This is a genomic window from Marivirga lumbricoides, from assembly GCF_014636295.1.
GTDB lineage: Bacteria > Bacteroidota > Bacteroidia > Cytophagales > Cyclobacteriaceae > Marivirga > Marivirga lumbricoides.
This window is the reverse complement of sequence record NZ_BMEC01000005.1, coordinates 115344-173014: the sequence shown is the minus strand read 5'-3', so window position 1 is coordinate 173014 and position 57671 is coordinate 115344. Positions and strand designations below refer to the sequence as shown.

The 57671-nt window shown below is 37.1% G+C and carries 50 protein-coding genes (2 of these 50 cut by a window edge); 18 read left to right on the top strand and 32 right to left on the bottom strand.

Features of this window, described 5'->3' with window-relative positions:
• The 3 genes in view from IEV85_RS09265 to IEV85_RS09255 are tightly spaced (at most 7 nt apart) and all read left to right on the top strand, a layout consistent with a single transcriptional unit that may run on beyond the window.
• A protein-coding gene (locus tag IEV85_RS09265) for a hypothetical protein (RefSeq protein ID WP_188462563.1) crosses the window boundary here: on the top strand, positions 1 to 1310 show its 3' portion. The gene continues 661 nt to the left of window position 1, outside the view; 1310 of the gene's 1971 nt are visible here — the last part of the coding sequence; its start codon lies beyond the left edge, outside the window; it ends in the stop codon at positions 1308 to 1310.
• Positions 1303 to 2115 carry a DUF2490 domain-containing protein gene (locus IEV85_RS09260; RefSeq protein ID WP_188462561.1) on the top strand — a complete coding sequence of 271 codons (813 nt, stop codon included), beginning with the start codon at positions 1303 to 1305 and terminating at the stop codon, positions 2113 to 2115. The genes IEV85_RS09265 and IEV85_RS09260 overlap by 8 nt, the downstream gene beginning before the upstream one ends.
• Positions 2116 to 2122: 7 nt before the next feature.
• Positions 2123 to 3022 (top strand): MORN repeat-containing protein, encoded by a 900-nt coding sequence (locus tag IEV85_RS09255; RefSeq protein ID WP_188462558.1) that lies wholly within the window; start codon positions 2123 to 2125, stop codon positions 3020 to 3022.
• Between the two features lie 34 nt (positions 3023 to 3056).
• Here the strand turns inward: IEV85_RS09255 and IEV85_RS09250 are convergent, their stop codons facing one another.
• Both IEV85_RS09250 and IEV85_RS09245 read right to left on the bottom strand, forming a co-directional pair.
• On the bottom strand, positions 3057 to 3614 hold the full coding sequence (locus IEV85_RS09250) for a porin family protein (protein WP_188462556.1): 558 nt from the start codon (positions 3612 to 3614) through the stop codon (positions 3057 to 3059).
• Between the two features lie 171 nt (positions 3615 to 3785).
• Positions 3786 to 4574 (bottom strand): DUF4197 family protein, encoded by a 789-nt coding sequence (locus tag IEV85_RS09245; protein WP_188462554.1) that lies wholly within the window; start codon positions 4572 to 4574, stop codon positions 3786 to 3788.
• Between the two features lie 130 nt (positions 4575 to 4704).
• Between IEV85_RS09245 and htpG the strand changes: the two genes are divergently transcribed.
• The 3 genes from htpG to crcB all read left to right on the top strand — a co-directional run bounded on the left by htpG (position 4705) and on the right by crcB (position 7972).
• On the top strand, positions 4705 to 6591 hold the full coding sequence (gene htpG / locus IEV85_RS09240) for a molecular chaperone HtpG (RefSeq protein WP_188462551.1): 1887 nt from the start codon (positions 4705 to 4707) through the stop codon (positions 6589 to 6591).
• Positions 6592 to 6710: 119 nt separating this feature from the next.
• A complete protein-coding gene (locus tag IEV85_RS09235; protein ID WP_188462549.1) occupies positions 6711 to 7592 on the top strand; it encodes a toxin-antitoxin system YwqK family antitoxin in 882 nt (293 codons plus the stop codon).
• Positions 7589 to 7972 (top strand): fluoride efflux transporter CrcB, encoded by a 384-nt coding sequence (crcB, locus tag IEV85_RS09230; RefSeq protein WP_229712547.1) that lies wholly within the window; start codon positions 7589 to 7591, stop codon positions 7970 to 7972. The genes IEV85_RS09235 and crcB overlap by 4 nt, the downstream gene beginning before the upstream one ends.
• Here the strand turns inward: crcB and porU2 are convergent.
• Both porU2 and IEV85_RS09220 read right to left on the bottom strand, forming a co-directional pair.
• Positions 7965 to 12983 carry a putative type IX secretion system sortase PorU2 gene (gene porU2, locus IEV85_RS09225; protein WP_188462547.1) on the bottom strand — a complete coding sequence of 1673 codons (5019 nt, stop codon included), beginning with the start codon at positions 12981 to 12983 and terminating at the stop codon, positions 7965 to 7967. The two genes, crcB and porU2, sit on opposite strands and share 8 nt — an antisense overlap.
• Complete coding sequence (locus IEV85_RS09220; protein WP_188462545.1) at positions 12970 to 14046, bottom strand: putative type IX sorting system protein PorV2; 1077 nt, start codon at positions 14044 to 14046, stop codon at positions 12970 to 12972. Before IEV85_RS09220 ends, porU2 begins: the two co-directional genes overlap by 14 nt.
• Before the next feature lie 282 nt (positions 14047 to 14328).
• Here IEV85_RS09220 and IEV85_RS09215 point away from each other — a divergent pair, with 282 nt between their 5' ends.
• The 3 genes from IEV85_RS09215 to IEV85_RS09205 all read left to right on the top strand — a co-directional run bounded on the left by IEV85_RS09215 (position 14329) and on the right by IEV85_RS09205 (position 18813).
• Positions 14329 to 14760, top strand: coding sequence for a PadR family transcriptional regulator (locus IEV85_RS09215; protein ID WP_345259531.1), 432 nt, complete (start codon positions 14329 to 14331; stop codon positions 14758 to 14760).
• Between the two features lie 58 nt (positions 14761 to 14818).
• Positions 14819 to 17263, top strand: a complete 2445-nt coding sequence (locus tag IEV85_RS09210) for a GIN domain-containing protein (RefSeq protein WP_188462544.1) — start codon at positions 14819 to 14821, stop codon at positions 17261 to 17263.
• A gap of 170 nt (positions 17264 to 17433) precedes the next feature.
• Entirely contained in the window at positions 17434 to 18813 is a 1380-nt protein-coding gene (locus IEV85_RS09205; protein WP_188462542.1) for an MBL fold metallo-hydrolase RNA specificity domain-containing protein, read from the top strand.
• A gap of 184 nt (positions 18814 to 18997) precedes the next feature.
• Here IEV85_RS09205 and IEV85_RS09200 read toward each other — a convergent pair whose 3' ends face one another.
• Positions 18998 to 19729 (bottom strand): LiaF transmembrane domain-containing protein, encoded by a 732-nt coding sequence (locus IEV85_RS09200; protein WP_188462541.1) that lies wholly within the window; start codon positions 19727 to 19729, stop codon positions 18998 to 19000.
• A gap of 1387 nt (positions 19730 to 21116) precedes the next feature.
• Entirely contained in the window at positions 21117 to 24392 is a 3276-nt protein-coding gene (locus IEV85_RS09195; protein ID WP_188462539.1) for a PDZ domain-containing protein, read from the bottom strand.
• A 313-nt stretch (positions 24393 to 24705) separates the two neighbouring features.
• Here IEV85_RS09195 and IEV85_RS09190 point away from each other — a divergent pair, with 313 nt between their 5' ends.
• The 3 genes from IEV85_RS09190 to IEV85_RS09180 all read left to right on the top strand — a co-directional run bounded on the left by IEV85_RS09190 (position 24706) and on the right by IEV85_RS09180 (position 27296).
• Entirely contained in the window at positions 24706 to 25284 is a 579-nt protein-coding gene (locus IEV85_RS09190) for an RNA polymerase sigma factor (protein ID WP_188462537.1), read from the top strand.
• Positions 25271 to 25990, top strand: a complete 720-nt coding sequence (locus IEV85_RS09185) for a hypothetical protein (RefSeq protein WP_188462535.1) — start codon at positions 25271 to 25273, stop codon at positions 25988 to 25990. Before IEV85_RS09190 ends, IEV85_RS09185 begins: the two co-directional genes overlap by 14 nt.
• Positions 25991 to 26129: 139 nt before the next feature.
• Positions 26130 to 27296: an outer membrane beta-barrel protein gene (locus IEV85_RS09180; protein WP_188462533.1), complete on the top strand. Its 1167-nt coding sequence runs from the start codon at positions 26130 to 26132 to the stop codon at positions 27294 to 27296.
• A 75-nt stretch (positions 27297 to 27371) separates the two neighbouring features.
• On the opposite strand, the gene IEV85_RS09175 is transcribed toward IEV85_RS09180, so the two are convergent.
• The 7 genes from IEV85_RS09175 to IEV85_RS09145 form a co-directional block, all read right to left on the bottom strand.
• On the bottom strand, positions 27372 to 27869 hold the full coding sequence (locus tag IEV85_RS09175; RefSeq protein WP_188462531.1) for a hypothetical protein: 498 nt from the start codon (positions 27867 to 27869) through the stop codon (positions 27372 to 27374).
• 144 nt (positions 27870 to 28013) lie between these two features.
• Entirely contained in the window at positions 28014 to 28880 is an 867-nt protein-coding gene (locus IEV85_RS09170) for a substrate-binding periplasmic protein (protein WP_188462529.1), read from the bottom strand.
• 54 nt (positions 28881 to 28934) lie between these two features.
• Complete coding sequence (locus IEV85_RS09165) at positions 28935 to 29627, bottom strand: tetratricopeptide repeat protein (protein ID WP_188462526.1); 693 nt, start codon at positions 29625 to 29627, stop codon at positions 28935 to 28937.
• Positions 29628 to 29632: 5 nt separating this feature from the next.
• On the bottom strand, positions 29633 to 31051 hold the full coding sequence (locus IEV85_RS09160; RefSeq protein WP_188462524.1) for a tRNA nucleotidyltransferase/poly(A) polymerase-related protein: 1419 nt from the start codon (positions 31049 to 31051) through the stop codon (positions 29633 to 29635).
• A gap of 206 nt (positions 31052 to 31257) precedes the next feature.
• Complete coding sequence (locus IEV85_RS09155; RefSeq protein WP_188462522.1) at positions 31258 to 31863, bottom strand: bifunctional nuclease family protein; 606 nt, start codon at positions 31861 to 31863, stop codon at positions 31258 to 31260.
• Positions 31864 to 31876: 13 nt separating this feature from the next.
• Entirely contained in the window at positions 31877 to 32833 is a 957-nt protein-coding gene (locus IEV85_RS09150; RefSeq protein ID WP_188462520.1) for an electron transfer flavoprotein subunit alpha/FixB family protein, read from the bottom strand.
• A gap of 44 nt (positions 32834 to 32877) precedes the next feature.
• Positions 32878 to 33615 carry an electron transfer flavoprotein subunit beta/FixA family protein gene (locus tag IEV85_RS09145; RefSeq protein ID WP_188462518.1) on the bottom strand — a complete coding sequence of 246 codons (738 nt, stop codon included), beginning with the start codon at positions 33613 to 33615 and terminating at the stop codon, positions 32878 to 32880.
• 137 nt (positions 33616 to 33752) lie between these two features.
• Between IEV85_RS09145 and IEV85_RS09140 the strand changes: the two genes are divergently transcribed.
• Complete coding sequence (locus IEV85_RS09140; RefSeq protein WP_188462516.1) at positions 33753 to 34073, top strand: tetratricopeptide repeat protein; 321 nt, start codon at positions 33753 to 33755, stop codon at positions 34071 to 34073.
• Positions 34074 to 34118: 45 nt separating this feature from the next.
• Here IEV85_RS09140 and IEV85_RS09135 read toward each other — a convergent pair whose 3' ends face one another.
• Positions 34119 to 34850 (bottom strand): class I SAM-dependent methyltransferase, encoded by a 732-nt coding sequence (locus tag IEV85_RS09135; RefSeq protein WP_188462514.1) that lies wholly within the window; start codon positions 34848 to 34850, stop codon positions 34119 to 34121.
• A 135-nt stretch (positions 34851 to 34985) separates the two neighbouring features.
• Positions 34986 to 35384, bottom strand: coding sequence for a DUF779 domain-containing protein (locus IEV85_RS09130; RefSeq protein ID WP_188462512.1), 399 nt, complete (start codon positions 35382 to 35384; stop codon positions 34986 to 34988).
• 13 nt (positions 35385 to 35397) lie between these two features.
• Between IEV85_RS09130 and IEV85_RS25060 the strand changes: the two genes are divergently transcribed.
• Complete coding sequence (locus IEV85_RS25060) at positions 35398 to 35526, top strand: hypothetical protein (RefSeq protein ID WP_262892139.1); 129 nt, start codon at positions 35398 to 35400, stop codon at positions 35524 to 35526.
• A gap of 303 nt (positions 35527 to 35829) precedes the next feature.
• Here the strand turns inward: IEV85_RS25060 and IEV85_RS09125 are convergent, their stop codons facing one another.
• Positions 35830 to 37353, bottom strand: coding sequence for an aldehyde dehydrogenase family protein (locus IEV85_RS09125; protein WP_188462510.1), 1524 nt, complete (start codon positions 37351 to 37353; stop codon positions 35830 to 35832).
• Between the two features lie 144 nt (positions 37354 to 37497).
• Between IEV85_RS09125 and IEV85_RS09120 the strand changes: the two genes are divergently transcribed.
• The gene (locus IEV85_RS09120) at positions 37498 to 38445 is read left to right on the top strand and encodes an AraC family transcriptional regulator (RefSeq protein ID WP_188462508.1); all 948 of its coding nucleotides are present in this window, start codon (positions 37498 to 37500) and stop codon (positions 38443 to 38445) included.
• Positions 38446 to 38559: 114 nt separating this feature from the next.
• Positions 38560 to 38793 carry a hypothetical protein gene (locus tag IEV85_RS09115; protein ID WP_188462501.1) on the top strand — a complete coding sequence of 78 codons (234 nt, stop codon included), beginning with the start codon at positions 38560 to 38562 and terminating at the stop codon, positions 38791 to 38793.
• Here IEV85_RS09115 and IEV85_RS09110 read toward each other — a convergent pair whose 3' ends face one another.
• From IEV85_RS09110 to IEV85_RS09060, 11 genes are all read right to left on the bottom strand, one after another.
• The gene (locus IEV85_RS09110) at positions 38794 to 39147 is read right to left on the bottom strand and encodes a hypothetical protein (RefSeq protein WP_188462499.1); all 354 of its coding nucleotides are present in this window, start codon (positions 39145 to 39147) and stop codon (positions 38794 to 38796) included. It abuts the gene before it with no gap.
• A gap of 6 nt (positions 39148 to 39153) precedes the next feature.
• A complete protein-coding gene (locus tag IEV85_RS09105) occupies positions 39154 to 39918 on the bottom strand; it encodes a LytR/AlgR family response regulator transcription factor (protein ID WP_188462497.1) in 765 nt (254 codons plus the stop codon).
• Positions 39919 to 40014: 96 nt separating this feature from the next.
• Positions 40015 to 41034: a sensor histidine kinase gene (locus IEV85_RS09100; protein ID WP_188462496.1), complete on the bottom strand. Its 1020-nt coding sequence runs from the start codon at positions 41032 to 41034 to the stop codon at positions 40015 to 40017.
• A 194-nt stretch (positions 41035 to 41228) separates the two neighbouring features.
• Entirely contained in the window at positions 41229 to 43124 is a 1896-nt protein-coding gene (locus IEV85_RS09095) for a fasciclin domain-containing protein (RefSeq protein WP_188462494.1), read from the bottom strand.
• 252 nt (positions 43125 to 43376) lie between these two features.
• Positions 43377 to 43820 (bottom strand): hypothetical protein, encoded by a 444-nt coding sequence (locus IEV85_RS09090; protein WP_188462491.1) that lies wholly within the window; start codon positions 43818 to 43820, stop codon positions 43377 to 43379.
• A 59-nt stretch (positions 43821 to 43879) separates the two neighbouring features.
• Positions 43880 to 44866 carry a hypothetical protein gene (locus tag IEV85_RS09085; RefSeq protein WP_188462489.1) on the bottom strand — a complete coding sequence of 329 codons (987 nt, stop codon included), beginning with the start codon at positions 44864 to 44866 and terminating at the stop codon, positions 43880 to 43882.
• A 3-nt stretch (positions 44867 to 44869) separates the two neighbouring features.
• Positions 44870 to 45922: a cytochrome-c peroxidase gene (locus IEV85_RS09080; protein WP_188462487.1), complete on the bottom strand. Its 1053-nt coding sequence runs from the start codon at positions 45920 to 45922 to the stop codon at positions 44870 to 44872.
• Positions 45923 to 45925: 3 nt separating this feature from the next.
• Positions 45926 to 46684, bottom strand: a complete 759-nt coding sequence (locus tag IEV85_RS09075; RefSeq protein ID WP_188462485.1) for an MbnP family protein — start codon at positions 46682 to 46684, stop codon at positions 45926 to 45928.
• A 17-nt stretch (positions 46685 to 46701) separates the two neighbouring features.
• A complete protein-coding gene (locus tag IEV85_RS09070; RefSeq protein ID WP_188462483.1) occupies positions 46702 to 47448 on the bottom strand; it encodes an MbnP family protein in 747 nt (248 codons plus the stop codon).
• A 2-nt stretch (positions 47449 to 47450) separates the two neighbouring features.
• On the bottom strand, positions 47451 to 48560 hold the full coding sequence (locus IEV85_RS09065; RefSeq protein WP_188462481.1) for a cytochrome c peroxidase: 1110 nt from the start codon (positions 48558 to 48560) through the stop codon (positions 47451 to 47453).
• Between the two features lie 89 nt (positions 48561 to 48649).
• Positions 48650 to 49036, bottom strand: a complete 387-nt coding sequence (locus tag IEV85_RS09060) for a hypothetical protein (RefSeq protein ID WP_188462479.1) — start codon at positions 49034 to 49036, stop codon at positions 48650 to 48652.
• A 167-nt stretch (positions 49037 to 49203) separates the two neighbouring features.
• Between IEV85_RS09060 and IEV85_RS09055 the strand changes: the two genes are divergently transcribed.
• The gene (locus IEV85_RS09055; RefSeq protein WP_188462477.1) at positions 49204 to 50685 is read left to right on the top strand and encodes an aminopeptidase P N-terminal domain-containing protein; all 1482 of its coding nucleotides are present in this window, start codon (positions 49204 to 49206) and stop codon (positions 50683 to 50685) included.
• A gap of 28 nt (positions 50686 to 50713) precedes the next feature.
• Positions 50714 to 51274, top strand: a complete 561-nt coding sequence (locus tag IEV85_RS09050; protein ID WP_188462475.1) for a DUF4256 domain-containing protein — start codon at positions 50714 to 50716, stop codon at positions 51272 to 51274.
• Between the two features lie 116 nt (positions 51275 to 51390).
• Here the strand turns inward: IEV85_RS09050 and rlmF are convergent, their stop codons facing one another.
• From rlmF to IEV85_RS09025, 5 genes are all read right to left on the bottom strand, one after another.
• Entirely contained in the window at positions 51391 to 52335 is a 945-nt protein-coding gene (gene rlmF / locus IEV85_RS09045; protein ID WP_188462473.1) for a 23S rRNA (adenine(1618)-N(6))-methyltransferase RlmF, read from the bottom strand.
• Between the two features lie 205 nt (positions 52336 to 52540).
• Entirely contained in the window at positions 52541 to 53686 is a 1146-nt protein-coding gene (locus IEV85_RS09040) for a galactose-1-epimerase (protein WP_188462470.1), read from the bottom strand.
• A 175-nt stretch (positions 53687 to 53861) separates the two neighbouring features.
• Entirely contained in the window at positions 53862 to 54881 is a 1020-nt protein-coding gene (locus tag IEV85_RS09035) for an arabinan endo-1,5-alpha-L-arabinosidase (RefSeq protein ID WP_229712546.1), read from the bottom strand.
• On the bottom strand, positions 54878 to 56380 hold the full coding sequence (locus IEV85_RS09030; protein WP_229712545.1) for a family 43 glycosylhydrolase: 1503 nt from the start codon (positions 56378 to 56380) through the stop codon (positions 54878 to 54880). The genes IEV85_RS09035 and IEV85_RS09030 overlap by 4 nt, the downstream gene beginning before the upstream one ends.
• 72 nt (positions 56381 to 56452) lie before the next feature.
• Positions 56453 to 57671 carry the 3' portion of an alpha-N-arabinofuranosidase gene (locus IEV85_RS09025; RefSeq protein WP_188462468.1) on the bottom strand. It continues 335 nt past the right edge of the window, so the window shows 1219 of its 1554 coding nt (coding positions 336-1554); the start codon falls outside the window, past its right edge; its stop codon occupies positions 56453 to 56455.

The following is a 57671-nucleotide window of genomic DNA, read 5'->3' as shown; positions in this document are numbered from 1 at the left end:
AGCTTAATATGATGAAGGGCAATAATGAAATCACTTTCGAAATAGAGCCTAAATTTAATAATGACTTTTTAATAGAAGATATATCTATTACAAAAGACTATCTGGAAATAATTAGTTTACAATCATCCCTTAATAACCCTAAACAGCATGATTTATATAACCCACAACAGCTAAACGAATTACTAAGTCTTGTAATTAATAAATTCGATGACTTTAGTTCAGTCTCTCAGTCCAGATTGGCTTCTCACCTTAATATAAATATTAAAGCTAAGATAAAAGCATCGCCTTTAGAAAAAGTTGAAATAGAAAATATTGAAGAAGTATCCATCTTATATAAAGAAACCAATAGTTTACTTAACAGAATATTAAATAACCCTACTATAGCGAAAGCAAATAAATTCTCTGAAGAGGTTTTGTTATTAAAAAACGCTTTAAGAATGATTCAGGAGGATTATCTGCAACCTATAAAAGGTATATTAACTTTACACGATAAGAGCAGGCTGAAGTATTTCAATAGAGAACTTCTTTTGCAGAATTGGTTGCAACTTCCTGATGAGAATATTGTACAAAATGTGTCATGGAAAGATACCACTTACACTAGCTATACTTTTAATGAGCCGTATGATAAGGAAATTCACAATTTTAAAGATGTGGCAGAACTTACTGAATCTATTCTTAATGAGGTAAATTATATCAATTTGCAATTTCAAGAATACATTTCTGAGTACAAGCAAGAAAAGAGGCTTGTCGCGTTGGAAAGCAAATTAAATCAAACCTATGAACATGTTGATTCTTTAATAGATTCATTAATTCATATACAGCATGAAAGTTTGGCTGGTTTCAATGTACAAAGTCAGCTTTTAAATTTCACAGAAGAACTTCTTTATGAATATAATGAATTGGAAACTAATGAAAAGAAAAAGGCAGTTGACCCATTAATTGACTGTTTTGAAAAACTAGAAAAGTTAATATTAGCGATACAGCATAGTCCGCAAAAAACAGCTACCATCCGAGGAAGCTATACAAAGCAAACCTTTAACCCTTATACCTTCACCAACATGGAGGAAAGAATTAAACCTGAAATCTTCCGGGTATTTAATAACATTTTATTGCCAGCCATTTTTGAAGAACTGAAAGAAATTAACTGTGATAACATAGAAAGAAGCACATTAAATTTCCAGAATTTATTTGATAAAATTATGGCTCTTCTGGATGAGAGAACTGACAGTATAGAAAGACAACTAAAAAGAGTAAAGCAGCCACAAAAAGCCAATGAAATATTAGCCACAGGACTAAAATTAAATGATTAACGCTTGTATAAAAATATCCTTAATAGCTCTGCTGTCATTTTCCAGCTACTTTGTAACCGGGCAGGAATTGGAGTCTTCTTTTGATGATTTGGAAACCAATCTATGGTTTAGTTCTTACAACAAGTTTAGAATTTCCGATAAATTATTTTGGGCAGCTGAAATGCATTACCGAAGAATAGGCTCTGCTGAAAACAGACCTTTTATTGACCGAATGGCTCAGATATACAATAGGCATGGGATTAATTATGTGCATTCCCCAAAATTCAATATTACTGTAGGAGGTGTTTTAAGACTTGATTTTACACCTGAACCTGGAAATGAAGAGCTGAAGCCACTAATAATTGAACCAAGGATTTGGCATCAATATCTTTTTGTAATGCCATTTTCTCGCTTTATGCTTTACCACAGAATAAGAATTGAGCATAGATGGAGTACAAACCACCGGCCCGATTCGGAATGGCTATTCAGAAATAGATGGAGATACAGCATCTATGCTAAAATCCCCCTTAACAATCCACAATTAGTTCCTGGTACAGTATATTTTTCTCCGAGCGTGGAGTTAATTCTGCAAACAGGTAAGCCTGTAGTGGGTAGCTTTATCGAGGATTTCAGATTATACGGAAACTTCGGCTACATAGTAAGTCCAAGAGTAAGTGCCTCTATGGGATTAATGTATACAACAGGCCAAAAAACCAGCGATCCAACTTTATACAGGAGAAGATACATTTTGAGAGTAAGTACATATATCTCTCTCGACTTCAGGAAAAAAGAAAGAAAAATCCCTGCTATTAAACTTTCAGATTGACAAAATTATGAATTTTAATAAAAAACGATTTACACTAGGTATAGCGGTAATCTTAATTATCCTTCTTGTAATTATTTCTTATACAGCTATTAAAACAAGCAAATTCAAAAATGAATTAGCTACAAAGACTGAGACTATTTCAAACTTGAAAAAGGATATGGAATTTCTAAAGAAAAAGTCTTTAGCAGATGAATTATTTATCAGTGGAAAATATGATTCCGCCCGATTAATTTACAATTCTCTCGCATATTTTTTAGATGAGGATTCATTGTGGTCTAATAGAAAATCCAGAATTAAAGAGTTCAGACAGTTAAAATTTGCCATTGATAGCTTAATTAGCTTTGATTCACAAAAACTTACGCAAGCTGAATTGATGAAAAATATTGAACTCCAGCTGTTAAAAACCGGTTTGGAAGACTCAACAAATTCTATAGTAGCGGCACAGGAGGCTGATAAAAAAGCACTTGAAAAAGAATTGCTGACTATAAAAAATTCATTTGAGACCAGCCCTAAGCTAAAAGAATTTTCCTTTTATAGCTTAAGCGGCACAGAAATCACTTACTTCGGGCAAACCCAAAATGAAATGGCAAATGGTAAAGGTATGGGGTATTACCAAACCGGAAGCGTTTACGTAGGACAGTGGAAATCTAATTTAAAGCATGGAAAGGGTACTTATAAATGGATAGATGGCCAAATGTATGAAGGTGAGTATGTAAATGATAAGAGATCAGGTGAAGGAACCTATTATTGGAGCAAAGGTGAAAAATATAAAGGAAATTGGGAAAACGATAAAAGGAATGGTTTCGGAATATTATACGACAAAGATAATAATATAAAACTTCAAGGGGAATGGAAGAATGATGAATTAATAAAATCAACCTCCCCTGATAAAGCAAATCAGCAGTAAATCAGTTAGATAATTCCCATGATTAAGATAAAACTCAATCCTTTTTCTTTCTGTTTGAAAAAGGATTAAGGTCACTTAAATTATCTATTTTTATTCTACAATAAATCTGAGCAACCATCAACAGGGGTAAATCTTTATTTGTCGCAAAATCATTAGTATATGACTGCAGTGGAACAAAACTGTGATTATACCTACCTCCTATAATGAAAGATTCTCTAAGATTATATTCAATGCCAAAAAGAGTAGAATAATCCATGCTTGCTACCTCACCCCAAAGATTTTTTGCAGACTCCTCAGAGCGAAAATTCCCGCCCAGGAACAAACTGGGCTGGAACCCAAGATTTAGATTCACTTTTTGACCAATATAAATACCGAACATTATGGGAACATCAAGATAGAATAAATTTAAATTCCTCAAATTTTCGGTGCTCCAATTATGAGATCCTTTCTGGCTTACAAGCAGCTCAAGTTGAAAATAAGGTTGCTCCTCAAATCCAAATTGTTTGTAAAACCCTGCCTGAAAACCGGGAATAAAACTTCCACTTCCCTGCCCATTTACTGTACTTATTGTAACACCTCCTTTAAAGCCCATGTTCTGGCTAAATAAACTCTGAGTACTGATTGTAAATATTATTAATAAAAAAATAGGAGTAAACCTGACCATAGCCCTATTCATAATAAAACATTAATTATTAGTGAATCGAATAAAAATACAGTTGAATAAGAAATCCGCAATTCCAATGAAGGAAAAAACCTCTATAAATCAACTACCAAACACCTTCTTTAAGATAGCATTTATTCTAGCTGCCGGGTTTTCTCTTATTTGTTTTTCTTCTACAGCTATTTTATGAAAAACTCCATCTAAAGCGCGCTGAGTTACAAATGTAGAAAGGTCACTTTCTTTTATTGGACTTAATTTTAGAGCATTTATAACATCAGCTTTTTCCACATCATTGTATGATTTTACAAATTGACTATAAATTGCTTCACTACTCTTATTAAAAACAATGGGCTGGCTCAGCACACTTTTAATATCCGGTTTAAAAGCAGACACTAACTGGTTAAAAGTTTTATTTTTCAGGTATAAGGTGGCGGCATCATCTGCTCCTCGCAAAATATTAAATCCGTCCTGAATTGTCATTCCTTTAATAGCATTTATGAAAATAGGCTTGGCCTTAATGGCAGCTTTTTCAGCGGCCCTGTTCAAACTCACAATCATATCTTGTTCAATATCTTTTATCACATTGTCGTACACCTTTCTGCCGGCAGAAGTAGATTTAAGTTGCGTAATAGCTGAATTGATTTCTGCAGGTAATAAAATTTTAATCGCTGCGTCTTTTAAATAGCCATCTACTTTAGATACTGTTTTCACTCCGGAGTTTGTGCCTACCTCAAGGGCAGATTTCAATCCTTGTATTACTTCTGATTCTGTTAAACCTGTGCTGGTATCAATTCCGTAATCTTTAGCAACCTGCTTCACCACATCGCATGACTGGAAGGGAAGAAATAATAACAGAGTTAACAGGCTAAATAATGTGTTTCTGACTTTCATATCGGTAAATTTTACATACAATTTCCACAACTTACAAAAATTCTGCCAAGCTGGCAGTTATCGGACTTAAAGATAGTAATGGAATAACTATTGATAAACCAAAGATGATAAAATAAAACTGAAAACTATTATGCAAGAAAAAGGAACTATTTCAATTCATTCGGAAAACATATTTCCTATCATCAAAAAATTTCTGTATTCCGATCATGAAGTTTTTCTAAGAGAGCTGGTTTCCAATGCCGTTGATGCCACACAGAAGATAAAAAGTTTATCAGCATTAGGAGAATATACCGGTGAACTGGGTGATACTTCTATTGAAATTAAAATCAATAAAAAGAAAAAGACTTTGCATGTAATTGACCGAGGAATCGGGATGACAGGCGAAGAGATCAAAAAATATATTAACCAGATCGCTTTCTCAGGAGCTACTGAATTTGTAGAAAAATACAAAGAGAAAGGTGAAGGTTCCGGTATTATCGGGCATTTTGGATTAGGTTTCTATTCTGCTTTTATGGTGGCCAGCAAAGTGGAAATCAAATCACTTTCAAGAGAAGAAGGAGCCAAACCTGCTCACTGGATTTGCGATGGTAGCACAGAGTTTGAATTAACAGAAGGTGACAAAAAGGAACGTGGTTCTGAAGTAATCCTCCATATTAATGATGATTCCAAAGAATTTTTAGAGGATCACAGAGTGCGTGAAGTGCTGAACAAATACTGTAAGTTTTTACCAGTACCAATTATTTTTGGAGAGAAAGAAGAAACTATTAAAGAAGGTGAAGGAGACGATGCCAAAGAAAAGAAAGTTAAAAAACCTGATGTAATTAACAATCCTAATCCGCTATGGACCAAATCCCCGGCAGACTTAAAAGATGAAGACTACATCAATTTCTACAAAGAACTTTATCCGTTTAGCGAAGAACCTCTTTTCTGGATTCACCTTAATGTAGATTTTCCATTCAACTTAACCGGGATACTCTACTTCCCTAAAATCAAGAATGAACTGGAAATTCAGAAAAATAAAATACAATTATATTCAAGGCAGGTATTTATCACTGATGAAGTAAAAGACGTAGTACCTGAATTTTTAATGCTATTGCATGGTGTAATTGACTCTCCGGATATTCCTTTGAATGTTTCCAGAAGTTACTTGCAGGCTGATAGCAATGTTAAGAAAATCAATAGCCATATCACAAAAAAGGTGGCTGATAAATTATCAGATCTTTATAAAAGTGATAGAAAATCATTTGAAGATAAGTGGGAAAGCATTGGCTTATTCATTAAGTATGGAATGATGAGCGATGATAAGTTTTTTGACAAGGCTAAGAAATTCTGTTTGTTGAAGAGCATTAATCAGGATAAATACTTCACTTTAGATGAATACACAGAGCATGTAAAAACTAACCAGACTGATAAGGATGGTAATGTAAACTTCATTTATGCTACTAACCCTGCAAAGCAAGATGCCTTTATCACTTCAGCAGAAAGGAAATCATACGATGTGATTTTGTTGGACAGCCCAATTGATAGCCACTTCATTAATATGCTTGAGCAAAAGCTGGAGAAAACCAGTATGAAGCGTGTTGATGCAGACATTGTTGATAAACTGATTGACAAAGATGAGAAAAATGAGTTGGTGCTTTCAGATGAAGAAAAAGAGAAGTTGAAAAAGGTTTTTGAGGAAGCTGTTAACAATAAATCAATGACAATTGGCATAGAAGCATTGTCACCTGAGGAGTTACCTGTAACTATTACATTGCCTGAATTTATGAGAAGAATGAAAGATATGGCACAAACCGGTGGTGGCGGAATGCCATTTATGGGTAATATGCCGGATCAGTTTAACCTAACCATTAACGGGAATCATAAATTGGCAGGTAAAATCCTTAAAGAAACAGATGAAGCCAAACAAAAAGCGATTGCCAAGCAAGGGTATGATTTAGCTTTACTTTCTCAGAACATGTTAAATGGAAAAGATTTAACACAGTTTATTAGCAGAAGTGTGGAAATGATGGATTAAAAACTCAAGAATTTGGGAAGCTGGCGGGAAGGGTTTCTTTTCTGCTCCCAAATTCTAAAAAATAATTATGAACAGCCCGGGGAATTCAATATCTTCGGGCTGTTTGCGTTTTTAAACTAATGAAGAAAATAGTTTTAATATATTTTTTAGTAGCCTTCTCTTGTATGGATTTGTGGTCCCAAACTGAAGAGCAAAAAGACACCACAACTACTGCCAGCGACAGCATCAGAACTTCCTTTCAGTTTCTGGATGGCGCTCCTGTGACCATTGATTTAAATGCGGAAGAAGAAGAGGAAAAGGAAGAAGAGGAGAAAAAAGAAGAAAAGAAGAAGAAAAACTTCTACTACGACAAAAAAACACGGAAAAACTTTACTATTTCAGGTTTTGGTGAGAATGTAACCCGGGAACTGTTCAATTACCTCAAAAAAGAATATGTAGAGCCTGATCCTTTTGTAAGAGATTTTTACTGGTACGACTTTAAAAGAAAACAGATCAGAAGCACCAAAAATGCAGATCCGAAGTTTGCAGGGATTTTGCATGGACCATATCAAAAGCTGAAAGATGGCGAAGTAATTGAATCAGGAATGTATTGGAATGGCCTTAAACATGGCAGGTGGATGCGTTATGATAACAACGGTATTTTAATGGACAAAATGGTCTACTTTAAAGGCTGGCCTATTGATTCGGAAATAATCTATTATGATAAAGACAGAACCCAGGTGAAAGAAGTAATTCCCATTGTTTACGGAGAAAAGGAAGGAACTTATCTCTACTTTCATGAAAACGGCCAGGTAGCAGTGCAGGGGGAATTTCGTTTCGATAAAAAAGTCGGGCTTTGGGTAGAATATTATGACCAGCGCAGGAGGAGAAAAAAAACTATTCAATATCGCACTGACCCATTCAATGAAAAATTTGAGCCCTATATTAATCAGGAGTGGGATGCAGGTGGGAAACTTGTATACGACAGGGAACAGTGGGAAAGAAAATTTGCCTCTAAATGATTAAACAATTAGCACTTGTCGGTTTAGGAGGTGCTGCAGGAAGCATCCTTCGTTTCCTCATTTCTGTTTATTCAATAAAATGGTTTCCTACTACCTCATTTCCTCTGGGTACTTTTATAGTAAATATCTTTGGAAGTCTTTTATTAGGAGTAATAATGGGTTATGTACTAAAAACGGAAACCAATACGGAACAGCTAAGACTATTAATAGGGATTGGCTTTTGCGGAGGATTTACCACATTTTCTACTTTTGCTTACGAAAATATCAGCATGATTCAACAAAACAATTATTCGCAGTTCCTTTTGTATGCAGCAGTGAGTTTAATAGTAGGTCTACTGGCTATCTTATTGGGTGTATGGTTAAGCAAATCCTTTATCTGAGAATATATAACTTGCCGTAGCCCTTTGTAAAAGCCTTATCTGCACTTGTAGCTCTTTGCTCCATAAAGGCTCCATTCATTCGTACCAACACTCTGTATAAGTATACCCCATTGGCTAATAGGTCACCAAATTCATCCCGACCATCCCAGGCATAGCTTGTAATATTATTTCCTATATGGATTGGGCCAATTTCATCCTGCAAAATTTCACGCACTACCCTACCGGTAACCGTTAAAATCTGAATTTTTATTTCGTCTGGCAGTTCAGCGCCTGTAAGTGTAAATACAAAGCGTGTTTGTGTAGAAAAAGGATTAGGATAAGGATAAAAATTGGTGATAGTTGAAGCGTTGATCACTTCAAATTTAATTTTATAAGGCTCATCATTGCCAGTAGCATTGTCACTAGCATCAGTACCTTTTACCCTCAGTTGATAAAGCCCGTCAGAGAGTGCATCAGGTTGATATTGTACACTAAAAGGTTTGTCGGATGTTTCCGGGCTCCACTCCACTCTGGGGTTAGAAAAAGCTATTCTTCGGGAAACACAGCCTTCACAAAATTGCTGAAGCTCAATTTCTATTCCCGTGGTATCTTGTTTAGGGATCAACACATTTTCATCTTTCAATTCCAGCCTGATCACAGGTGTAGGGCTCACAATATCTCCATCTAATATATTGATCCCATCAAATGTAACTTCTAAAAATGGAGGTAATGAGTCTTTTTTCACATCTAAAATCTCAGGATAATTAACAATATTATTAACAGAAAGGCTCTCTGCAAACCTGGACCCCGGATTTACTATGGTAGTAATACTATTTTTCCCTACTTTTCCTCTTGAGTTAATATTAAAGCTAAAATCATCTTCTGCAAAAGCCTCTAAAGGTGGTATTGTATCATACTGATTAAAAAATGTTCTGCTATTTTGGTTGAACAGCTGAGTTTGATGTACAATACTGTCTGTAAAATCATTAGGGGTTACATTCACAAATCTAAAATTTAACTGATAGCTTTCCCCTTCATTAACCGCTTTCCGAGCTTCTTCAAAGTTCTTTTCCGGTAAAACAACACCCTCAGGCACCTCATTAAACTTTAGCTGCCATTGCAATAATTTAACAGCCGAAAGATCAACAGGATCAGCAATAGTGGCACGTAATCTTAAATAAGGATAAAGTTTGGCTTCCACTGCACTCAAATCAAGCGGAAGAGTGGCATCAGAAAATATGAGTGTCTGGTTGCTAAGCGTATCAATACCGAATACATCAACACGCACTTCATCATTAGCACTAACATCTCCAAAATCGGCATCCAGGCTGCCCCATTGCTTTACCGGCCCTATCTGGCTTGAAAACACAGTTCCGCTCTCATACCTTGCATTTACTACTTCATTTAAAGTGATTACCTGCATATTTTTGGGATCTGGGGAAGCTCCATTTGCAATTACTTCTATCCCATTACCTGCTCCATATCCTTTCTTACCTAATAATATGTAAGGTTCTCCATTTTGAAGATTATCAATTACAGCAGCTGAAGCACCTAAATTCAGAAGCTCCGGCCTGTTATTAGCCATTAAAATATTCCATGCTACACTATCGTAGGAGCTTAACAATACAAAATCGCCTTCTGGTAATTCGTCAAAATATTTCTTAAAATAAGTTCCCGGCTGATTTAGTTGCGTATTAAAAATTTGGTTAATTACCTGAGGACTTCTACCGCAAGAGAGCGGATCTAATACATCGAAATCACCATTGGCGAGTATTCGGTAAGGTGCACCTGAGGACTTATCAAAAGCTACTAAATTTAGGGAATTGACATCACACTCATCAACAAAGAAACCAAAGGTAGCAAATTCAGTACCCTTTATCTGAATGCTCAACCTTCCTAAGGAGAAATCAGCTGGGTTGCTCACTTCCAGAGTGAAAGGATTTTCTTCAAACGACCAACTTCCATTGCCGATATTCAAGCCTACTACTTCATTTAACTGAAACTGAGAACTGGTATTCTGAATCCATCCTTGCTGAGCTGAGCTTGTATAGGTAAATGATGAAGTTGTCCACTCATCCGGCTCATCTCCTACGGGGTTGGCGAATTTTGTACGCCAGAAATAAGTCTGCCCCTCTGTATTAAGTAACGAAGCAGTCCATTTTGCAATTACTTTAGCATTTATCGTCTGTTGCTGTAAAAACGGACTCTGGAAATTTCGGCTGGTATCAAGCTCAAAGAGAAAATCCCTGTTGTCTGAAAATAAATCTGTTGATTGAGCAGTAAGTTGAACATTTTGTTCATCCGTGAAAGAAAAATTATAAGGGTACAAATTAAGTGTGGTACCGATTGAAATAAAGTAGCTAATAGTAGCTATGTTATTACTCTCACTAATTTCATCAATGGAGTCTGCCGCATCAACTTTAATTTCAAAAATGTTCTGTCCGAAGCTTTCAATGTCTTCATTAAAGATTTTGATTTGTACCGTATCCTGATAATAGATTGAAGGAAAATACTGGGTTTCCTGTACAATCACCTGATTGTTAGGTAAAGTTCTTGTAACAGATATACCAATTGAATCCGTTGGAGTAATCCCATAATTTCTGATAATCGCATTGATGCCAAATTCCGGAGAGATGGCATTAATAGGTTCTCCGTCTAATGAAACCACGCTTAAATCTTCATTAGTAACCGCTAAATCCGGCTTCTGTGTAGGGAATAAGCGGTAGGCAGGGTCTCCCATTAAGTTCACCTGCTGAGCCTGTGCTATAAAGATTTCTGCTGGCTCGGAACCAAACAAATCTAAATAATTGGCAATTACTACTTGCTGAATCTTGCCAAGCGGTTGATCAATAAAAGAAGAATCCCCGAAAGCAGTGACATAAAAAATATCTGAATAGCGCTTAAGCTCATTAGTGAAGCCCAGCGCAGAGTGAGCAAATACTCCAATAGCTCCTTTATCGGGAGTATTTACCCAATCCTCTCCGAAAGTAATTTCAGCAGTTCTTTGCCTGTAAAACGAGCCGGCATTACAGCCATTAATTAATATAAAGGGATATTTACCTTTATTCTTATAGCCAAATACATCATTACTCACAAAACCAATATCTATATCCGTTGCACCGGTGGAAGAATGTCCAAAAAAAGTAATCATTGCCAAGCCATCATTTACTTCATCAGCCACATTTATAAGTTCTACCACCTGGGTGGTTTCTTTGGTTATATTGATGGCATCGCCACCGATAAATGGGCTTTCTGCAAAATTGGAGAACTCCTGAATATTATTCTTAAACCTATTGACTTCAAATGCTGACAGACCGCCACTTAGGTGCAGAAACTTCTTCCTTCTCAGATTATCCAACGGACTGGCTTCCATTTCTTTAATTTTATCAAGGTAAGTAGCTATATTTTGAGAGCTGTGCGCATTTAACCTGCCAAAAGCAATAGCTACTTCATTACTGGCTTTAATTCCAAAGCTATAGAGATTATCAGAGCCGGGATTTCCTGCTACCGGCACATATTCTTTGTAAAGAGTAGCAGAAGTGGTAGACTGTCTATAATAATTATGAAACCAGTTTAATCCTTTTCCTATCAAAAATATAAACTCTGTCTTTTTATTTTCAGCCAAAAACCTGGTAAAACGGTAAAGTGCCATAGGAGAAGTTTCACCGTAATTAAATTGGTTATACAATTGCCCTACATTTACACTTAAGGTATCATAAGCCCCTCCTTGTTGCGAAGCTCTGTAAGATGCATAAGCCTTTACAGGATCATCGTAATCTCCGGCTGCACTTCTTAAGTCTTTGTGGCTGATAATTACATAATCGGGATTAATGCTATTGAAATTTCGAAAGTTGACCCTTTTAATAGTGGGCGTAACAAAATTCTGGTTCTGAAAATAAAGATCAGCCCCATTAAAGGTGTTTTCTATTACGGTATAGAGTTCACCTCCAACCTTATTGGCTCGCAATAGTACAGGATCATCAAAATTATTAATTCTGTAAAGCTGTGCGCTGCTGTTAATATTTTGAAACCTTACAAAAGAAGCATTTCCATTATTGGGCTGCAACCTCAACCGAGTGCTGGGCTCATCGGTCATGTCAAAAGTTTTACTGTAATTTACATCAATATAAGATACTGACATCCTGTCGGGAGAGGCTCCTTGCGGAACTACGCGTACAACGATAGAGCCGTTGGTATTTACATCGGACCAGTCAAGGGCCGTAGATAAAGTTTCAAAACCATAACCGGAGAAATTCATTACACCAACACTTCTTAAACTACCGGCTGAGCTACCGACAAATATTTCCGCCTGATGATCTCTGGCGTTTCTTCCCTGAACTAAAATTGAGAACTGTGGTGGTGAATCACTTCTGTTTTGTTTAATGAGTGAAGTAATAGTGAAATTAGTGGCAGCAGTAAACTCAGTGCCTGACCAGCCTTCTCCTGTATCAAAAGCAGATTTATACACTTCATTTTGAGGACTATAGGACTGCCCTGTGCTTGATGAGTTTACATATAAATTTCTATTTAGCCTGACATAGGAAGTCTCTGTAGATAAATTATTTATATTATTAATAATATTTTCTTCTACCATTCTCTTCCCTTGCACACCATCTAATCTCCAGGTTAAAAAGTAAGCGGTAGTGTCAGTAAACAGATTATAATAAGTGTGTGGTTGGTCTTCCGGTGTTACATAAAGTGGTGTATCAGAATTACCATCATTTGCTTTAGCTAAAAACTGAATTAAATCACCCTGATTTAACCTTCCATCGGCCTGCCCTGTTACTCTTATAGCTATTTCATTGCCCCGGTGGTAAATCCTGATAGTTCTGGCATCAATTGCGGAAAGAGGTAATCCAGCTTGTAAAAGAGTGTTATAATCTAGTTGGTAAGCACCCTCCCGCACAATAGGAATTTTATAATACTGTTGATTATAGTTAATCCATTCCGCACCATATTGGCTAAAGCCTGAAAACGGAAGCAGGAAGGGAAACAAAAAGCCGATGATGAAAAATAGCTTATTCTTTCGCATCCCAATTTAGTATTAAAGAAAATATATGTGAATAAAGAGATTCTGAACTATTACCTAAATCTGTAAAAGCGTAATCAACCTGAAGTATTTTGTATTTGAAGCCCACTCCCATGTTAGCTTGTCCATTCCATCTTTCGGAGCCATCAAAGTTTTTTATTTGCTGAAGATTGTTTGCTCCAAAACGCAAGAAAGCCATTTGGTCAAAAGCAATTTCTATTCCTGCTCTTGGGTCTATTGAAAATGCTTCTTCGCTGATGTAGGTATTCCTGGGGCCGTCAAAAGTAGCGTCAAAATTTACTTCTCCTAATATACTGAACTTGTAAGGCAGCTTTTGCGTATAAGCAGCTCCCAAAATTACCCTTGGAACTGCCAGCTCAGTGGTATTTTCAGGAATCACGTTGTCTGTTTGGGTGTAGATATCTTCTATTAAAGTAATATTATGATACCAGGTTGTAAAAGTACCTGTTACATCTCTTGCCATTAATCCAAAATCGAAATTCTTATATTGATAAGCTAAACCAAGATCAAAACCAAATCCCCATGCTTTGGCAAACTCCCCTACTGTTCGATGAATAATTTTTGCATTAGCACCAAAGGATAAACCTTCCAACATTTTTAAGTTTCTGGCATAAGAGAACTGAAAAGCGTAATCGGCAGCAGAGAAAAACCGAATATTATCGTAATTGAGGGCACCATTGGCATCATACAGGAAACGGGTATCAGGGATATCATCCACACCAAATCTTAAAAAAGTGATAGCCATTGAGCTTTGCTCATCAATAGGTGTGGCAAAGCCGGCATAATCATAGGCTGCTATTCCCGCAAAATATTCCGCGTGCATAATGTTGAGGGAATAATCATTCTTCACGCTCATCAGTTTGGCCGGGTTCCAATAGCCCGCTGAAGCATCATTTACTGAAGCAACAGTAGCTCCGCCCATCGCAAAACTTCTGGCTCCTACCCCAATGGAAAGAAACTCATTAGCATACTTTGGCTTGGAAACCTGCGCAGCAAGCTCCAGGGAAATAACTAGTAAAAGAATTAAAACTGATAAAAATCGCATGGATTAATATTTTCCTAAAAGTAGCAAATATCTCTCTAAATAATATAATCTAATCATCCATTTACACCTTTTGTTGATTCTTGTTAATAGAAAATTGTAACAAAAGCGTACACTTTTCCTTTTGGGAGTGATCATGCCCGAACAGCAAAAGTCAATTTTAAATTCCCAAAAACCGGAGCCGAAAATATTCTTATAGGCTTATATATTAAATAAAGCTGTTTTTAACCACCTATTGAGTAATCTTAGCCTTCAGGAAAAATCTGTTGGTACAAAACTTGGCAAATGTACTCTGAAAGTGAAGAATATTTCACCGACAATATTTTTAATAAAATGAAAATCTATATGATAGCAGAAAGAATAAAATCGCAATTGAGGATGGGAGTCCTGGAATATTGTGCCATGCAAATACTGCATAGAGGAGAGGTTTATGCATCTGATATAATTGAGGAGTTATTGGCTGCCAAGTTAATTTCTGTTGAAGGAGTAATTTACCCTTTACTTATCCGCTTTAAAAATGAAGGTTTGGTTGAATACGATTGGGTGAGCTCAGAAAACGGATTACCTAAAAAGCATTACAAATTAACTGAAACTGGCATGAGTACCATGAGAGCATTGGATCAGACCTGGGATGGTTTATACGCCACAACGGATGAATTTCGTCAAAAGAATACTGTTGTTTCACCATCAGATTCAGACACAACCACTAAAAAATAATTCGGCCGGGTGGCAAAAAAAGTAGCACTACTCAGGTAAAAAACTTAATTTTAAAGCAATGAAAAAGAACATAAGTATCAATATAGGCGGAATTATTTTCCATGTAGAGGAGGATGGTTTCGAAGCATTGAAAAATTATCTTGAAACAATAAACCAATATTTTGCTGATTTTGATGATAGTCAGGAAATCATAAATGACATAGAAAACAGGATTGCTGAAATCTTCCTTAGCAAGCTTAAAGAAGACAAGCAGGTAATCAACCTGGATGACATACAGGCCCTTATGGCCACTCTAGGTAGTATTGAAGATTTTAAAAAGGCTGATGAGCATGCTGAAGAAAAAGAAACCAATTATCAGCAACAGAAAACCTTTGCAACCGACAACCCTGAATCTAAAAAGTTATACAGGGATACCAGACGGAAGGTATTTGGTGGAGTAGCTGCCGGAATTGCACACTATTTCAACATGGATGCCCTTTGGATCAGGTTGGCACTCGTGTTACTAGTGGTTTTAACCACTTTCCTGGATGGTTTTTCAATATTAATTGGTATCACTTATATAGTATGCTGGATTTTTCTACCTGCCAATCCTTTTTTAAGAGAGGATGAAAAGGTAAAAAAACTATACAGAAGCCAGGAAAACAAAGTAATTGGTGGTGTAGCAAGGGGTCTCTCTTCTTATTTGGGGGTAGATGTAGCCATCATCAGAATCCTTTTTGTTTTACTGTTAATTCCCGGTGGTGCAGGTTTCTTTATTTATCTGGTTTTATGGTTGATCACCCCATACGCAAAAACTGTAACACAAAAAATGCAAATGGAAGGTACCCCCATAACACTTTCCAATATTGAAAAGAACATTAAAACAGGTCTGAATGTAAAAGACGGTGAAGAGAATTTATTGGTAAGAATATTACTGTTCCCATTCCGGTTAATCGCCATCATTCTGAATGGTCTGGCTAAAGCTTTAGGCCCTGTACTTAACTTTGTAGTTGAAGCTATCAGAGTAATTTTAGGTATTTTCTTACTGCTATTTGGCTTAATATCAGGTGTTTCTATTGTAGTAGCCACTTTGGTAAGTAAAGGTTTTCTCGTTAATTCCGATTACTTCCATTTTAATGACTTCCCGTACGAGGTAATTTCCAACACAATACCTGCAGAACTGGCAATAGCTGTGGTAATACTGCTGCTTATTCCGGCTATATTCATCATTATCTCAGGAGTAAGTGTGTTGGCAAAAAGATGGGTACTCAATAAAACAGTAGGTTTTTCTATGCTTGCAGTATGGGTAATAGGAATTGTACTATCGGCAATTTTAATACCTGCCACTATCCTCAAATTTGATGAGAGAGGTACCTATTCAGAAGTAAAAACATTCAAAATTGGGGAAGGGAAAACCGCTTTCTTAAAAGTAAACGAAATAGGATATGAAGAATTTAAATATTCAAGCCTTACTTTGAAAGGCTATGACGGAAACGAATTCAAGCTGGAAAAAGACTTTAGGTCACAAGGCAGTTCAAGAATGGATGCAGAAGAAAATGCAAAAATGATAACTCATGATGCAGTGCTTGAACATGATTCTGTACTGGTGATCGATTCTCACTTTAAATTTAAAAAAGATGCATTATTCAGAGGCCAGCAATTGAAAATGACTTTATACATTCCATATAACCAGCCATTTCAAATGGATAGAGACATGCAGTATTTGTTGAGAAATACCATCTACATTAATGGTTACAATACAAGACAAATACCTTATAATACCTGGATGTTTAATTCCGAAGGATTGCAATGCTTAACCTGCGATGAAAAGCAAAGCAAAACACCGGCTGTAGTGGATAATTACTTTTACAGGACACCTTTTGAAATATCAGGTGAAATGAGCCCAGAGATTTATAGCTTTGATAATTTTGATGAAATATCCGGAGCCACAGGACTATTTTTAGAAATACATCAGGGTGATGAATACAAAGTAGCTGTATTTTCAGACGAGGATAACCTGGAAGATCTTGAAATAAGAAATGATAACGGAAAGCTGGATATTAGCTACAATGTTGACAATTGGGGTTGGAGAAACACTGTCCCTGACATTAAATGTGTTATAACTGTACCTTCACTGGAAAAAATAAGTTTATCATCAGGTGCTATTGCTCATTTGATTGATTTTAAAGAAGACGATTTAAGAATTGAACTTAACTCTGCAGGGTCATTGTATGCGAAAGGCTCTTTCGGGAATTTAAGAGTAGAACTATCCAGTGCAGCAAAAGCAGTTCTGGCAGGTAAAGCCAATTATCTGAATGCCGATGCAAGCAGCGCTGCTCAGTTGGAGGCTTTCGACTTGCTTGTAAGCAGGGCCAACATTGATGTCTCTAGCGCTGCAAAAGCCGAAGTAAATGTGGAAGAAAGCCTTGATGCAGACGCCAGTAGTGCTGGTAGAATAAACTATAAAGGTAGTCCTGATGTAAACAGTAATAACAGTAGTGGCGGCAACGTAAAAAGAGAATAAAGAGAAAATAATATATTCAAAAGCAAAATAACCTCAGAGCCCTTTGAGGTTATTTTGTTTTACAGTTGCCACACAACTTTTGACCTAAATATTTTTCAAAAGAAAAGTAAAAAGGAGTTACTTCTACATTAATTTTAGCATCTTGTTATTTTAATTCTAAGCTAGCTTTTATGGAGGTAAGATTAAAATTTTTAGGTGGGGCTCAATCTGTTACCGGCTCAAAATATCTGCTTGAAATTGACAACTACAATCTTTTAATTGATTGCGGACTTTTTCAGGGACTAAAACAATTACGATCAAGAAACTGGGAAGATTTGCCTATTCCTGCTGATCAAATTGATGCAATCATTCTAACTCACGCTCACCTGGATCATTCCGGCTATGTTCCGCGCCTTGTGAAGCAGGGTTTTTCAGGAAAAATCCATTGCACAGAATCAACTGCGGACCTTCTGGAGATCCTATGGAAAGATTCCGCTAAGCTTCAGGAAGAAGAAGCGGAATTCATTAAGAAAAAAGGCTACAGTAAACATAAAAATCCGCTGGCACTGTATAACCAAAAGGATGTGGAAGCTTCACTCCCATTGGTAAAGACAGAGAAATTTAATCAGTCAATTGAACTGACTGATGCGATCCGAATTAAATTTTATCCGGCAGGCCATATTCTCGGTGCTTCAATTGTAGAAATCATCGTCAAAGGAGATAGTCAAGAGAAGAAAATAGTGTTTTCCGGAGATTTAGGAAGAGAAAGTGATCCTGTATTATTTCCACCTACAGTAATAAATTCAGCAGATATACTGCTGCTTGAGTCTACTTATGGTAACCGCAGCAATGATGTTACTACCATTCGGGAAGAACTCAAAACACAGATTCTTGAAAATATCGATGAAGGCATTATTATGATCCCTGCATTCACAGTAGGCAGAACCCAAAACCTTTTATTCTACCTAAATGATTTAATTCAGTCGGGCGAACTACCAAAAGTACCAGTGTACCTAGACAGTCCAATGGCAATTAGCGTAACCGCTTTGTACGAAAAACATGATGCAGAACACAGATTGTCAGATAAAAATATCTTCAATGCTGATAATTTCCATTATATAAAAGAACAAACTCACTCTAAAGCACTGGATGCTCTTAAAAAAAGGGCCATTATTATTTCGGCAAGTGGTATGCTTACCGGTGGAAGAATTTTGAACCACCTGTTTCACAGAGGGCCTAATAAAAATGACACATTATTGTTTGTTGGCTATCAGGCAGAAGGTACGCGTGGAAGGGACATTTTGGAAGGAAAAAAGCAGGTCAAAATCTATGGAGAGGAAGTTGCCATTAATTGTAAATGTGTAAAGATTGATGGTTTATCTGCACACGCTGATCAGAAAGAACTAATTAACTGGTTTAAAAATATTAAAGACAGCCCAAAATATACTTTTGTTGTTCATGGGGAAAAGGATGCTGCTGAAGTATTGAAATCACATCTTTCAGAGACCGGAGCTTCAAACATCATTATACCTAATTACCTGGAATCATTTGAGCTGTTTCAGGGAATCTGATAATTCCTGCATTTAATAAACAGGAAATATCAATAAGATACCGGATACCGATGTGTCGGCACAAGTTAACTTCCGGTCTTGAAAAAATATAATCCCGCCTGAGCGGGATCGGGATAGCCTTTCCCGGGCTACCGGGAACGTTATAATATAATTTTAAAATCGAACTCATGTTAAAGTAAGCTTCTTACTTTGACATAATTTCAAGGCTTCCAAAAGTAACTGAACCAGTAAGCTTCAGAATTTTGTTGGTAGCTTCTCCTGCAGGAGGAAATACTCTTTTGTCTTCCACAGAGGCAAAAGTATTACTGACATCGGTCTTCAGTTCCCAGTCAGATGGAATGAATAACTTAACTCCTCCAAAGGTTACTTCAAAATGTAATGTGGCATCCTCCTGCAATTCCACGCTGGATAAATCTATAAAAGCACTCCCAAAAGTAGATGAAACCTTACCACCTTTAAAATTCTTGGAAAGCATAATCCGTCTTACAGAACCAAATAAGGCCTCTGCTCTTAAAACATCACTATCATCAGCAAATTTATCTTTCCTTTTAGACAACTCCTGATCCAAAGCCCAATCGTCATTACTACTTCTCATATTCCTGATAAGAAGGAAATAAATTCCCAGAATAATAAGTGCCACCGGAATTACATATGTTTCATAACCGTAAGGCAGCCATCCTTCCCGCTTTAGCAGGAAAAAAGATCCTAGAAGCACTAGAAATAAGCCAAACCCATTGTTCATCCTATTTCTAACAAGAATAATTACTCCTACTACTATAATAATGACCGGCCATGTGAGCAATCGGGTAATATCAAAAATATCTAATCTTTCCAACAGCATAAAAACACCCACTGTTAAAAGAATGATACCTGCTGTTATGTTATTATTTCTAACACTCTGACTGTTCTTTTTCATAATTATTATCTAAAAAAATCACCACCAATTTACACATTAGTATTTAAAAAAGGCTAATAATTGTTAATAATCTATCATAAAATGCTTTCTATTTATATGGCATAAGAGGCTGTTTCAAAAGCAAAATTTTATGACAGCCTCTTTTTCTGATTTTTGATCAGGCCTTCAATATTTCATTGAATTTTAAGCTGCCCATGTTAAATTTTAGCTTAGATAGGTTAAAGTAAATAAGTGCGCAGTGTTTTAGGCTGTTCTCCTGGCAAGATTGTGTGCCCTAGCTATTAGTCCCATTTCAGTTTCTACCTTTTTGAGTACGGGAAGTTAATTGTGGTTTCCCTTCCTCTGTTGACCACCTCTACGAGGTTGTGAGCCTCACTCATTCCACCTCTAGCCATGCTTCGTGTCCCACGATGCATTTCATATTCCTAGTTTACTTGAATATGAGGTCACAGAATTTGACTGTAGTGTATCAGAGCTACCAGTCCCATCGGGACGAAACTATGGTAGCAATCAAGTGAAATAGGTTTAAAATCCTTTAGGGGTGACATTTCATATGAAAGTTGCTGAATATTGAGTTGTATAATGTCGTCCTTACAGGACTTTAAAAGTAGGGTGAGTTCATTATTACCATAATATCACCTCTACGAGGTTGTGAGCCTCGCCTCATTCCACCTCTAGCCATGCTTCGTGTCCCACGATGCATTTCATATTCCTAGTTTACTTGAATATGATATCACAAAACCTAATCATACTGTATCAAAGGTATCAGTCCCATCGGGAAAAAACTATGTAGCAATCAAGTGAAATAGGTTTAAAATCCCTTTGGGATGACATTTCATATGAAAGTTGCTGAATATTGAGTTGTATAATGTCGTCTTTACAGGACTTTAAAGTATGGTGAGTTCATTATTACCATAATATCACCTCTACGAGGTTGTGAGCCTCGCCTCATTCCACCTCTAGCCATGCTTCGTGTCCAACGATGCATTTCATATTCCTAATTTACTTGAATATGATATCACAAAACCTAATCATACTGTATCAAAGGTATCAGTCCCAGCCAGACGAAACTATGGTAGCAATCAAGTGAAATAGGTTTAAAATCCCTTAGGGATGACATTTCATATGAAAGTTGCTGAATATTGACGTGCATAATGTCGTCCTTACAGGACTTTAAAGTATAGTAATTTATTATTACCATAATACCACCTCTACGAGGTTGTGATCGTTACACACTTTACGTTAGCCAAAAAAGTGTCGAAACTTCTAATTAAGACTCTATAGTTAATTATTTCACTTATCCTGTGATTAGAAAAAAAAATAATATTTGGTCAAAAAAATAAGAGGCCAACCTTTTGAGACAGCCTCTTACTTTTATTTTAATTAATCAATTTCCTTCATCATACCCTTCAGGCCTTTTCCACCTTACAGGAGCTTTGGGCTCAGGCTTTATTTTAAATTCATTGTTTTTCAGTAACTTCATCGCTTCCTCTACTGCACGCTCCAACTGCGGATCCTTGCCTTCTACCACTAGTTTTGGCGCTTGTATTACTTCAATATCAGGAGCCACACCTTCTCCTTCTACGGCCCACTCTCCTTCTGTATCATAAAATCCTCCGCGTGGTGCTACCATTCTACCGCCATCAATAAACCGTGGTGTATCCCAGGTGCCTACTAAGCCACCCCAGGTACGTGTGCCTACCAATGGCCCCAGTCCTTTTTCTTTAAACATATAAGGCAATAAATCTCCACCGGATCCTGCTCTTTCATTAATGATCATCACTTTGGGACCCCAAATGCCTGCAATTGGTGTGGTCCATGGTCGGTTATCATTAGCTTTGCTGTTAAAATAACCGAAAGGCTCACGAGCCATAATATCAATCATATAATCGGCTGCTGAACCGCCCCCATTGTTTCGCTCGTCAAGAATAACTCCTTTTTTATCCTGCTGGGAGAAGTAATACTTGTTAAAGCTGGTAAAGCCACCACCCCCTGTATTCGGGATGTAAACATAGGCTATTTTACCACCTGAAAGCTCATCCACTTTTCTTCTGTTTGATTCCACCCAGTCGATATAGCGTAACTGATATTCATTACTCACAGGCACTACAGTAACTTTTCTTGCACCAGTTAATGAGGGTGAACTATTTACTGAAATATTGATGGTTCTGTTAGCTGTTTGTGCTAACAATTCATAGATATTCTGAGGTGCTTTTAATGACGTTCCATTTATTGCTACTATATAATCTCCTTCCTTTACATTGACTCCAGGCATGCCTAGTGGGGCGCTAATTTCCGGATTCCATTGCTCTCCATTGTAAATTTTATCAATCTTATAAAAGCCATTTTCAATTTTAAAATCAGCTCCTAATAGGCCTACCGGCACTCTTTCCACCTCAGGCATATCTCCACCGGAAACATAAGAGTGGCCAATGGCTACTTCTCCACTTAAAATATCCACGAGGTAATTTAAATCCGTTCTGTGATGCACATATTTTAACCAGGGTTGGTACCAGGAATAAACTTTATCCCATGGAGCACCGTGTACATTATCCACATACAGAAAGTCTCTCATGTAACGCCAGCCTTCTTTAAATATCTGTGCATACTCCTCTGAGGGAATTACCTTTACTTTTGCAGACACCTGCAATTTATCATCAGTTTTAGGGCTATCTTTAGTACCTGTGATCATCCAACCAGACTTCCCTTTCAGTAAGGTGAATTGTCCGTTAGAAGAAACAACCATTTCACTCACTCCCTCCTGAAAATCCTTTGCTTCTTCTTTTTCTACATCATATTTATGCACCTTTAATCCATCCTGATTAGGAATTGCCTCAGCAATAAATATTTGCTTTTCAGTTCCAGCTTTTAAAAACTGGTAATTCCTGGAAGGTAAATCCAAAGCAACTACCCGCTTTTGAATACCCTCAAAGTCAATCTTTACAGGCTTAGCGGTTTCCTGCTTAGTCTCTTCTTTTCCCTTTTTGTTTTTCTTATTGTCCTGTGGCTCTTTTTTATCAGCATTATTTTCCTCTTGTCCTTCTTCATCTGTTTTAGGCAAATTAGGAGCTTTGCCTGAAGCACTAAGTACGAGGGCATATAAACTTCTATTTACAGACGGATCAAAAGAACTCATATCCAACCAGCCGGAATTCAGGCCGTAATCTGTGCTGGCCAGAAAGTATAAATACTCACCTGCCATATCCCAAACCGGACTAATAGCATCAGCAGTCCCCTCGGTAACCTGCTTACTCATTCCCGTTTGTGCATCATAAATAAAAATTGCTTTGAAATGGCTATCTAATTGTTTCTCATAGGCTAAATATCTGCTATCCGGTGACCACAAAGGATTCATCGTTCTGTTGGGATGCGCATACCTGTCAGTATCTACTTTCTTAACTTCTCCACTACTAAGGGTGATCAACCAAATGTTATAATCTGTATCCGTATAAGCAATATAGTCACCACTAGGAGACCAATCAGGCTTAAAATAGAAGGTCGGATTTTTTAATGCATAACTTTTTTGATTAGCCCCAAATTGATCGGATACCACCAGCTGATATTCTCCGCTTGCATCGGAAAACCATGCAATTTTATCTCCTTTAGGTGACCACACGGGATATCTATCTGCCACACCACTACTTTGGGTTATATTTCTCCAACTACCCTCTTCTTTCGGAAAAGTAAAAATTTCACCCCGGTGCTCAAAAATGGCACGCTTTCCATTGGGTGAAATATTAGGGTTACTCACATTATTTGCTGTCACATCTTCCCAGCGCTCTCTACCAAAGCTTAAGTCTCCCTGCACATTTATATTAAGTTGCTTAGCCTCATTATTCTCCGTATTTAATAAATGAAGATACCCACCCTGCTCATATGCAATCATCTTTCCGAATGCATCAAGACTTTTAACATCAAATTTTTTATGAAATGTCACTTGTTCCTCTTTGCCAGTTGAAAGATCGTAACTCCATATATTACTGGTATAGTCTCTTTCAGAAAGATAATATACCTTCTTACCTACCCAAACCGGGTCCAGGTGACGTTCCTTGTCCTTTTGGGGAGTATTTGTTAATTCATAGTTTTGAAGATTTACAATCCAGATTGGCATAGCTTGCCCACCTCTGTAATTTCTCCATTCAGGGTCCCACGAAGTAATTGGTGTATAAGCAATATATTGACCATCATCAGAAATTTCCCCATAAGCACCTCTTGGTATAGGTAAAGCTTCCGGCAAACCACCTTCTGTAGAAACAGTATATAATTGACTTGTCATAGTTGGTTTAGCCATTCTGGAAGATCTGAAAAGCACTTCCCCTTTGGGTGTCCAACCCTGCACCACATCATCTACAGGGTGAAAGGTAAGTCTTTTAGGTGAGCCACCGGATGACGGTATTATATAAACATCACTATTCCCATCATACTCAGCTGTAAAGGCGATCCACTTACCGTCAGAAGAGAAGTGAGGAGAAAATTCATATCCTACATTGGTTGTTAACCGAATGGCATCTCCCCCATTCAATGGCGCTTTCCACAGATCATTGGCATACACAAATACAACCTCCTTGTCAGAAAGCGTGGGTTGCCTGAGCAACATGGTGCCTTGTGCCACAACTTCCGTGAGGGAAAAAATTGATAGGCATAAAAGAAATATTTTTTTCATAAGCATTGATTAGTATAGTTTTGACCTATAATTTAAAAAATAACTTTGGTTAGCGATACCTTTTTTACATAGTTGGCTGAAATTAAAGAAGGAAATCACCTTTTAAAAGATTAAAAAAGACTCTATATATGAGCCGAGTTTGATTAGATTTGAAAATATTTCACTTTTTCAAAAACAAATTACACAAACCGACTAACTGATTTTCAACAACTTACATTTATATTAAAATTCTTACACAATAATTTTAAGTTTTTTAAAATATTCATGCAACCGATTAAAAACAACCTGCATCTTCCTTATGTAACCAGCTAAAATGAAATTATTTATCCGAAAATCTGTAAGCGAAGAAAGTTTGATAGCAGGGTGCATCAAACAGAAGGGCAGCGACCAAAAAGCACTGTTCGATAAGTATTCAGGAAGAATGCTTACCGTTTGCAGTAGGTACATAAAAGATAAGCTGGAAGCTGAAGGTGTAATGGTAACTGCATTTGTAAAGATATTTGAAAGGATTACTCAATACAGCGGAGAAGGAAATTTTGAAGGATGGATGAGAAGGATTATGGTAAACGAATCCTTAATGTACATCAGGAAACATAAAAGTATGTCCCTGAATATTGACATAGAAGAAGCGCATCATCTGCCAAATTTTGAAGCAGTTGAGGATCATTTGCAGGCAGAAGATTTGCTTCAGATGATCAGTGAGCTACCGGTGGGCTACAGAACTGTTTTTAACCTGTATGCCATAGAAGGCTATTCTCATAAGGAGATAGCAGAGCAGTTGAATATTAGTGAAAACACTTCCAAATCTCAATTAAGCAGAGCAAGAGCTCATTTACAAAAGTGCTTAGTGGATATGGAACAAGAAATAGAGATGAATCATGGAATCAAATAAGATAGACGAACTATTTAAAAAGAAACTGGAAAGGCACAGCCAGCCGGTTTCAGCAGATGCCTGGTCGGAGATTCGTTCTCAGATGAAGCAGAAAAAGAAGAGCAAGCCCATAGTGTGGTACGTAGCTGCAAGCGTTAGCCTCTTATTTTTAGTATCATTCGGAATCAGTACTTTTTGGAACAATCAACAGGAAAGCAACTTAGCTATTAATCCAATAAACCTGGATAAGGCGCAGAATTTGTCAGCAGAAGCGGAGGTTCCTGCCAAGCCTGAACTCATTAAAAAGAAGGAAGAAGCTTCTGAATCAGTAAAGCAACAAAATATAACACACTTCACTATTCAGAAACCTGCGCAACAGCTTGCCAACAATACTAAAACAAATGCATCTGATGCTGATAAAAATGCTGTTGTTCTTAATAAAATTTCAGGCAAAGGAGCAGATATATCTCTGCAACTAGCTGAAGTAACAACAATCAGGGTTCCTGATTTAGAAAGAAAAAGTGATATAAAAGTGGAAATGTACTATGAGGAAAATGAGAGCCTTGCTGCCTCATCCTCTACGCCAGCTCCACTCAATTCACTGAATAAAAGTGCAAGTAAACTTAAATCACTGGCCAGTGAACTTAGTTTAGCTGATTTGCGGTCTGCAAAAAATCAACTTTTTGCCTCCGCCTTTCAAACAAACAAGAAGTCGGTAAATAATTAATCAAATTAAAAAAAGGTAATGAAATAGCTTCAATCATCTTGTGGACTAACCGAACTGTAAAATTAATTTTAAAGGTGTCAGTTATAAAGCAATATAGATGAGAGGCTGTTCTATGCCATCACTTAAAAACAAATTAGACATGAAACGTATAAATCAAATCGCTTTAGTAATCGCGCTGGCACTATTGAGTTTGCCGGGCATGGCTTTCAACAGTAAATCTGATTCTTCAAAACTTGAGGGAATGAGCAGTGTAGCATCAGAACTAAATTTAGGAAAGGTATATAGTGTACGTATTTTCAAAAATACCACACGGGAAGAACTTGAAGAGTATAAACAGGATGCTGCTGAGAAAAACATAACAATAGTGTATGAAAACCTGCAAATAGTAGATGGGAAAATTGAGGCTATCAAAATGAAAGTGAATTGCAATGATGGTTTCTCAGGCGTAGTAACAGTAACGGAAATCCCCGCTTCAGGCATAGGCTTTATCAGAGATTACTCAGAAGATGCAGCAGTACCCTTTCAAATTGGTAAAGTATTCCAGAATACACCTGTTACTTATTCAGAAATGGAAGCAGAAGTAGAGGAGGAAGAAATGGAAGAGGAATCTAAATCCTGGGGTGATCAGTTTGAAGAAGGGTTTGATACCGCCTTTAACAAAGAAAGCAAAGTCAATAAAAAGAATAGAAAAGATAGATATTCTCATGAATTTGAGTTTTTGATAGGCTTAAATAATTACCTAAATGAAGACAATCAGTTTCCTGATAATGACAATGCTGTCTACAGTATAGATCCCATCACTTCCTGGACCTATGGAATTAACTCAGTACATGAAGTAAAAGTAAATCCTTATATCAGATTCAATTTCCAATTTGGTCTGCAATGGTACAACTTTGCGCTGGCAGACAACAAATATCAAATTGTGAAAGGTGAGCAGGAAGTGGGATTTATAGACACTTCTGTAACAAGACCAGACATCAATCCGGATAGAAGTAAAATGAACATCACTTATTTGAATGTAAACTTTGTACCAATGATTTATACAGGTAAAAGTAGCTCCTCATTCAGATTTGGTGCAGGACCTTACGCTGGATATAGAATTGGAAGCAAATCGAAATTCAAATATGACGATGATGGTAAGGATAAAATAAAGAACAACCTTCACTTAAACAACTGGAGATATGGCTTAAAAGCCCAGATTGGATGGAAAGGTGTTGACTTGTTTGCTACATACGATCTTAACCCGCTTTTCATAGAAAACAGAGGCCCGGAATTAAATGCATTCTCTTTCGGAATTATTTTCTAAAGGTTTATAATCTAAATATAAAAGGCTGCCCTGCATCAAGTAAGGCAGCCTTTTTTAATTAGAAAAAATAAGCATTTATGCTTTATAATTAATTTGCTGATATTCCTCTTTATTCAATTTTAAATCTCTTCTTATAGTTTGTAACTCAGGTCTGAAAAAAGAGGCATATAAAAGTAAGGCTGTAAATAAACCCATTATACCATTATGATAAGTACATGCAAAAGTAAAAATGATCAGTATCTGGTAAATAGCTAAACCTACATACTTAATTAAAGCAGTCTTTCTATACAAGGCTAACTTTTTTGTAAGATCTTTATCACGTGCAAGTGAATTATTCCTGTTCTTTACAAAAAAATGAAGGTACAATACTACTATAAATGCGAAAAAGGTAACAAATCCTAAGAAGTATATTTCCATTTGCTCACCTAAGCGCATTAATGGTGCATTACCATTTTCAGCTCTCAAAAAAGCAATGGCAAATAAAAACAACGGTGCTGCCAATAAAGCGTAATACTTCATTTGCAATGATTGGAAATAATTTCCCCAATGTTTAGAATCAAATTTTTCTTCCATTAAAAATTTTCTATAAAGTGGAATTCAAGAAAAGGAAAAATATAGTTCTTCTCCGAACAGTCTTAAACCTGTTTAGGAAATAGCTGAACTACAATTACTTTACAAGTAAAAATAAAGGCCATATTAGTAATACGGCCTTCTCAATTATTTTGCACTAGCGGCATCCAAGAGTTTAACAGCACTTAAACCTAAGTGGTTAACCAATATTTTTTTATATTCTGTTGAGTTTTTATAGCCTCCGTTAGCAGCAAAAAATTCATCCATTACCGGCTGCCAATCGCTGGACAAAGGCATAACAAAAGCAAATTCTTCAGAACCATCATCCCCAACTTCATGTCTTTTTAGTGGTTTTCTTTCTTTAACAGCATTCAGGTAGAAAGCCAGATCAAGGTAAGAAAATGATTTAGGATCTTCTAAAATCTTCTCTAACACTGCAGGACTGGAATTTACATATGATAACTCAAGCGTAGGATAAAAATCAGCTTTAATCTTATTTACCCTTTTCTCATTTAAAGTTCCTTTGGCTGTATAGGCTTTAAAACCTTTAAAAGCAGTAGCTATTTCACTTTTAGATTTCAATGTGGGCACATTACTATGTGTTACCAAAATGGCAAAATTTGTAATAAATGAAGGACTGAATTGAATTTCTCTTTTTCTGGCTTCCGTTACTGTTACGTTACCTAAACCAAAAACACCCTGCGATCCATTTTTAACACCATCGTACATTGCTCTAAAACTGCTACCATTACCAACATAACGGGCATTCATTTCAATACCATAATTCTGCCGAACAAACTGCATAAAATCATTCATAATATCTACGCAAACACCTGTAAGTTTTCCCCTTTCATCTTTGTAAACAAAACCAGGTGTTTCCACATAAGCAAAAGTGACCATGGCTTTCTTACTTTCTTTGGCTTTGGAGAAATTATCTCCCGATAAATTTTGGGCTGTGATTTCAGCAACAAAAGTTATTAATAAAAAAGATGCTACTAATAAGGAACGTATCATAATGTTTTATTAAATAAGTGATAATTAAATTGTTCTATCAATCTGTAAATAAAGCTATTCCTTCTTAGGATTCAAATTTTCTTTTGCTAAAGCGTAATTAGGGGCTAGCTTTAATGCATTATTGAAATATTTTTTTGCAGATTCCTCATTTCCCTGAGCACGAGCTATTAAACCTTGTAAATTATGAACCACCGCTTTAAATGGTGCTTCAATTTGCTCTCCTGAAGCATTGTTTACATATACCTGACTGCCTTCCACTATAGGTTTGCCTAACAGGAGCTCCGTATTGATCATTGCTTCATCATACTTTTTTAGATCATACTGTTTTTGGGCAATTTCAAAAAGAACAAAAGCATCATCAGAGATAGTATATAATTTCTCATACATCTTCAGAGACTGATCGATGGCGCCTAGCTCACTTAAGCTCTTTGCTCCTATCTGAAGCATCATTCTGTTCTGCGGGTTTCTGTTGAGGGCATCTCTACTTACCAGGGCTGCTGATGCATATTGCCTGAATTCAAAATACATGTATGCCAGCGAATCCAAATAAGAAAAATTAGAGGGCTCAAGAACTAGTAAATCGTAAATGGCATCTTTGGCAATAGCAAAATCATTATATTGAATAGACCTGCTGTATTTTGCTTTGGCCCTTTGAATGGCTTCCTGCTTAGCAGTATTTTCTGTCTGGCTATAGCCTACAGTACTAAATGCTACCATTAATGTGATAGCTAAAACAATTTTATTCATTTTTATCATGATGTTATGGTAAGGTTTAACTTTTTTCCTGCTTCTAGCATAAATTCGTAAGCTTCTTCACGGTTATTTTTTATTTTCCCGTCTAAAATAGCTTCTTTTATTTCATTTTTTATAATCCCTATCTCTCTACCCGGCTGTAGGTTGAAGGTCTGCATAATATCTTCTCCTGAAATAGGGGGTTGAAAGTTTCTTACCTGATCTTTCTCCTCCACTTCTTTCATTTTCTGCTCTACTAAATCAAAATTGGAAAGGTACTTTTGCACCCTTGCCGGATTTTTTGAAGTAACATCGGCTCTGCACAGGTTGAGTAAATCTTCAATGTCATCTCCGGCTTCAAACAGCAATCTTCGTACCGCATTATCTGTTATGTTATCTCTTACCAAAGGAATGGGTCTTAAATGCAGTAAAACGAGTTTTTGCACGTACTTCATTCTGTCATTGAGAGGCAACTTTAATCGTTGGAAAATTTTAGGCACCATTCGTGATCCCTTGTCTTCATGCCCATGGAAAGTCCAGCCTTGTTTAGCATGAAAGCGTTTGGTAGCTGGTTTAGCAATATCATGCAATATAGCTGCCCACCTTAACCAGAGATCCCCTCCCAATGAAGCCGTATTATCGAGTACTTGCAAAGTATGGTAAAAATTATCTTTATGCTTATGTCCGTTTTTCTCCTCTACACCTTGTAAATTAGTGAGCTCAGGAAAAAATTTATCAAGCAATTGCGCATGATAAAGCAGCTTAAAACCATATGAGGGGGTCTCAGAAAGAATGATTTTATTTAATTCATCCGTTATACGCTCCTGGGAGATGATTTTTAACCTTCCTGCATTCTTAATTATACTGTCGAAGGTATCTGCTTGAATATCGAAACCCAATTGGGAAGCAAAGCGAACTGCACGCATCATGCGTAAAGGATCATCAGAAAAAGTAACATCTGGAGCCAGCGGTGTACGTATAATCTTCCTTTTCAGGTCTTTTACGCCCTCAAAAGGATCAATCAGTTCCCCATAGGAAGACCCATTCAGGCTTATAGCCAAAGCATTTATGGTGAAATCTCTTCGATTTTGATCATCCTCCAGTGTACCATCTTCTACAATCGGTTTCCTACTATCTCTCTGGTAAGACTCCTTTCTTGCTCCTACAAACTCGTAATTGAAATCTTTATGGGTGATGCTTGCCGTACCAAAATTTTTAAATACCTGAACACTTTTATTGGCATTTAAAGTACTGGCAACCTTTTTAGCTAATGCGATGCCACTGCCCACACAAACAAAGTCTACATCCTTGGAAGGCCTTTTTAAAATAAGGTCTCTCACAAAACCTCCCACTACATAAGCCTCTATTCCTAAATCACTGGCGCATTGTTTTACAATTTCAAAAATTTTGTCTTTATCTAATACTTCCTTAAAATTCATTTGTAATTTCTTAGACGCCATGCAATCAATATGAACCCTGTTTAACCGACACAGGTTCATCATTCATTCAGATTCAAAGTTAGTACATTCTCCGGATTTGCAGGAAAGGTTTAAGTAGGAATTTAACTATATTTTGAAAACATTACATCGCAAAACTAAAAAAGCCGATTCAATGAACCGGCTTTCTAATAATATTTGTGGTAAAATTAATTTCTGCGATTTATTTCATCCCTGATTTTTGCTGCCATCTCATAATCTTCCGCGTTGATTGTTTTATCAAGCAGTTCATTCAACTTATCCATAGACATATCTTTCAATTTATCCATTGGCTGCTGAGATGAGCTTTTTGCTGTTTCCTTTTTAGGTTTTTTCAGTTCTGAAATATCGCCTTCCTGTGCTTCATCTGTTAGCACTATTCCCGCCTCAGACATGATCTTCTCATAGGTAAAAATAGGTGCATCAAAGCGAATACCTATTGCAATGGCGTCAGAAGGACGGGAATCTATCTCAATTTCCTCTAATCCGTTATCACAAACAATTTTGGCAAAAAACACACCTTCTTTTAAGTCTGAAATAATTATCTCTTTTACAGAATAATTAAAGCTATGCGCAAATGACTTAAACAAATCGTGTGTCATTGGCCTGTTAGGAACAATCTTTTCAATTTCAATGGCAATGGCCTGGGCTTCAAACATACCAATAATAATCGGCAGTCTTCTATTCCCCTCGGATTCGCCTAAAACCAAAGCAAATGAGCCGGATTGCGACTGGCTAGATGATAAACCTAATATTTCAAGTTTAATTTTATCCACGTTATCTACTCTCTTATTTTTGAGCAGCTTTTATAGCTGCCGTTAATTTTGGAACAACTTCGAATGCATCTCCTACAATACCATAATCTGCTGCTGAGAAAAATGGTGCTTCTGCATCTTTATTAATCACGAGAATGTTCTTTGAAGAGTTTACCCCGGCAAGGTGTTGAATAGCTCCGGAGATACCAATAGCAACATATAGTTGAGGAGAAACTTTTACACCTGTTTGTCCTACGTGCTCGTGGTGAGGTCTCCACCCTATATCAGAAACCGGTTTTGAACAACCCGTGGCTGCTCCCAAAGTTTTGGCTAATTCTTCAATCATACCCCAGTTTTCAGGGCCTTTCATTCCCCTGCCACCTGAAACTACAATTTCTGCTTCAGGCAACAGCACCTCTCCTGTAGCTTTATCCTGAGAAGTTATTTTTACAGCAAAATCTGCATCAGAAATAGTAGGCTCAAATTTCTCAACAGAGGCATCAGCACCATCTTCTTTCAATTCTACTGCATTCTTTTTAATACCTAATATTTTTTTATCAGTAGTGATATTTACATTGGCAAATGCCTTACCAGTATAAATGCTTCTCTTTACCTTAAAGCCGGCAGAAGTATCAGGTAAATCAGCTATGTTTGAAACAAACCCTGCTCCTATTTTAGCGGAAATACGTGCGGCAACAGGATCGCCTAATGACGATTTAGCCAGCACTAGTATATCAGCACCTTCTTTTTCCATTGCCTGGCTGATTACATTGGCATAAGCCTGAATAATACCTTTGTCCAACTTCTCATCTGCTACATGTAATACTTTTGAAGCACCTGCTTTTCCGGCTGCTTTTAAAGCATCCTCAGAAATAGTACCTATCGCAATGGCAGTAACATCACCTCCCATGGCTGCGGCATAGGATACTGCTTCCAAAGATGATTTTTTCAAAGCACCTTCAGCATGTTCTATAAAAACTAATATTGACATATCTTTCTATTTAATATTTTAATACTTAATTAGGGAATGTTGAATTATATGACTTTTGCTTCATTCTTTAATAAACGAACCAATTCTTCAACGTTATCAGCATCAATCATTTTTACTTCACCTTTTGCTGGCGGAAGTTCAAATTGTTCCAACTCTGCAGAAACTTCAGCGCTCACAGGCTCAATAACTTCCAGCTTTTTAGATCTTGCCGACATAATACCCCTCATATTAGGGATTTTCCACTCAGCTATTGGCTCCTGACAACCTGCAATAAACGGTAGGCTCAATTCTAAATATTCCTTCCCACCTTCAATTTCACGTGCTAATTTGGCCGTACTCCCTTCAATATCCAGTTTCATTACAGGAGAGATTGCCGGGATTCCCAACATTTCGCCCACCATTCCGTGAACCATTCCCCCGTTGAAATCGATAGATTCGCGCCCCATCATAATCAAATCATAATTAGCATTTTTTGCATGTTCAGCAATCTGCCTGGCAACGAATAATGAATCCGTAGGCTCTGCATTAATTCGGATGGCATCATCAGCGCCAATTGCCAAAGCTTTTCTTATTGTAGGCTCTGTTTCTGCTGTTCCAATGTTCAATACTGTAACAGTTCCACCACTTGCCTCTTTTAATTCCACAGCTCTCGCCAATGCATAATCATCATACGGACCGATGATAAATTGCACTCCGTTAGAATCAAATTTTTTATTGTTATCTGTAAAAGCAATCTTTGCCGTGGTATCCGGCACATGTGTAATGCAAACTAATATTTTCATATATCTAGCTGTATTTTAAAAGTTTATTAAGGTTTGACATGATTAAATCCTTAACATATTAAACTATATTAGTTATTAACTCATATCGATGCCCGAAGTTAAGTAATATTAAAAAAAATAAAAACCGAATTGACAGAATGAACCCAGAACGAATTGCCCAATTAGAAAAATTTAAAAAAGAATCGCCTGACGACCCATTTATTCTGTACGCTTTGGCTACCGAGTATAAAGAAGAGCAACCTGAAAAGGCCAAATTATTATTTGATGAGTTGCTGAATAGGTTTGAAAAATATATAGGCACCTATTATCATGCTGCAGCTTTATATGCAGAACACTTTGAAAGAGACAAGGCCGATGAGATTTACCAAAAAGGTATAAAAATGGCGCAACAGCTTAATGAGCACCATGCACTGAAAGAATTGAAAAATGCTTACACCAATTTTCAGTTTGAAGAATAACCAGACAGTTATGCGCTAACTGTTTAAAGGAGACATTGAAATTGATTACTTAATGGCCTCAACATAAAGGGAGCGATAATCTTCATTTGCCTCCGAAGGATATGTACCCTCAAAGGAAAAGTCTTCGCAATTACTTTGCTGAAAGTCACTTCTTTTAATACTTGCTTCCTTAAACCCGGCACGCATCAAATGTACTTTAATTGTTTCATAATCCCAGGCATTCTGATGAGCCAATGTGTTTTTACCTAACAGATTTGCCTGTCCATTTGGGGAGAGAAAATCTTCACGCATACATTCAAAAATTGTATAGTCGATATTCAGATTCTTTTTTGCCCGCTCCTTTCTTCTTTTAAACAATATATAATCTACATTCCCTTCCAGGTATTCTTTCAAACTCTTTTCGGCATCTGGCAGTATTAGCCTGAATGTACCTTTTGATTTCATCACTCTAAATATTTCATTAAATACCAATTGAGATTTAAATATACTCATGTGTTCAAATACATGGGAGCCATAAACACATTCTACGGATTCATTTTTTAGTGGCAAGCTTTCAAAATTTTGAAAGTTGACTACAATATCTCCTAAGGATTCATCAATATCAACTGTTAGCCAGCTCATATCTGGTTTTTTCCAGTTTGGCCCTGGCCCAAAGTTCAATTTGCATGAGCCTAAGTTTCTTATATCAGCCTTTGAAAGTTGATTTTTTACTGCAGATTTCTTCTTGTTTACCTCCAGATAAAAACTGTAACCTAATAAGTTGATGTTTTTTTTCATGCTTTGGCACTTTTAAATATCACTAAAATGCTAGATAACAATATTAGGTTAAATGTGTGCGGTAGTTTTAATTTTTTTTTTTTTAAAGCACTGATTAAACTGGCGATTTCGACTTTTAAATAGGTCTGATATGCTCTACTTTTCAAAATCCAAATACTCCTCTCCTGTAATTACTGGTTCAAGTGCTTCGTATTCGTCCGTAGTAAAAAGCCTTGATCGTATGATAAAACGGATGCCCATAGGTATTTCCAAAGAAAAGCTGGAGCCCCTGCCGGGTGTTACATCTAAAGTGAGATGCGTATGCTTCCAGTATTCAAATTGATCTTTGCTCATGAAAAAATCGCATCCATATACTTCTCCCATCCAAACATCTCCACCGCCTACCTTAAAATCGCCTTTTTCAAAGCACATAGGTGAAGAGCCATCGCAACAGCCCCCACTTTGATGAAACATCAGTTCTCCAAACCTGTCGCGGAGCTCATCAATTACTTCTATTGCCTGATCGCTTATGGATACACGGGTGGGTTTTGACATAATTTTTATTTTAATGAGTAGTGAGTACAGAGATTTAAGTAAAGAGTACAAAGATATAAGTACAGAGTACAAAGATGAGAGTACAAAGTACAGAGATATAGGCACAGAGTACAGAGATATAAGTACAAAGTACAGAGACTGAAGTACTGGGTACTAAGACTTGAGTACAGAAATTTTGTTGCAAAGATTGTCGGGTCGACATGGCCAAAACAAAGCAACCGGAGCAGGTAAGATTGCAGGCCTACCCACTCTGATTACTTAATTTTCTTATATTAATTACCAATTACTAGTGACTAAACAACTAATTACTGGTGACTAATTACTGGTGACTAATCTCTATTGACTAATTTCTATTGACCAAACAACCACTAGAGACTATTGACTAATTACTAATGACTAATGACCATTTACTAATTTCTAGTGACCATTTACTTTGCACCAATCATTAAAAGAATCCTAATTTATTCTTATCATAAGAAATCAGCATATTTTTGGTTTGCCTGTAGTGATCCAGCATCATTTTGTGATTTTCCCTGCCGAAACCGGATTTCTTATACCCTCCGAAAGGTGCATGTGCCGGATAAGCGTGGTAGCAATTCACCCAAACACGGCCTGCTTTCACAGCTCTCGGCACCTGGTATAATTCATGTGCATCCCTGCTCCACAAACCTGCTCCCAAGCCATACATTGTATCATTTGCTATTTCAATGGCTTCTTCCACTGTTTTGAAAGTAGTAACTGATGTTACAGGTCCAAATATTTCTTCCTGAAAAACTCTCATTTTATTATGCCCCTTAAATATAGTAGGCTCAATGTAATACCCATTTTCAAGTCCGGAATTTAAGTCTGCCTTTTTACCTCCGCATAAGACTTCAGCTCCCTCCTGCTTTCCAATATCCAGATAGGATAGTATCTTCTCAAACTGATCATTGGAAGCCTGGGCCCCCATCATGGTATCTTCTGCCAGAGGATGTCCCATTTTAATCGCTTTTGTTCTTTTCACTACGCGCTTCATAAATTCATCCGCTATGTCCTCATGTACTAAAATTCTGGATGGGCAGGTACAAACTTCTCCCTGGTTAAGTGCAAACATAACTGCTCCTTCAATACATTTATCAAGGAATTCATCATCCTTATCCATCACTGATTTCATGAAGATATTAGGAGATTTACCACCCAATTCCATTGTAACAGGAATAAGATTTTCAGAAGCATACTGCATAATTAAGCGGCCTGTGGTGGTTTCACCTGTAAAGGCTACTTTAGCTACTCTTGAGGATTGTGCTAGCGGTTTTCCTGTTTCAGGACCAAAGCCTGTTACTACATTTAACACGCCCGGAGGCAATACATCCTGAATTAATTCCATTAGCACCATAATTGAAGTAGGCGTTTGCTCGGCAGGCTTAACCACTGTGCAACAACCAGCTGCCAATGCAGGTGCTATTTTCCAGGTGGCCATTAAAAGAGGGAAATTCCACGGGATGATTTGCCCAACCACTCCTAAAGGTTCCTGTAAGTTAATACTTACTGTATGCTCATCATGCTCTGAAATAGAGCTTTCATCTGCTCTTATGGCTCCCGCAAAATACCTGAAGTGATCAACGCAAAGTGGCAAATCAGCTGCTCTGGTCTCGCGAAGTGCTTTACCATTATCAATGGTTTCCACTCGTGCCAGCATTTCCAGATTCTCCTCAATGATGTCAGCAATTTTTAATAGAAGATTGGAACGAGTGGCAGCTGAAGTTTTCGACCAGCTTTCGAAAGCTTTGTGTGCTGCATCAAGGGCTGCCTCAACATCTTCCTTGGTACCTCTGGCAGCCTTAGTGAATGCTTTGCCATCAACAGGGCTTATGTTATCAAAATATTCTCCCTTGGCAGGCTTCACCCATTTACCTCCTATAAAGTGATCATATTGCGACTTAAACTTAGGCCGCTCTACAGTTTTGTGATTCATTTCTAACGTTTCCATAATATTTCTTTAATTTTTAACTGAGCTCAATTTGCCACTAAATCTTTTCTAAAATTTTGCTTTGCGTATGAAAGATTTTGTTTTCCATATCATTTTCAGAATCTGCATTTTTTCGCTAAATTGAAGCATTCAAACGTTTGCAAAATGAACAGAGCCATTCAGCCTTTAGCTATATCCACAAGCCCCGAGAAATCGCTTAGCACCTTAGTAGAAAACAGAAGGGCCTACACTTATGATACCTGTGAATTGAATGTTTTTGAAACTCATGAAAAAGCTGAAAATGTAGGATTAGTTTTCAATGATTTTGTCTTTACTTCTATGTTAAGAGGTAAAAAAATAATGCACCTGAACGGACGCGAAGCTTTTGATTATTTACCTGGAGAATCTGTAATTGTTGGACCTAATGAATTAATGCAAATTGATTTTCCTGAAGCAGAAAATGATAAACCCACTCAATGTATTGCACTGGCAATTTCACAGCAGTTGATAGACTACACTTTAGAACTGATGAATGAGAAAAACCCTAAAGTGTTACCAGCAGAAGGATGGGCCATTAACCCGGATATTCATCATATTATTAATAACCAGGAATTGATTAATACTGTAGACAGGATCATCCGAATATCAACTTCTGAACAAACGGCAGCCAAAGACCTTTATGTTGACCTGGCTCTAAAGGAAATGATCATCCGCCTGATGCAAACACAGGCAAGAGAGGTTTTTACTTCCTCCTACCAAAAGCTGGCAAATCACCACCCTTTAGCTTATGCCATTCAGATCATAAAAAGTAAAATAGACCAAAAAATTGACTTTGATAAACTGGCCAGTGCTGCCTGCATGAGCAGAGCCACCTTCTTCAAAAAATTTAAAGAAGCCTTTGGGTACACACCTGCTCAATATGTACTAAACGAAAGGCTTGAATTAGCAAAAAAATGGCTAAGAAAGCCTGACTGCAGCATAACTCAGGCATGTTTTAATGCAGGATTTGAAAACCTCTCCCATTTCACGCAAACCTTTAAAAAAGAGACAGGTATGGCTCCATCAAAGTTTAAGAAAGTTCATCAACAGAAAATTGCCTCTGCTGCAAATTAACCTAAGAAAGGAGTTCGGAAGCTTACATTAACTGACATGAAACTTTCACTCTGAATGTTCTGCCTTATTCATTCATATTTAAGCCAGATAATACTAATTTTGCCAATAAAAAAAATGCGCGTAATTGGAGAAATACCCAGCAACCAGTGTAAAATCACGATTTTTCATTGGAACGAAAAATATTTAGTGAAATTTGAACTGGGTTTATACGAACAAACTTACAAAGTAGATGAATACGAAGTAGCTGATGAAGAGGCTTTAAAAGCCCTTGTTTCTGATGATTTTATAAAAGTAGTAATGCAGCGTTTTGATGCGATGCATGAAGATTGGGGAAAGGTAATTAATTAATCATTTCGGTGGCCCCAGGCTAATTTTGTTAAACCCCTTCACTAAAACAATGGTTCCGGCAATACCTATAGCCCCTCCGGTGTAAAGTAAGGCCTCTCCTACGTCAGGGTTGGTGCCTAAAAGCTGGCCACCAATAATGGTTACTGTATAGCCCAATGTAGCAATAAAAATTCCTGTCTTTAAAGTCTTTTTCGAGTTGTAAAGGTTCAACTGAACTTGTTCTACATCCTGCTGGAGGTTAAAAACTGCTCTTTTCAAAGAATCTAACTGCTGTTGGCTGTATTCCTGTTGCTGTGCCTGAAGGTGAAAAATGAAGGTGAAAAAGAAAAATGGTGATATTACTAAATATTTCATCTACTACTATTGGTTAATCCAGTTTTTGAATTCTGTTACTCGTTCTCTCGCTACAACCATTTCCAGATTTTCCGGAGCATTCAGTTCCAGCTTGAGCCTTCCATTATGATAAGTTTTAATTTCTATCACACTTTCCAGGTTGATAATAATGGAACGGTTGATCCTGTAAAATTTGTCCGGATTTAATAATTGATTTTCCAATTCATCCAGACTATGATTTATTACATATTTTTTAGAAGAGCCGATTTCCTTCATGTATACAATTTTATCTTCACAGAAGAAACAGGCTACATCCTCAACAGGTATAAAAATCATTTTACTACCTACTTTGGCTAAAAACCTGCGCTTGAAATTTCTTTTTTGGTAGTGACTAATCAGTGTATTTACAAGATCTTTCGAAATGCTTTGCTGACTGCCTATTAAACTTTCATGCTTTTTAAATGCTTTAAGAAGACGCTCCTCTTTGATAGGTTTTAAAATATAATCTATACAATTATGCTCGAAAGATTCCAAGGCATATTCATCGTAAGCAGTGATAAAAATGATTGGCTTTTTAAAATCCCCTTGTTTAAATAATTCAAAGCACAAACCATCAGCCAGATGAATATCACACAACAAAAGATCATATTCCAATGATGAATTCAACAAATCCTTTGCCTCTTCCAGACTTTGTGCGCTACCGGCAACCTTCCAATCAGGCAATTGATCTTTTACAATCGCTTGAATTCTCTCCTGAGCTAGTGGTTCATCTTCAAAAATTAACAGGTTCATATCTTTCTATTTCGTTGAAATGATTCCGGAAGTTGAGATTTTTATGCTATTCATTTTAAACCAAATATGATCGGTTAAGAGTAACTACTTTTACTGTTAATAAATATTCTTTTCCACATCAACCAAAGGTAATTCAACTTTAAATTCTTCCGATTGGTGACTGATTTTAATTGTTTTACCTAAAAACGCGTATCTCTCTGAAATGTTTGTAAGACCGATTCCGGAGGACGGCTCTACAGCTTTCTTATGCTGAATTTTATTGCTGATACTTACTGTTTCTGCATCAGCTATAATGAATATAGTAATGGGTTCATTCTTTGTAAAGTAATTATGCTTCACTACATTTTCGACCAGTAACTGTAAAACTGCAGGAGGAACATACTTTGATAATGCAACATCGTCTATTTCCAATTTGAAATGCAAAGCTTCTTTAAAGCGTATACTCAACAGCTCAATGTAATCATTCAAAAATGAAAGTTCGCTGCTGAACTTTACCAATTCATTTTCTTTATTATTCAAAATATACCTGTAAATGCTTGAGATCTTTTGAAGATAAAAGTCTGCTTCCTTCGGGTCCTTATGAATTAAGGTAGAAAGTGCATTCAGGTTATTAAAGAAAAAATGAGGATTTATCTGATTATTGAGGACTTCGAAGCGAGCGGTTGAATTTAAGGTTTTTAGCTTTTCTGCCTCAACAGCCTTCTCTTTATAGCGCTGGCTAAAGAAATAGATGGCATTTAAACTGTTGAGAAAGAGGTTAATCCGGAAAGTAAATCCGCTGGTAAGCAATAGGTTTTGCTGTGTAAAATTGAAGGGATAGCCCAGAATTAATTCTGTTAATTCTACAGAAACTAAGCAGATAATTAATACTGCCACTATACTGGCTCCAAATTGTAACAGCAAAGGATGGACATTCTTAAATTTACGAAGTAAGTAAACTTCAACAGTGAGGTTGGCAAACCACACAGCAATGCACAAAAAAACAATGGTATAAAAAAGGTAATCTTTAGGCAATTCAGCCTGAAACAATCTATCACCTTCCAGTACTATAATATTCAGGAATGAATACACTGCAAGAAACGCAATAAAGAAAAATTTGTAGCGATGTTTAAACATGTGTTTAAAGAGAACCTAAATGGCAATTTATTTAATAAACTTATCAATAAAACGAGTGCTAGAAGAATTAATAAAGCTTTCGTTACATTAATTAAGATTCTTGAATTTAAAAGAAACTGCAAATTAAAAAAATCGAACCTGCTTTATAAACAGGTTCGATTTTGTATTATGTATCTATAACTGTTTAATAAATGTTATTCTAAGTCTGGTAATAATACACCATCAATTACGTGTACCACACCATTTTGAATGGTTACATCGGCCATTACTACATTTCTATCAGGGTTACTTCCATCTGAAACCGTTACAGCTCCATCTGTTTTGGTAACTGTAATTTGTTGATTAGCTAAAGTAGTAAATGTATTAGGTCCTTCTTCAAGGTCTGCAGCATATGCAACAGCAGGTACTACATGAAATCCTAATACAGTTCCTAAAGCTTCAACACTACCGAGTGCATCAATTAGTTCAGCTAATGTTTCAACTTCAAATTCATCTAAAGCATTCTCAAACGCTTCATTCGTTGGAGCGAAAACCGTAATCGCTTCTTCACCTAATAATGTTTCTGGCAATTCCGGAACAGCTGTTACTGCAGTCAGTAAAGAATCAAGATCATTCTCCATAGCCGCTTCAACAAGTGTTGGTCGGTCTATTGGCAATAATACACCATCAATAATATGTACTACACCATTGTCTACTCTCACGTTAGGAGTTGTTACGTTATAGGTTATGCCATCAACATCTGTTAATGTAACACCAGCTTCATTAACACCTACTGTTAACATAGCACCTGCTAAGGTTGTAATTTCATCTCCATCAGTTAAATCATGCGAAAAAACTGCGGTATCTGCTACGACATGGTATTTTAAAACAGTCTCAATAACTTCCAAGCCCCCAACTTTTTCGGCCAATTCGTCTAAAGTCTCAGCTCCGTATTCGTCTAATAATTGTTGGAAAGCATCATTAGTAGGAGCAAATATCGTTATGTTGTCATATCCTTCTAAAGCAGCACCTAAACCATCAAACAATGCAACCGCACTACCTAAAGTTTCCAAAGCAGGAGTAGCACCTATGGCACCGGAAATAGTTGGATAGGTTAACTCAGGCAATAAAACACCATCTATTATATGAACTACACCATTAGCTATTTCAACATCAGCTTGTTCAACATTGTAAGTATTTCCATTAGCATCTGTTACTGTTACGCCATCCGCAGACTTATTTACAGTGATATCTTGTCCAATTAAAGTAGTAAAAGTTTCATCACCATCTGGCAAATCAGCTGCAAAAGCTGTTGCAGGTACTACGTGAAAGCCGAGTATAGAATCTAATTTTTCTACACCTCCTAATTCAGTTACTAAATCGGGGAAATTACCCACACCATAAGCATCTAAAACAGCTTCGAAAGCATCATTAGATGGAGCGAATACAGTAATTGCTTCCTGTCCTAAAAGAGTAGTTCCTAAACCTTCAACAGCTGCCACCGCTTGATTTAGCAAACTCAAATCTTCAGTATTTTCTAAAGCATCTGCGATAGTAGGAACTTCTTCTTCAGGCAATTCCGGTAATAATACGCCATCAATTACATGTACCACTCCATTTTCAATTTCAATATCAGCTGTTACCACATTAAATGTGTTTCCAGAAACATCCGTTACTGAAACGCTGCTTCCAGAAACATTCACTGTTAAATTTTGTCCTGCTAATGTAGGTAAAGACTGACTGTTGCTTAGATCCGCAGCAAATACAACATCAGCTACTACATGGTAACCCAACACTGTTTCAAGATTATCCACACCACCAATAGCTGCAACTAATTCATTTAAATCAGCAGCATCGAAAGCCTCTAATGCATCTTCAAAAGCTGCATTGTTAGGTGCAAAGACAGTGATTTCGTTTGCAGCAAGCAATTGAGCTTCTAAACCATTAACCGCAGCAACAGCGGCATCTAATGTACTTAAGTCAGCAGTACTATTTAATGCCTCTGCAATTGTGGGCGCATCCGGCTCCATATCCGTTGTATCGTCATCATCACAAGCTACCATAAAGGCCAGCAAGGGTAAAAAGAGTAAAAATTTCCACATTTTTTTCATAGTTGTTAATTTTTTTGTTTAGTCCTATCAACTATAAAAAGCCGTTAAGGATGTGGCAGAAACACCCAATTGAGGATTTTAGCTACTGAGCTGTAGTAAATTTGATGTGAGTTGTAGGTAAATTAATATTTCAGTAAAAAGTCTTTCTAAGAGATGAAAGAAAAAAGCATCCTGATTAAGGGATGCTTCAAAAATAAAAAAGCTATTAATATAAAGATTACTTTTGCCTGGCAGGCTTATTAAGGAATGATACTATTTACTCTTCATAAATTCTTCAGCTTCCTGAATGGCACCATAAATTAATTGTTGAACGATTATAATTTCAGCCTTTTGTTGTATATGTACCTGATAAGTTGTATCAGCCTGGGAGTTATGCATATGATGACCATCATGTGAAGCTTCATCACTTTGCTGTGGGTAAATTTTCAACTCGTGCATCCACATCATCATAGCTTCGGATACATTATCCAATTTTTTAATTTGGCTATCGATTTGAGTAGAATCCTCAGGATGAGATTTTTCAAATTCTTTTAATTTTAGTTTTAAGCTTTCAATCTTATCCATTTTAGGCATCACCTCATCATGGATTTTAATGGCCTCTTCAAATGTTTTCTCTGCAGCTGAGATATTTTCGGACGAGCTTGTACAGCTCACCATTACTAAACATATAAGCGATAGAATATATATTGTTTTCATTTTTTTCTTTTTAATTATTAAATAAGATTTTCTACTAATTCTATTAATGGAACAGGTAATTACCAGGCGTAAATAAGCCCCAGGTTAAGCCTGCCTGCATTCCCTATTTGTTTTCCGTTTCTGAAATCTGCCAGCACAGGCTGATAAAGTGCCTGCACAGTAAATCGCTTTACCTGGAAATCCAGTCCTAAGTCCAGCAAATACGTGGATCCGCCTGTGAGTTTATCACACTCACCATTCCAGGTATTATAACCTGAAGTTTCTGCATAAATACCAATTTTAGGAACAAGAAATCTTTCTAACATTAAATCAAATTGATAAAACAAATCTACCTGCCCATTAATACTATTGGCAAATTTATAACTCTGCTGTGTAGGTCCATTCACTTTATAATTGAGTGAAGCCATTTGACCAAAGCCTGACTTAGCCAACTTCAGGTAATTCAATCTGAAAATGAAATCTATTGATCCAGTACCTGGCTGAATTTCAGGATCAAATGATCTTCCTTCCGCGTTCTTTTTATTATAGACTCCTGTTGGCCATTTTACAGCAATTCCCGGCCTAAGTGTATGCTTATTGCCCTCCTTACCAAAATTTATGGAGTAGTCCAGCGCAGTAATTAAATCACCCTGACCTTGTAAAACCATGGTGGTATCATTAACGGGATCAACGTAGGACCATACTGTTTCATTATGAATTTTAATGAATTCATAGGGCATGATGAGCAACAGGTTCACTTTATTTCCCAATCTCAGATTCATTCTGGCAGCTACGGTCTGATAAATTTCATAATCCTGTTGTTCCCGCTCTAAAAAAACTCCTGAGCCTTCAAAATCATGCATTTTAGGATCCCTTCCAAAGAAGTTATGCGACTGGTCAAGATGTTTATAACCGTTGAATTTCCTCAAATGATAAAAAAAGCCGATATAGTTTCCACTTGTATTATAAGGTTTGTATTCATAAATATTGCAGACATCGCAAGCATAAGTATTCTGTGGCAAACACAAAATGACACTTGTGAGTAGTAATAATAATATATATTTCACTTTCTAATTTTTAAACTGAGGATTTGTAATAAAATTTGTATCGGTTAAAGTATTGAGAAAAAGAATCAGATTTTTCTTTTCTACTTCAGTGATTGCTATACCGATTGCATCACCTGACTGCAGTAACTCATCTAAAGTTCCGGAGTATTTAACACCTGAATTATAATGCTCAAGCACCTCTTCCAGGGAGGCGAATCTTCCATCATGCATGTATGGAGCTGTTAAAGCGATGTTACGCAAGGTGGGAGTTTTATATTTACCCAAATCAGAAGAGTCACGGGTGATCCTGAACCTTCCCTGAAAAATACCTTCGAAGTCCTCGTTCACGAATGATGCATCCAACCCATTATTATGATAAGAATAGTCTGTAAAATGATCCATAGCATGACAACCTGCACATTTTTCCTTAAAAAGCAATAAGCCATCGAGCTCCCCTTCGCTTAAGTTTACTCCTTCATTTCTTACATATTTATCATATTTAGAATCAGCAGAAACAAGCGTTCTTTCAAATTGCGAAAGTGCCCGTGATAATGCAGAGGTACTTACTCCCAATTCAGGAAATGCATTATTAAATAAAGAGACATATTCATCATCTTCCTTTAATTTAGCCAGTACTTGCGTTAAATCAGCTGCCATTTCATCCTCATGAGTTAGTGGCCCAAATGTGAGAGACTCCAAATCATTAGCTCCACCATCCCAAAACAGACCTTCAATCCATGCTGCGTTGGTTAAAGTAGGAACATTTCTTTTCAAAGGCTGACCACTTACCCCCTTTGTTGTAAGCGCCAGACCATCAGTAAAAGCAAGCTCAGGCTTATGGCATGTAGCACATGACACTTTTCCATTTGCAGACAATATGGGATCATAAAAAAGTTTCTTACCCAAAATAACACCTTCCTCAGTAATCATATTACGCTCATTTTGAGGTAATACAGTGCCCAAATTAGAGGGCACTGTATACACAATTGTTTTTATAGAAGGCGACACCTCATCATCACAAGCTTGAAATGATATAATTGCAAAAAGCAATAAGCTGAAGAAGGTGAAATCTTTCATAAATCACATCGTTGAAAAAGATGATTTAATATTTCCAGCTACCTTTAAAGCTAGTGGTTTGGTCCCCATAGTATGAGAACTTCTATTTCCCTCAATAGACAGGTCAATATCATTGAAAAATTTCGCCACATTGTAACCAATCATAATCTCACCATTATCTCCATTAATTGTAGCTTCATTTAAATCAATATTTCCTGTAGGAGTGATTAAATCATTAGTTCCAATATGATAGGTAAATGGTTCTCCATTTACTGTTCCTTCCAAAGCAGCAAATATGTAGCCTGTATTCCAGCTCCAATAATAATGGTTTGGATTATCAGCAGAAAGAGGATGATCGGTAGGCCATGCAGTAGGCTCAATAGTACTATTAATCACTGTATCAACCCCTATTTCAAAATTTATACTTTTATAAGTGCCTATTTCAACTTCTCCCAAATCATACATCATATTGCCAGCAGTCACCTGTAAAAAAAGATCATCTTCTTTTTCAGAAGTATTACCATCAAATTTTACTAATGAACCATCTTCTTTAGTAAGCTCAATATTAGAAACGTAAAATTGAACTCTGCTAAAGCTTACTTCATTACCATTCATTGAATAGGTTTCATTAATGGCAAAATCTTCGCCATTTACATGCGGATGAAAGTGCAATTTAAGGTCTGTTGTCCCTAAATCATTTACAGTATCATCATCACTACAAGAGCTTAGAATTACCGCTATTACTACTAAAAATATTAATTGTACTTTATTTATTACTTTCATTTTTTGACTTAATTTTTTTATTTATTAACTATCTGAATAAATGAAAACATTTCGTTTTCATAATTGTCAGCTATCTTTCTTGCATTCTCTCCTCCCATGGCTACATTTACTTCATTGAATGAAATAGTATTAGGAGAATTGAACATTCCTAAGATATTGGCTTTCATCTGAATTTCGTATTCAGTGCCTTCTGACAAGTTTAAATTGACAGGAAATTGAAGTGTTTTGTAATTGCTATCTTCGCCAATATGAAAAACTAAACCTCTATAGTCAGTTTCTCCGGCAGCAAAAAATTTACCTTCCAGCAAAACAAATTTATAGCCCGTGTCCCAATTCCAGGCCATATTATTGCTGGGATCCAGGTCACCAGGATTATCCAGCTTTGTATTTGCCTCGGCATCTACCCCAATGCTAAATTCAACAGTACTAATTTGCAAATCAGGTAAATCGGTGATCTTAAAGTTGAGCTTATTTGAGGCGTTATTCTGAGTAATAAGATGATAACTTTCTTCTTCAGAAAATAACAGATTCCCGTCATCATCTAAAAACCTGACATTGGAAATATAGTACTTTAATTCTTCCACTGTAAAAGTACCGTTATCTCTCTCATACTCTTGGCTTGCAATTACCAGTGGAACCTCGCCCACCATGTTTTCAAAATTGAAAACAAGTGAATTGTTCATTTGGACAGCATCATCCGAACCACAAGAGGAAAGGAATATCAGCATAATGAACATTATTGAATAAATGTTATTTTTCATCATTTTTAATTATGAGGATTTGAAAATCTCGGGTTGTTAACAAACTCTTCATCTGTTAACATGTGCAAAAAGGCAATGATGTCCTCTTTCTCCTGGTCCGTTAAAAACAGTTTAACAGGCTCGTTAGGATCAATAGGTTCATTACTTCCTTCTTTAATTAAGATATCAAGTGTTTCGCTCTTCTTAATATTTTCATTGTAATGATCAAGCACTTCTTCCAGCGTCTGGAACCTGCCATCGTGCATGTAAGGAGCAGTTAAAGCAATATTGCGCAGGCTGGGAGTTTTAAACCTGCCTTTATCAGCCGGATTTCCTGTAAACTCCATTAAACCCGCGTCAAGCTCCTCGTCAGAATCAAGACCATTATTATGAAACCCCTGAAAACCATCAATATCTCCGGAAGTGAGCGGCCCTAAGTGGCAATCTCCACAGTTACCGCCACGTAACTGACCCGGAATAGGATGGGTGAAAAACAGTTGCATCCCCCTTATTTCCTGAGAAGTAGCCTGGTATTCATTCCGTAAATACTGGTCGTATTTAGAATTACCGGAAATCAAGCTTCTCTGGAATTGAGAAAGCGCCTTGCCTATTCTCCCTTCAGTTATCTCCGGAGTACCGAATACTTCGGAAAATAATTCGGAATAACCATCTGCTTCCAGCTTTTCTATTGCTGCCTCAAAAGTGGTGTGCATTTCAATAGGGTTTGCAACAGGGTCAACCGATTGTTCTTCAATTGATCGCTTCCTTCCATTCCAGGTGAATTTTTCAGCCCACAGCATATTTACTAAGGACATGGCGCTTACCTTTCCGGCTATCCCATCAATTCCTTTGCTAACAGCCAAACCATCCGTAAATGCTTTTTTCTGCTGATGGCAACTTGCGCAAGCCATTGTGTTATCTCCTGATAGTTTTTTTTCATAAAACAACATTCTACCCAGCTGAAACCCTTTCTCTGTCAAAGGGTTGTCCTCCGGAATGCGGTTATTAAACTCACCAAAATAAACAGGAGCATTAAGTTCAAGCTCAACAGGCTCCGGCTTCATTTCCTCAGGTTTGTTACATGAAAAAAATCCTATAAACAGAAGAAGAAGATATAAATAATTGATCTTATTCATCAGTTTTGTTTTAAATATAAACCATAGCATTAACGCTTGTAAAACAAATTTCACAAGCCATATATGGCTATTAATTTATTAAGAATTAATTAAACACTTAAATACTGACGAAAAGTTTGCGGAGGATGGAATACCGAAGTACTATTAAGAAAAATATATTGATTAGAGTAAACTGAGAAGTTTGTTGTTACCTCTTCAAAAATTCTTTCCACTGGAATAAATACACTGAAAGAGGTTAAGGCCTGAAAAGTTTCGACAGTCTGGCTGCTTTTTTTCTCCTTTTCTTCCTTTGTCTTTTGAAGTTGATCCTTTAAATAACATTTACCATAACACATGGTCATCGGTTTTTCCTTATTGATACAGAATAATTCTGTAATAATTTCCTTGTTCACCTCGTAATTAAAACGAATAATAGTGAACATGAAAACATTGCTAAGAAACAACACCAATAATGATATGGTAATGGTTTTTCTCATTGATGCAAATGTAGATTGTGTATTTTCAATAAACAATCTGTTAGCAAATTTTATTTCTGCAAAAGTGACCTATGGTTTAAATAAGATATTAACCCCCAATAAAATAATGATCAGTGTTGTAATGAGAAATAGTTAAATTTAAAGCATTCAAATTTAATTATTATATCATGCGAACCTTTCTCTTAAGCTTTATTGCAATTATTTATTTAGTACCCGTAGCCTCTATGGCGCAAACAGCAGCTCGTCCTGATGATTTTTTACCTAAAAATTTTCATGAGGAAAGAAGGCAAACCTTAAGAGAAAAGATGCCTAAAAATTCAGTGGCTGTATTCTTTTCCAACCCTATTCGCAACAGGGCAAATGATGTAAATTATATGTATCATCAGGATCCGAATTTTTATTACCTGACAGGACACCAGCAACCGCACGCTTTACTGATGATTTTTAAAGACCCTCAAACAATCAACAAAAAAACTTTTGATGAGATCATCTTTCTAAGAGGTAGAAACGCATTGGCGGAACTCTATGATGGTGGTAGATTAGGAACAAATGAAGCAGAGGAAGCTTTAGGGACGCAACTTGCTTTCGAAACACCGGAGTTTGAGAAATTTCAAATAGATTTTAGTCAATTTGATCAGGTGCTGTTTTTCGATTTTGAAAATGATGTAAGGGATACCCAGGAAAAAGGTGATTTGTATGACTTAATTGCTCAGTTTAAGCAAAAGGTGAATTATCCTGAAAAAAATGCACTTTCTATTGAGCCTGAACCTAAAAAGGTTAACCTTAACACTAAATTATTAGGTGAAATTTTAAGTGATATGCGTGGCATAAAAACCGAGGAAGAAATTGATCTGCTTAGAAAAGCTGTGAAAATTTCAGCTTTGGGGCAGGCAGAGGTAATGCGTGCCATTCATCCCGGTATGTCAGAAATGGAAGTGCAAGGTATGCATGAGTTTATCTATAAAAAATACAAAGCAGAATATGAAGGCTACCCAAGCATAGTGGGGGCCGGTCATAATGGCTGCGTTCTGCATTATATAGAAAACTATAAGCCGGAAATAGAGGATGGAGAATTAATTTTGATGGATTTGGGAGCAGAATATCACGGATATACTGCCGATGTAACCAGAACCATTCCGGTAAATGGTAAATTCTCTAAAGAACAAAAGCAGATTTACGACCTTGTTTACAAAGCGCAGGAGGCTGCCATGAAAGTATGTAAAGCAGGCACTCCCTTTAGCGAGTTGTATCAACAAACTTTAGTGATTATTAATGAGGGCTTGTTGGAATTAGGTATTGTTAAATCTCTTGAACCCAAAGACCTGATTGACCCTAAGACTGGCAGACACCGCTACTATCCGCATGGCTGCTGCCACCATATTGGTTTGGATGTGCATGATGCAGGAAATTATAAGTTGCTGGAAGAAGGCATGGTAATCACCATTGAACCTGGAATCTATATTCCGGAAGGAAGCCCTTGTGATCCAAAATGGTGGAACATTCCCGTAAGGATTGAGGATGACTATTTGATCACTGCTGATGGATTTGAATTACTTTCCAAAGATGCACCAAGAAAAAGTGATGAGATAGAGGCATTGATGAAAGAAGTAAGTGCCTTTACGCAATTTAATTTACCTGATTTGGAATAAATATTGAACTTAAGAAAAAAAATTTGCTATGCCGAAAGATAAATTATCACCTGAAGAAAGCGAAAAATTCATCCGGGAGTTACAAGCTCGGTTTAAAAAAAATATGCAGCGCCATCAAGGTGTAGAATGGAGTTCCGTACAATCTAAACTGGAAGCTAATCCAGAGAAATTATGGTCGCTCAACGAAATGGAAATTACTGAAGGCGAGCCTGATGTAGTAGGATATGATGGAAAATCCGCAGAATATATATTTATGGATTGCTCAGCTGAAAGCCCTAAAGGCCGTAGAAGCACTTGCTATGACAGAGAAGGTTTGGAATCCAGGAAAGAGCACCGGCCGGATAACAACGCTGTTGATATGGCTGCTGAAATGGGCATTGAATTACTCAATGAGGAGCAATACAGGGAATTACAAAAACTAGGCAACTTTGATGCAAAAACTTCAAGCTGGATACACACACCAGATGCCATAAGAAAACTCGGAGGAGCTCTATTTGCTGATTACAGGTATGGTGCAGTATTTGTATATCATAATGGGGCTCAATCTTACTATGCTGCAAGAGGCTTTAGAGGCATTTTGAGGGTTTGATATTTAATAGAATGAATGGTTTGTGAGCAACAAACTATAGGCATCATCAGACTATAATTAGTGAAAGGTTAAGTCTTCTCTATGAATCTCTATTAATTCACATCTATGTGCTAAGATTAGGCGCTAGCATCTTTTACAGGCAAAAATGTCCATGCTACAATCCTGCTGGCTTTATTGCCATGGCTCATAGGAATGGTTTCCATATGAACAGCTCCAGCCTGCTTAATTAGCTCATACACAGTTTTCAAATTGGCACTTTTTGAAATAAGCGTGGAAAACCACCTTACAGAATGTGAGAAGTGTTTACTCTGTACTATCATGTTACGAACAAACTGAATCTCCCCTCCTTCGCACCATAGTTCATTGCTTTGACCACCAAAGTTGAGCTTTGCTTCTGCTACTTTCTGCTTCTTTAGATTGCGGTTTTTACGGATATTTCCAGCCTGCGCTTCCGCAGCAGAAGCATGAAATGGTGGATTACAAATACTCAAATCATAAAACTCGTGCTTTTTGATGATCCCTTTGAAAATATCCTTTTTGCTGTTTTGTAATCTGAAAGTGATTTTTTCCTGCAAATCGGGATTTTTATCTACTATTTTCTGTGCCGAACGAATAGCTTTTGTATCAATATCAGTTCCTAAAAATGACCAGCCAAATTCTTTCACTCCCACAATGGGATAAATGCAGCTCGCTCCCATTCCGATATCCAGGCATCTGAAAAGAGCGCCTTTTATCAGTTGCCCCTGCTTTTTGCCGATAAACTCAGCAATATGATGCAGGTAATCTGCTCTTCCCGGAATAGGAGGTGTAAGATAACCAGATGGAATATCCCAGTAGTTTAGGTTATAATGATGAACCAGTAACGCTTTGTTAAGCATTTTCACAGCTTCAGGATCAGAGAATTCAATAGTTTCATCTCCAAATTGATTAGTGAAGACAAAAGTAGACAGCTCCGGACAACTTTTTATGAGTTGTGGAAAATCGTATCGATGGCGAAATATGTTATTAGGATGTAATCCCGGCTTTTCTGTAGGCTGTTCTTTCTTCTTCTGATCGGTCATGAATGGATGATGCTTCTGTGTAAGCGTAAAGATACGGAATGCTGATTGATTTTAAGGTAGGCTCCGTATATATGAACATTAGAGCATCGAGAAATCAATAGCTTATATCTGAATAAATTGTAAGAGACATTTAGCAAAAATAAAAAAGAGGTGCTAAACATAATTAATTAGCACCTCTTTTAAGGTTAGGTTAGATTTAACCACTTTATTCTCTTATACCAAATACAAATTTTGTTTGGCTTTCATATTTCTCGCCAGGGTTTAACTCTGTGGAAGGAAATTCAGGTTGATTAGGTGAGTCAGGAAAATGCTGTGTTTCTAAACATAAGCCTGTTCTTTTATTATACACTGTTCCTCCTTTTCCTGTTAAAGTGCCATCAAGAAAATTACCTGTATATACCTGAATAGCCGGTTCACTAGTATATACTTCTAACGTTCTTCCGCTGTTTGGTTCGTAAGCTTTAGCGGCCAAATCCATTTTGCCGGCTCCTTCATTTAGTACCCAACAATGGTCATAGCCCAGGCCATAAGTCAGCTGTTGATTTTCCTGGTTAACATCAGCTCCAACTTTTTTCATTTCAGTAAAGTTAAATGGAGTCCCCTCAACCGGTCTTAATTCCCCGGTAGGAATTAATGTACTATCTACAGGAAGGAAGTGATCTGCATTAACCATTAGCTGGTGGTTTAAGACATCCTCCTTCATGGCTGAAAGATTAAAATAAGAGTGTTGAGTAAGATTCACCACTGTTTTTTTATCTGTAGTAGCCATATAATCAATCAACAATGTATTATCATTACCCAACTGATAAGTTACCTTAGTTTCAAGGTTCCCCGGATAACCTTCTTCACCATCTGCGCTTAAATAAGTAAGCTCTAAAGCCACGCCATCTGCATATTCTACTTCCTTTGCTGACCAGTTTACTTTATCGAAACCTTTTAACCCTCCGTGCAAGTGGTTGCCAATATTATTGATGGCTAGCTCATACTCTGTACTATCCAAAGTGAACTTACCTTTTGCTATTCTGTTACCATATCTGCCTATCAATGCGCCAAAGTAAGGAACTCCGTCTTGCAAGTAGCCTTCAAGGTTGTCAAATCCCAGTACAATATCTTCATACTTCCCTGCTTTATCAGGTGCTGTTAGTGAAGTAATAATTCCCCCATAGGTGATTACACTCATTTCCATTCCCTGGTTGTTGGTCATTATATATTGCGTAACTTCTTCACCAGAAGGCAGGGTACCAAAAGATTTAGAAGTAATGTTAGCATTTTGTGGTTGATCGGTAGTGCTGTTACAAGCCATAAGGAAAACTAATAATAATTGGGTGATTATAAAAAATGGTTTTTTCATAGAAATATGCTTTATGGATTAAGTGCTTAGTATTTTAAAAAACAGTCTTCACAGTCTTCGGGTACAGAAATTATAGTCAAACAAATATATTTGTAGAAGTGCTGATTAGTCAAAATCCAATACACGTCAAAAATACAAATAATATGTGAAAATCAAACGCTACTTGCTGAGCTCATTATTGATTAGATGCTGAAAGGATTTTTGGATCGATTACAGGCCATCCGTCCTCTGTCCAGCTCATCTCTGCAACTTTCAATTTGGAATGGCCTTTGTCATTTGCATCATAGGCATGAAAAATAAAATAGTCATTTCCATCAAAAGTATAAGCACTATTATGCCCTGCCCCTGCCCAGTCTTTATTTCCTTCAATTACCAAAGTACCTCCTCCTTTGGCCATTGACTTACCGGACTGATCATAAAAAGGACCAGTGATGTCTCCTGATCTACCTACAACTACTTTGTAGGTACTATTTTCTCCCCTGCAGCAATAGTCCCATGATACAAAGAGATAATATAAATCTCCTTTTTTGAAGATAAATGGAGCTTCAAGGGCTGCATCACCCGGCTCGGCATCAGCTAAAAAAGGTGATCTTTCACGTTTAGCGATGGTATGCCAAACCTGAGGTTCGGCAATAGAAGTTCTGTCATCTGATAGCTTTACCATTTTTAAGCCTTCCCAGAAAGATCCAAATGACATCCATGCAGTTCCGTCTTTCCCTTCAATAATGTTAGGGTCAATTGCATTCCATAGATCCCTATTAGGAACAGAATGCACAACTATGCCTCGATCTTCCCATTTAAAATCAGAAGACTGAGGATTTAAAGTTGTATTTGTAGCTACTCCTATGGCAGAAGTATTTTTAGCAAAAGCAGAAACTGAATAATAAAGATAGTATTTGCCTTCATAAAAGTGGATATCAGGAGCCCAAATGTGGCCGCTAAAATCCGGAACTACATTATTCGTCCATTCCGGAGCCTTGTCAAAAACAGGAGCTTCTCTTTTCCAGTTTTTCATATCACCGGAAGAGAAAACGTCAATTCCCATTCCGGTGCAAAACAGGTAGTAAGTTCCATCGTGCTTTGCCATAACAGGGTCGTGTACCCGAATGTCTGACCTCTGGGCGTGCAAGCTTTGTGTGCTACATAAAACTACTAATAGCAAAATTCTAAATCCTATCTTTATTTTTTCCATCATTCCTGTAGCTTTTTACCCCAAACAGTGGTGAAATCCTGGTTAAAACCTGTGAAAAGAAGGGTAGATTCTATTTCATTCTCCCAATCACGCCCTCTTTCCACAAATACTTTATCAACAAAAGCACCATCACCCCAACTTAAAGTAAGCCATGGGGCTTCATAGGTCCAGGTATTGGCTGCCTCTCCATTCATAGTTCCTTCGGCATCTATGGTCATTGTAGTGGCGCGCTGGAAACCGGGATTTAATTGCTCTTCACCAAAGCCTGGTACTACAGTATAGCCGAAAACAATTTGTTCCCACTTTCCTGCAAGTTCATCAGCCGTAACCGGGGTTTCTTCCTCCCCAGCATAACGTTGAGGTGAAACCATAGGCCAGCCATCCTGGGTCCAGTGAATTTGTCTTGTGTGCAAAATCATATAAAATCTATCAGAGCCTGGTCTGCCCTGATGTCCCAAATAATAATTCCCATTGCGCTCCACTATTCCCGGATGTGAAACGCCCTGCCAACCAGGGTGCCCCATAAATGCATAGGGTGCCAAAATCATAGGAAGATCATCCACTTCATCATTCATATTAATACCTCGGATATCGAAAAAAGGTCCTTCCGGATTATCTGCACGCCCTACCCTCACATTATATTTTGTTTCCAGCCAATCATATGCTATAAAGAGATAATACTTATCAAACTCTTCATTATAAATAATTTCCGGGCCTTCTATATTTCCATTAATGGAATTACCTGTAAATCCTCTTTGAGCTACTCTTGTTCCCTTGTCTCCGGATTGAGCAGCAAGCCCAGTTTCAGGGTCCAGCTCCACAATATAAATTCCGTCCCAGGCTGAACCATAATACATCCAATGTTTTCCGGATTTATCGACTACTATAGTTGGATCAATAGCATTGGTTTGTCGGGAATTGTCATCAGTAGAAGTAACCACCAATCCCTTTTCAGTAAAGGGACCTTCGGGACTAGTTGAAGATGCCATACCTATAACACTTAATCGTGGGGTAGCACTTGAAAGCGAATAATATACTCTGTATTCACTTCCTACTTTGATGGTATAGGGAGCCCAAAGGCTGTTAAAAGGTTCTCCTCCGTTATTTCTGATAAATTGAGCCCCCAAGGTTGGAAGTCCGTCAAAAACCCAACCAACAAATTCCCATTCTACCATATTTAAGCTTCTTCTGATCTGGAGCCCGGGCCTAACATCATGACCATAGGCTACATCAGTACTATAGCAGTAGATGAAAGTTCCGTCATCAATGAATGCCGGATCGTGAACATTGTAATGCATCCATTGGCTTGTCATGGTAGGTGAAGCAATATCTGCATAGTTGTCCCTAAACAAGCTAAAATCTATGGGACCATCATCTAAGTCAGTAGTATCAGTACCCACCGTTATTCCTGTCCCCTCCTCATTCATATCTTTACAACCTTCCAGAAATAGATTAAAAAAAATGACAATAAGGATAAGGAAATTCCAACTTCTTTTGATCATAATGTTCAAATTTTTCAGTTTAATTATCTTTTAACAAATACTTACATCCTACTGATGTTAAGTTTGAGATTTCTATTTTTCTATTTTAAGCACTACCACTGAGAATGGTGGTAGAGTAACAGTTATTTTATCACCTTTTCTTTTAAACCCTTTAAAATCCTCAGTTTTAATTTTATCAGGGTTTTCGAAAGAATTGAAATCCTGTAGTTTGGCAGACTTCAGAATAGTACCAGAAACTTTACTATTCTCAGTGCCTCTTAAAACTATTTCTATTTCCTTACTTTCACTTGCATGGATATTTACCAGGGAAGCATGAATTACACCTGCTTTATTTTTGGAAGCTGATGCTGAAATAGCTGGTAATTTTTTGCCATTCATTTCATAAGTGCTACCACCCATTACCTCCAATGGAAGCAAAGTAGCATCCTGATGCACATTGTACATTTTCATCACATGGTAAGTGGGTGTGAGAATCATTTCACTCTCATTAGTAAGGATTACCGCCTGCAATACATTGATTGTTTGTGCCAGATTGGCCATTCTTACTCTGTCTGCATGGTTGTTGAAAATATTGAGTGTAGTGCCTGCAATCATTGCATCTCGCATGGTATTTTGCTGATATAAAAAACCCGGATTGGTTCCTTCTTCCACATTGTACCATCCTCCCCACTCATCTACCACCAAAGCAATGCGTTTTTCCGGATCATATTTATCCATTATAGTAGAATGTCGTGTTACCAGCTCTTCCATTTTCAGGGCTGTTTCCATAGTAGAAAAGTATTGTGCTTCATTAAAAGCTGTGGCAGATCCTTTCTCGTTCCACTCTACAAAAGAGTAAGAGTGTAAGGCAACCCCCTCGACTAAATTCTTCGGCACATCTCTCATGAGCACCTCAGTCCAGTGATAATCACCTACGTTGGCACCCGAAGCAATTCTAAAAAGACTGCTACTGTTGGACCAGTCCGTCATAAAGGTGGAATACTGACGGAATACATTTGCATAGTATTCCGGAGTCATATGTCCTCCGCAACCCCACATTTCATTTCCCACTCCCCAGTATTTCACACCCCAGGGCTCCTTTCTTCCATTCTCTCTTCTCAGATCAGCCATTGGGCTTGTACCATTATGATTTACATATTGAACCCAGTCTGCCAACTCGTGAACGGCTCCGCTTCCTACGTTTCCGGCCAAATAGGGCTCTGCTCCCAACATTTCGCACATATTAAGAAAATCATGAGTTCCAAAGCTATTATCTTCCGTTACTCCTCCCCACCATTGATTGACAATAGTA

Coding starts and splice junctions, on each gene's coding strand:
- htpG (WP_188462551.1), top strand. CDS start 4,705: ATGCAAGAAAAAGGAACTATTTCAATTCATTCGGAAAACATATTTCCT.
- IEV85_RS09070 (WP_188462483.1), bottom strand. CDS start 47,448: ATGATGAAAAATAACATTTATTCAATAATGTTCATTATGCTGATATTC.
- IEV85_RS09175 (WP_188462531.1), bottom strand. CDS start 27,869: ATGGAAGAAAAATTTGATTCTAAACATTGGGGAAATTATTTCCAATCA.
- rlmF (WP_188462473.1), bottom strand. CDS start 52,335: ATGACCGATCAGAAGAAGAAAGAACAGCCTACAGAAAAGCCGGGATTA.
- IEV85_RS09100 (WP_188462496.1), bottom strand. CDS start 41,034: ATGTTTAAACATCGCTACAAATTTTTCTTTATTGCGTTTCTTGCAGTG.
- IEV85_RS09170 (WP_188462529.1), bottom strand. CDS start 28,880: ATGATACGTTCCTTATTAGTAGCATCTTTTTTATTAATAACTTTTGTT.
- IEV85_RS09055 (WP_188462477.1), top strand. CDS start 49,204: ATGCGAACCTTTCTCTTAAGCTTTATTGCAATTATTTATTTAGTACCC.
- IEV85_RS09200 (WP_188462541.1), bottom strand. CDS start 19,729: ATGAAAAAGAACAGTCAGAGTGTTAGAAATAATAACATAACAGCAGGT.
- crcB (WP_229712547.1), top strand. CDS start 7,589: ATGATTAAACAATTAGCACTTGTCGGTTTAGGAGGTGCTGCAGGAAGC.
- IEV85_RS25060 (WP_262892139.1), top strand. CDS start 35,398: ATGAGTAGTGAGTACAGAGATTTAAGTAAAGAGTACAAAGATATAAGT.
- IEV85_RS09260 (WP_188462561.1), top strand. CDS start 1,303: ATGATTAACGCTTGTATAAAAATATCCTTAATAGCTCTGCTGTCATTT.
- IEV85_RS09040 (WP_188462470.1), bottom strand. CDS start 53,686: ATGAAAAAACCATTTTTTATAATCACCCAATTATTATTAGTTTTCCTT.
- IEV85_RS09135 (WP_188462514.1), bottom strand. CDS start 34,850: ATGAAAAAAAACATCAACTTATTAGGTTACAGTTTTTATCTGGAGGTA.
- IEV85_RS09235 (WP_188462549.1), top strand. CDS start 6,711: ATGAAGAAAATAGTTTTAATATATTTTTTAGTAGCCTTCTCTTGTATG.
- IEV85_RS09090 (WP_188462491.1), bottom strand. CDS start 43,820: ATGAAAACAATATATATTCTATCGCTTATATGTTTAGTAATGGTGAGC.
- IEV85_RS09145 (WP_188462518.1), bottom strand. CDS start 33,615: ATGAAAATATTAGTTTGCATTACACATGTGCCGGATACCACGGCAAAG.
- IEV85_RS09095 (WP_188462494.1), bottom strand. CDS start 43,124: ATGAAAAAAATGTGGAAATTTTTACTCTTTTTACCCTTGCTGGCCTTT.
- IEV85_RS09180 (WP_188462533.1), top strand. CDS start 26,130: ATGAAACGTATAAATCAAATCGCTTTAGTAATCGCGCTGGCACTATTG.
- IEV85_RS09160 (WP_188462524.1), bottom strand. CDS start 31,051: ATGAATTTTAAGGAAGTATTAGATAAAGACAAAATTTTTGAAATTGTA.
- IEV85_RS09065 (WP_188462481.1), bottom strand. CDS start 48,560: ATGAATAAGATCAATTATTTATATCTTCTTCTTCTGTTTATAGGATTT.
- IEV85_RS09080 (WP_188462487.1), bottom strand. CDS start 45,922: ATGAAAGATTTCACCTTCTTCAGCTTATTGCTTTTTGCAATTATATCA.
- IEV85_RS09105 (WP_188462497.1), bottom strand. CDS start 39,918: ATGAACCTGTTAATTTTTGAAGATGAACCACTAGCTCAGGAGAGAATT.
- IEV85_RS09035 (WP_229712546.1), bottom strand. CDS start 54,881: ATGATGGAAAAAATAAAGATAGGATTTAGAATTTTGCTATTAGTAGTT.
- IEV85_RS09250 (WP_188462556.1), bottom strand. CDS start 3,614: ATGGGCTTTAAAGGAGGTGTTACAATAAGTACAGTAAATGGGCAGGGA.
- IEV85_RS09130 (WP_188462512.1), bottom strand. CDS start 35,384: ATGTCAAAACCCACCCGTGTATCCATAAGCGATCAGGCAATAGAAGTA.
- IEV85_RS09195 (WP_188462539.1), bottom strand. CDS start 24,392: ATGAAAAAAATATTTCTTTTATGCCTATCAATTTTTTCCCTCACGGAA.
- IEV85_RS09205 (WP_188462542.1), top strand. CDS start 17,434: ATGGAGGTAAGATTAAAATTTTTAGGTGGGGCTCAATCTGTTACCGGC.
- IEV85_RS09115 (WP_188462501.1), top strand. CDS start 38,560: ATGCGCGTAATTGGAGAAATACCCAGCAACCAGTGTAAAATCACGATT.
- IEV85_RS09215 (WP_345259531.1), top strand. CDS start 14,329: ATGTACTCTGAAAGTGAAGAATATTTCACCGACAATATTTTTAATAAA.
- IEV85_RS09060 (WP_188462479.1), bottom strand. CDS start 49,036: ATGAGAAAAACCATTACCATATCATTATTGGTGTTGTTTCTTAGCAAT.
- IEV85_RS09165 (WP_188462526.1), bottom strand. CDS start 29,627: ATGAATAAAATTGTTTTAGCTATCACATTAATGGTAGCATTTAGTACT.
- IEV85_RS09030 (WP_229712545.1), bottom strand. CDS start 56,380: ATGATCAAAAGAAGTTGGAATTTCCTTATCCTTATTGTCATTTTTTTT.
- IEV85_RS09220 (WP_188462545.1), bottom strand. CDS start 14,046: ATGCGATTTTTATCAGTTTTAATTCTTTTACTAGTTATTTCCCTGGAG.
- IEV85_RS09075 (WP_188462485.1), bottom strand. CDS start 46,684: ATGAAAGTAATAAATAAAGTACAATTAATATTTTTAGTAGTAATAGCG.
- IEV85_RS09110 (WP_188462499.1), bottom strand. CDS start 39,147: ATGAAATATTTAGTAATATCACCATTTTTCTTTTTCACCTTCATTTTT.
- IEV85_RS09255 (WP_188462558.1), top strand. CDS start 2,123: ATGAATTTTAATAAAAAACGATTTACACTAGGTATAGCGGTAATCTTA.
- IEV85_RS09150 (WP_188462520.1), bottom strand. CDS start 32,833: ATGTCAATATTAGTTTTTATAGAACATGCTGAAGGTGCTTTGAAAAAA.
- IEV85_RS09125 (WP_188462510.1), bottom strand. CDS start 37,353: ATGGAAACGTTAGAAATGAATCACAAAACTGTAGAGCGGCCTAAGTTT.
- IEV85_RS09190 (WP_188462537.1), top strand. CDS start 24,706: ATGAAATTATTTATCCGAAAATCTGTAAGCGAAGAAAGTTTGATAGCA.
- IEV85_RS09245 (WP_188462554.1), bottom strand. CDS start 4,574: ATGAAAGTCAGAAACACATTATTTAGCCTGTTAACTCTGTTATTATTT.
- IEV85_RS09120 (WP_188462508.1), top strand. CDS start 37,498: ATGAACAGAGCCATTCAGCCTTTAGCTATATCCACAAGCCCCGAGAAA.
- IEV85_RS09210 (WP_188462544.1), top strand. CDS start 14,819: ATGAAAAAGAACATAAGTATCAATATAGGCGGAATTATTTTCCATGTA.
- IEV85_RS09185 (WP_188462535.1), top strand. CDS start 25,271: ATGGAATCAAATAAGATAGACGAACTATTTAAAAAGAAACTGGAAAGG.
- IEV85_RS09140 (WP_188462516.1), top strand. CDS start 33,753: ATGAACCCAGAACGAATTGCCCAATTAGAAAAATTTAAAAAAGAATCG.
- porU2 (WP_188462547.1), bottom strand. CDS start 12,983: ATGCGAAAGAATAAGCTATTTTTCATCATCGGCTTTTTGTTTCCCTTC.
- IEV85_RS09050 (WP_188462475.1), top strand. CDS start 50,714: ATGCCGAAAGATAAATTATCACCTGAAGAAAGCGAAAAATTCATCCGG.